This window comes from bacterium (genome assembly GCA_035691305.1).
Taxonomy (GTDB): domain Bacteria; phylum Sysuimicrobiota; class Sysuimicrobiia; order Sysuimicrobiales; family Segetimicrobiaceae; genus DASSJF01.
Window position 1 is genome coordinate 1 of the sequence record DASSJF010000059.1, and the last position, 57,671, is coordinate 57,671.

General features: G+C 70.8%; 50 protein-coding genes (1 of these 50 running past the window's edge). 48 read left to right on the forward strand and 2 right to left on the reverse strand.

All coding sequences use genetic code 11. The features are described 5' to 3' along the window. Window positions 1-554, reverse strand: a 554-nt coding sequence (locus VFL28_10180; GenBank protein HET7265026.1) for a hypothetical protein, incomplete at its 3' end; no start/stop codon positions are given. Between the two features lie 211 nt (window positions 555-765). Here VFL28_10180 and VFL28_10185 point away from each other — a divergent pair. The 43 genes from VFL28_10185 (at window position 766) to VFL28_10395 (ending at window position 49,424) form a co-directional block, all read left to right on the forward strand. After that, window positions 766-1,965 (forward strand): DUF4331 family protein, encoded by a 1,200-nt coding sequence (locus VFL28_10185; GenBank protein ID HET7265027.1) that lies wholly within the window; start codon window positions 766-768, stop codon window positions 1,963-1,965. 94 nt (window positions 1,966-2,059) lie between these two features. After that, complete coding sequence (locus VFL28_10190) at window positions 2,060-3,469, forward strand: tetratricopeptide repeat protein (protein HET7265028.1); 1,410 nt, start codon at window positions 2,060-2,062, stop codon at window positions 3,467-3,469. Window positions 3,470-3,523: 54 nt separating this feature from the next. Then, window positions 3,524-4,654: a HupE/UreJ family protein gene (locus tag VFL28_10195; protein ID HET7265029.1), complete on the forward strand. Its 1,131-nt coding sequence runs from the start codon at window positions 3,524-3,526 to the stop codon at window positions 4,652-4,654. Between the two features lie 12 nt (window positions 4,655-4,666). Next, window positions 4,667-4,873 (forward strand): hypothetical protein, encoded by a 207-nt coding sequence (locus VFL28_10200; GenBank protein HET7265030.1) that lies wholly within the window; start codon window positions 4,667-4,669, stop codon window positions 4,871-4,873. Window positions 4,874-4,989: 116 nt separating this feature from the next. Next, the gene (locus tag VFL28_10205; protein ID HET7265031.1) at window positions 4,990-5,580 is read left to right on the forward strand and encodes a sigma-70 family RNA polymerase sigma factor; all 591 of its coding nucleotides are present in this window, start codon (window positions 4,990-4,992) and stop codon (window positions 5,578-5,580) included. Continuing rightward, window positions 5,577-6,287 carry an anti-sigma factor gene (locus tag VFL28_10210; protein ID HET7265032.1) on the forward strand — a complete coding sequence of 237 codons (711 nt, stop codon included), beginning with the start codon at window positions 5,577-5,579 and terminating at the stop codon, window positions 6,285-6,287. Before VFL28_10205 ends, VFL28_10210 begins: the two co-directional genes overlap by 4 nt. A gap of 120 nt (window positions 6,288-6,407) precedes the next feature. Beyond that, on the forward strand, window positions 6,408-6,932 hold the full coding sequence (locus VFL28_10215; GenBank protein HET7265033.1) for an SRPBCC family protein: 525 nt from the start codon (window positions 6,408-6,410) through the stop codon (window positions 6,930-6,932). A gap of 340 nt (window positions 6,933-7,272) precedes the next feature. Beyond that, window positions 7,273-7,716, forward strand: coding sequence for a hypothetical protein (locus VFL28_10220; GenBank protein ID HET7265034.1), 444 nt, complete (start codon window positions 7,273-7,275; stop codon window positions 7,714-7,716). Next, a complete protein-coding gene (locus VFL28_10225) occupies window positions 7,694-9,160 on the forward strand; it encodes a DNA polymerase Y family protein (protein ID HET7265035.1) in 1,467 nt (488 codons plus the stop codon). Before VFL28_10220 ends, VFL28_10225 begins: the two co-directional genes overlap by 23 nt. 9 nt (window positions 9,161-9,169) lie before the next feature. Beyond that, window positions 9,170-12,397: an error-prone DNA polymerase gene (locus VFL28_10230; protein HET7265036.1), complete on the forward strand. Its 3,228-nt coding sequence runs from the start codon at window positions 9,170-9,172 to the stop codon at window positions 12,395-12,397. A 179-nt stretch (window positions 12,398-12,576) separates the two neighbouring features. Further along, window positions 12,577-13,035 carry a hypothetical protein gene (locus tag VFL28_10235; GenBank protein HET7265037.1) on the forward strand — a complete coding sequence of 153 codons (459 nt, stop codon included), beginning with the start codon at window positions 12,577-12,579 and terminating at the stop codon, window positions 13,033-13,035. Then, entirely contained in the window at window positions 13,032-14,483 is a 1,452-nt protein-coding gene (locus tag VFL28_10240; GenBank protein HET7265038.1) for a cobyrinate a,c-diamide synthase, read from the forward strand. Before VFL28_10235 ends, VFL28_10240 begins: the two co-directional genes overlap by 4 nt. A 69-nt stretch (window positions 14,484-14,552) precedes the next feature. Further along, window positions 14,553-15,941 (forward strand): bifunctional UDP-N-acetylglucosamine diphosphorylase/glucosamine-1-phosphate N-acetyltransferase GlmU, encoded by a 1,389-nt coding sequence (gene glmU / locus VFL28_10245; protein ID HET7265039.1) that lies wholly within the window; start codon window positions 14,553-14,555, stop codon window positions 15,939-15,941. Between the two features lie 61 nt (window positions 15,942-16,002). Next, window positions 16,003-16,983 carry a ribose-phosphate pyrophosphokinase gene (locus VFL28_10250; protein HET7265040.1) on the forward strand — a complete coding sequence of 327 codons (981 nt, stop codon included), beginning with the start codon at window positions 16,003-16,005 and terminating at the stop codon, window positions 16,981-16,983. 13 nt (window positions 16,984-16,996) lie between these two features. After that, window positions 16,997-18,244 carry an MraY family glycosyltransferase gene (locus VFL28_10255; protein ID HET7265041.1) on the forward strand — a complete coding sequence of 416 codons (1,248 nt, stop codon included), beginning with the start codon at window positions 16,997-16,999 and terminating at the stop codon, window positions 18,242-18,244. Between the two features lies 1 nt (window position 18,245). Further along, entirely contained in the window at window positions 18,246-19,427 is a 1,182-nt protein-coding gene (gene wecB / locus VFL28_10260; protein ID HET7265042.1) for a UDP-N-acetylglucosamine 2-epimerase (non-hydrolyzing), read from the forward strand. 71 nt (window positions 19,428-19,498) lie between these two features. Next, window positions 19,499-19,825 (forward strand): hypothetical protein, encoded by a 327-nt coding sequence (locus VFL28_10265; protein HET7265043.1) that lies wholly within the window; start codon window positions 19,499-19,501, stop codon window positions 19,823-19,825. Between the two features lie 131 nt (window positions 19,826-19,956). Further along, window positions 19,957-21,774: a SpoIVB peptidase S55 domain-containing protein gene (locus tag VFL28_10270; GenBank protein ID HET7265044.1), complete on the forward strand. Its 1,818-nt coding sequence runs from the start codon at window positions 19,957-19,959 to the stop codon at window positions 21,772-21,774. A gap of 10 nt (window positions 21,775-21,784) precedes the next feature. Beyond that, complete coding sequence (locus tag VFL28_10275) at window positions 21,785-23,539, forward strand: SpoIVB peptidase S55 domain-containing protein (GenBank protein ID HET7265045.1); 1,755 nt, start codon at window positions 21,785-21,787, stop codon at window positions 23,537-23,539. Between the two features lie 4 nt (window positions 23,540-23,543). Then, on the forward strand, window positions 23,544-28,007 hold the full coding sequence (locus VFL28_10280; GenBank protein HET7265046.1) for a translocation/assembly module TamB domain-containing protein: 4,464 nt from the start codon (window positions 23,544-23,546) through the stop codon (window positions 28,005-28,007). A gap of 52 nt (window positions 28,008-28,059) precedes the next feature. Next, the gene (locus VFL28_10285) at window positions 28,060-28,689 is read left to right on the forward strand and encodes a sigma-70 family RNA polymerase sigma factor (protein HET7265047.1); all 630 of its coding nucleotides are present in this window, start codon (window positions 28,060-28,062) and stop codon (window positions 28,687-28,689) included. 7 nt (window positions 28,690-28,696) lie between these two features. Next, complete coding sequence (locus VFL28_10290) at window positions 28,697-29,230, forward strand: hypothetical protein (GenBank protein ID HET7265048.1); 534 nt, start codon at window positions 28,697-28,699, stop codon at window positions 29,228-29,230. Window positions 29,231-29,295: 65 nt separating this feature from the next. Further along, a complete protein-coding gene (locus tag VFL28_10295) occupies window positions 29,296-31,296 on the forward strand; it encodes a POTRA domain-containing protein (GenBank protein ID HET7265049.1) in 2,001 nt (666 codons plus the stop codon). A gap of 126 nt (window positions 31,297-31,422) precedes the next feature. Further along, on the forward strand, window positions 31,423-31,878 hold the full coding sequence (locus VFL28_10300; protein ID HET7265050.1) for an OmpH family outer membrane protein: 456 nt from the start codon (window positions 31,423-31,425) through the stop codon (window positions 31,876-31,878). Next, window positions 31,868-33,058 carry a hypothetical protein gene (locus VFL28_10305; GenBank protein ID HET7265051.1) on the forward strand — a complete coding sequence of 397 codons (1,191 nt, stop codon included), beginning with the start codon at window positions 31,868-31,870 and terminating at the stop codon, window positions 33,056-33,058. The genes VFL28_10300 and VFL28_10305 overlap by 11 nt, the downstream gene beginning before the upstream one ends. A gap of 47 nt (window positions 33,059-33,105) precedes the next feature. After that, window positions 33,106-33,480 (forward strand): hypothetical protein, encoded by a 375-nt coding sequence (locus VFL28_10310; protein HET7265052.1) that lies wholly within the window; start codon window positions 33,106-33,108, stop codon window positions 33,478-33,480. A 10-nt stretch (window positions 33,481-33,490) separates the two neighbouring features. Further along, a complete protein-coding gene (lpxD, locus tag VFL28_10315) occupies window positions 33,491-34,534 on the forward strand; it encodes a UDP-3-O-(3-hydroxymyristoyl)glucosamine N-acyltransferase (protein ID HET7265053.1) in 1,044 nt (347 codons plus the stop codon). Next, window positions 34,534-35,370 (forward strand): UDP-3-O-acyl-N-acetylglucosamine deacetylase, encoded by an 837-nt coding sequence (gene lpxC / locus VFL28_10320; GenBank protein ID HET7265054.1) that lies wholly within the window; start codon window positions 34,534-34,536, stop codon window positions 35,368-35,370. Before lpxD ends, lpxC begins: the two co-directional genes overlap by 1 nt. Before the next feature lie 64 nt (window positions 35,371-35,434). Then, the gene (gene fabZ / locus VFL28_10325) at window positions 35,435-35,953 is read left to right on the forward strand and encodes a 3-hydroxyacyl-ACP dehydratase FabZ (GenBank protein ID HET7265055.1); all 519 of its coding nucleotides are present in this window, start codon (window positions 35,435-35,437) and stop codon (window positions 35,951-35,953) included. After that, the gene (lpxA, locus tag VFL28_10330) at window positions 35,946-36,794 is read left to right on the forward strand and encodes an acyl-ACP--UDP-N-acetylglucosamine O-acyltransferase (protein HET7265056.1); all 849 of its coding nucleotides are present in this window, start codon (window positions 35,946-35,948) and stop codon (window positions 36,792-36,794) included. The genes fabZ and lpxA overlap by 8 nt, the downstream gene beginning before the upstream one ends. Then, window positions 36,791-37,660 (forward strand): UDP-2,3-diacylglucosamine diphosphatase LpxI, encoded by an 870-nt coding sequence (gene lpxI / locus VFL28_10335; protein HET7265057.1) that lies wholly within the window; start codon window positions 36,791-36,793, stop codon window positions 37,658-37,660. The genes lpxA and lpxI overlap by 4 nt, the downstream gene beginning before the upstream one ends. A 5-nt stretch (window positions 37,661-37,665) precedes the next feature. Next, entirely contained in the window at window positions 37,666-38,820 is a 1,155-nt protein-coding gene (gene lpxB, locus VFL28_10340; GenBank protein HET7265058.1) for a lipid-A-disaccharide synthase, read from the forward strand. A gap of 131 nt (window positions 38,821-38,951) precedes the next feature. Further along, entirely contained in the window at window positions 38,952-39,665 is a 714-nt protein-coding gene (lptC, locus tag VFL28_10345; GenBank protein ID HET7265059.1) for an LPS export ABC transporter periplasmic protein LptC, read from the forward strand. After that, the gene (locus VFL28_10350) at window positions 39,665-40,588 is read left to right on the forward strand and encodes an LptA/OstA family protein (protein HET7265060.1); all 924 of its coding nucleotides are present in this window, start codon (window positions 39,665-39,667) and stop codon (window positions 40,586-40,588) included. Before lptC ends, VFL28_10350 begins: the two co-directional genes overlap by 1 nt. Further along, window positions 40,585-41,385, forward strand: coding sequence for an LPS export ABC transporter ATP-binding protein (gene lptB, locus VFL28_10355; GenBank protein HET7265061.1), 801 nt, complete (start codon window positions 40,585-40,587; stop codon window positions 41,383-41,385). The genes VFL28_10350 and lptB overlap by 4 nt, the downstream gene beginning before the upstream one ends. A gap of 2 nt (window positions 41,386-41,387) precedes the next feature. After that, the gene (locus VFL28_10360) at window positions 41,388-42,467 is read left to right on the forward strand and encodes an LptF/LptG family permease (GenBank protein HET7265062.1); all 1,080 of its coding nucleotides are present in this window, start codon (window positions 41,388-41,390) and stop codon (window positions 42,465-42,467) included. Continuing rightward, on the forward strand, window positions 42,464-44,083 hold the full coding sequence (locus VFL28_10365) for a glycosyltransferase family 39 protein (GenBank protein ID HET7265063.1): 1,620 nt from the start codon (window positions 42,464-42,466) through the stop codon (window positions 44,081-44,083). The genes VFL28_10360 and VFL28_10365 overlap by 4 nt, the downstream gene beginning before the upstream one ends. Next, window positions 44,083-44,859 (forward strand): polyprenol monophosphomannose synthase, encoded by a 777-nt coding sequence (locus VFL28_10370; GenBank protein HET7265064.1) that lies wholly within the window; start codon window positions 44,083-44,085, stop codon window positions 44,857-44,859. Before VFL28_10365 ends, VFL28_10370 begins: the two co-directional genes overlap by 1 nt. After that, window positions 44,856-45,776 carry a DUF3084 domain-containing protein gene (locus VFL28_10375; GenBank protein HET7265065.1) on the forward strand — a complete coding sequence of 307 codons (921 nt, stop codon included), beginning with the start codon at window positions 44,856-44,858 and terminating at the stop codon, window positions 45,774-45,776. Before VFL28_10370 ends, VFL28_10375 begins: the two co-directional genes overlap by 4 nt. A gap of 10 nt (window positions 45,777-45,786) precedes the next feature. Continuing rightward, window positions 45,787-46,200 (forward strand): pre-16S rRNA-processing nuclease YqgF, encoded by a 414-nt coding sequence (locus tag VFL28_10380; GenBank protein ID HET7265066.1) that lies wholly within the window; start codon window positions 45,787-45,789, stop codon window positions 46,198-46,200. Window positions 46,201-46,625: 425 nt separating this feature from the next. Continuing rightward, window positions 46,626-48,332, forward strand: a complete 1,707-nt coding sequence (locus tag VFL28_10385; GenBank protein ID HET7265067.1) for an S-layer homology domain-containing protein — start codon at window positions 46,626-46,628, stop codon at window positions 48,330-48,332. 133 nt (window positions 48,333-48,465) lie between these two features. Further along, the gene (locus tag VFL28_10390; GenBank protein HET7265068.1) at window positions 48,466-48,789 is read left to right on the forward strand and encodes a hypothetical protein; all 324 of its coding nucleotides are present in this window, start codon (window positions 48,466-48,468) and stop codon (window positions 48,787-48,789) included. A 5-nt stretch (window positions 48,790-48,794) separates the two neighbouring features. Continuing rightward, window positions 48,795-49,424: a hypothetical protein gene (locus VFL28_10395; GenBank protein ID HET7265069.1), complete on the forward strand. Its 630-nt coding sequence runs from the start codon at window positions 48,795-48,797 to the stop codon at window positions 49,422-49,424. Window positions 49,425-49,441: 17 nt separating this feature from the next. Here the strand turns inward: VFL28_10395 and pyrF are convergent, their stop codons facing one another. After that, complete coding sequence (gene pyrF / locus VFL28_10400) at window positions 49,442-50,173, reverse strand: orotidine-5'-phosphate decarboxylase (GenBank protein HET7265070.1); 732 nt, start codon at window positions 50,171-50,173, stop codon at window positions 49,442-49,444. Window positions 50,174-50,340: 167 nt separating this feature from the next. On the opposite strand from pyrF, the gene hpt reads away from it, so the two are divergent. The 5 genes from hpt to VFL28_10425 form a co-directional block, all read left to right on the forward strand. Next, window positions 50,341-50,877 (forward strand): hypoxanthine phosphoribosyltransferase, encoded by a 537-nt coding sequence (gene hpt / locus VFL28_10405; protein ID HET7265071.1) that lies wholly within the window; start codon window positions 50,341-50,343, stop codon window positions 50,875-50,877. 77 nt (window positions 50,878-50,954) lie between these two features. Then, window positions 50,955-52,112, forward strand: a complete 1,158-nt coding sequence (locus VFL28_10410; protein ID HET7265072.1) for a GuaB3 family IMP dehydrogenase-related protein — start codon at window positions 50,955-50,957, stop codon at window positions 52,110-52,112. Between the two features lie 50 nt (window positions 52,113-52,162). Next, window positions 52,163-53,719, forward strand: a complete 1,557-nt coding sequence (gene guaA / locus VFL28_10415; protein ID HET7265073.1) for a glutamine-hydrolyzing GMP synthase — start codon at window positions 52,163-52,165, stop codon at window positions 53,717-53,719. 206 nt (window positions 53,720-53,925) lie between these two features. Beyond that, entirely contained in the window at window positions 53,926-56,136 is a 2,211-nt protein-coding gene (locus VFL28_10420; protein HET7265074.1) for a UvrD-helicase domain-containing protein, read from the forward strand. A 158-nt stretch (window positions 56,137-56,294) separates the two neighbouring features. Beyond that, on the forward strand, window positions 56,295-57,671 hold the 5' portion of the coding sequence (locus tag VFL28_10425; protein HET7265075.1) for an ABC transporter substrate-binding protein. Its footprint extends 351 nt past the window's final position; 1,377 of the gene's 1,728 nt are visible here — the first part of the coding sequence; it begins with the start codon at window positions 56,295-56,297; its stop codon lies beyond the right edge, outside the window.

The following is a 57,671-nucleotide window of genomic DNA, read 5'->3' on the forward strand; positions in this document are numbered from 1 at the left end:
GCCGGTCCGGCAATAAAGCCCGAGAGAATCGCCGGGATCACGATCACCGGACTGGTCGGGGCGAGAACGATCAGCCGTCCGAGGTAGAGGATGATCAGCAGCGCGCCCTGTGCGTAGGCGAGCGTGCCGAGACCGCGCGGCACGGCGGCGCCGCCGGAAATCAGCGCGCCGAACACGATGAGCGCGAGCCCCGAGACCGCGAAGGTCAGCAATCCGCGCGGATCAATCTGGCTCGGCGCGTCACTCGGGGGCCCGGCCTGCGCCGGATGAAGCGCGCCGGCCAAATCGTAGCCGCCGTGAATCGCGGCGCCCATTACGCCCGCAAGGCCGAGCAGCAGCGCCCAGAGAGCCAGCCCCTCGCCTTTGGTGTTCCGAAGCCGTTCGAACAGCGCCGTCAGCGCGCCCGTGGAGAAGAGCCCGCCGAGCAGCAGAAAGATCGCGCTCCATAACCGGCCCGCCTCCGGCGACGCCCGCGACACGACGAGGAACGCGACCGAGTAGACGAACCCCGCAACACCGGCCAAGATCGCACATAGCCCCCCGATCGCCTGCATATGCGCCTCCCCAGGACGTCCTCACGATCTCTTCGTATCCGCGCCCGCCTTGGATTGGTGCCGAGGCGCGGCGGCACGGTCATCGCGAGCGCAGCGCTCCGCCAATCCGCGTCTCGCTGTGCTGCGAAGTATCGCGGTGACGGAAGATGCTGCCGAGCGCGCGCGGAGTTCCGGTAGGCGGCCGCTTCCGAGACGATGAGGAGGTGGCTCGATGGCTCGATCCAGATGGTGGCTCTCCGCCCTCGCGCTTGTCGCGCTGGCGGGCCTCGTAATCACGCCCCGGCTGCTCGTGGCCTCCAACCATGACGACGGCGAGCTCGATATGAAAGGCAGGGCGCTGCACACGACGGACCTCTTCGTGTTCCGCGAGGCGGACCAGAATCCTGGCGCGGGCGCCGGTGACCTGGTGCTCATCATGAACGTCAACCCGCGGTCGCTGCCGCGGCAGGAGTACAACTTCAGCACCAACGCCCAGTACGACTTCCATATCACGCGGGCGATGAACAACGACGCGACGCCGACCGGGAAGACCGACGCGATGCTGCGGTTCGAGTTTGGCGCTCCGGCGAAGGACGGCTCGCAGCCGATCAAGCTCACGGCGTGGCGGGACGGCGCCGGCAGTACCGCCGCGAGTGGCGCGGCACGCACCACGCCGCTCGCCGCGGCGGGCGCGCCGATCGTGACGCCGGTCAATATCGCGGGCGGATCGATCTCCGTGTTTGCCGGACTGCGCGAGGATCCGTTCTTCTTCGACGTCGAGCAGTTCTTCCGTGTCCGGGCGGGAGCGCTGGGAATGGGCCCGAAGGTCGGGTTCCGCGAGCCCGGGTACGACTTCACGGCCGGCTACAACGTGCTCTCGATCGCGGCGCGCGTGCCGCGGGCATGGCTCGCGGGATCGACCGGCGCAACGACATTTGACGTCTGGACAACCGTCAGCGTCGGCGGCAAGCAGGTCGCCCGCCTCGGCCGGCCGGCTATCGGCGAAGGGCTGCTTACCACGACGGCCTACCAGAATGCGCTCAACGGCGTGGGGCCGGAGTTCGAAGCGGCCGCGCTCGCGGGGCACAAGGCGGAGGCGGAGGCCGCGGGGCCGATCGTCGCCGAGGCCAAGAAAACGCTGATGGCGTTCGGCAACGACGACAAGCGCGCGACGGCGCTCATCCTGGCATTTCTGCCCGACGTAATGCGCATCGACACGACGGGCCCGAGCGGCTACGCGGCAGCGCTGAACGCGAAGGGCAGCCCCATTCGCGGCCGCAAGATCACCGACGACGTGATTCACGTGACGCTCTCGGTGGTGACGAACGGCGCGGTGAAGACCGACAACGTGACGTACGCCGGTCCAAACGGCGGCGGCAGCGGGCACAAACCCCTGCTCACGTCCTTCCCGTACCTCGCGGAACCGAACTAGCCCGACCGCGCCTCGGGGCGCCGGCGGCTCATCCCGCCGGCGCCCCCGCCGCCGGCCGCGGAGATCGACCGCACATTCGATGGAGGCGCCCACGATGAAACCGACGCGTCGCCGCTCCGGGATGCTCGCGCTCGCCCTCGCCGCGCTGCTCGCGGCCGGCATCGGTCTCGCCCAGGCCGCCCGCGCCGGGCGCGCGGACCCAACGCGCCCTTTCGCGACCCTAGCCGCTCCATTGGCATCGGCCATGGGCGTCTCTGACCGGATGGGTCGCGTCGATCGCCTGTACCGCTACCGCTTTGTACGGCCGCCGCAGGGGGCGATCTCGAATCTCCTGCGCGCCGAGATCGCGTTCTACGAAGGCCGACTCGCGCGCAATCCGGACGGCGCCCTCGACCGGGCCGGCCTCGCGGGCGCCTACCTCAAAGAGGCCCGAGTCACCGGGGACCTGCGATGGTACCTGCTCGCCGAACAGACGGCGCGCGCATCGCTGGCCCGGCTCAGCATCAATAACGACGGGGCCCTGTTGACGCTCGCGCGGGTGGGGGAAGCCCGCCACGATTTCGCGGACGCGATGCGCCTCGCCCGCGCGGCCGGGCCGAGCGATCAGGCGCTGCCGGTCATCGTCACGTCGAGCCTGGCCACCGGCGATGTGCCGGCGGCGGCCCGAACGGTGCGGGCGCTCCTCGCCGCGGATCCGTCGCTCCGGGGGTATGCGCTGCGGGCGCTCGTGGAGATCGCACAGGGCCGGGACGCGGAAGCCGAGGCCGACTTCCGCCGCGCGCTCCAGCTCGAGGAGCCGGAGGAGACCGCAAGCTCCACGTGGGTGCGCAGCCTGTACGGACGCTTCCTCTACCGGCACGGCCGGTTCGACGAGGCGCGGGCGTTATTCACCGAGGCGCTTCGAATTCTGCCCCAGTACCCTCTCGCACTCACGGACCTCGCCGTGCTCGACCTCCGGCAGGGCCGTTACGAGGCGGCCGTCGACCACCTGACGCGGGTGGTGACGGTAACCCGTGACGCCCCCAACGTCTACGACCACGTCGTCCTGCGCGGTGTCGCCCAGGCGCGCGATCTTCAGGGCCGCCACACCGAAGCGGCGCGGTTTTGGAGCGACGCCGAGGCGCGCCTGCGGCAGGACGCCGCCTCGGGCGCGTACGGGCACCGTCGGGAGCTCGCGCGTCTGCTGCTCACCCGCGGCCGGGCCGCCGATCTTCCCGAGGTGCTCCGTCTGATGCGGCAGGAGCTGGCCGTGCGCACCGATCCCGACACGCTCGACACGATGGCGTGGGCGCTGTGCCGCGCCGGACGGTGGGAGGAGGCGCGGCGCGCCGAGGGCGCGGCGATGCGCTGGGGGGTGCGGGACGCACGCTACTTCTATCGCGCGGCCCAGATCGCGCGGGGTCTCGGCGACGAGGTTCGGGCACGCACATACATGGGCCTCGTACGTGCGACAGATCCCACGTTTGATGCGCGCGCGCTTGACGTGGCCCTGATCGGCCTGTAGATCCCCTTGCGGCCCGGCTGCACGAACATGCGGAGGAAGGGAGACCGACCGGCGATGACGCGGCGCATTCTGTTCTACGGCGTGCTGATCGCCGCGCTGGCGGCGCGGTGGTTCCTCGGCGGCTTCGGGGTCGCCGAGGCGCACTGGGCCGATCAGGCGGCGGCCGAGATCGCGGTGACCGGATCGCAGGCGCGGGTCACGCTGACGGTGCCGACCGGTCTCGTCGCGTTCGCCGGCGGCCCCCGCGGGGACCGTCTGGCCGGCGACGATATTCGCGCCCGCCGCGCCGCGCTCCGGCGAATCCTCGCCGCGCACGTCCGGCTGTCCGCCCGGCTGCGGACGCCCGGGGGCGGTGTCCGGGAGGGCGTGCTCGCGGTGCAGCCGTTCGCCGGGACGCCTGCGGCGGCGTCGGGACCGGCCGGGTTCGCCCCGTCGACCCACACCACGCTTGCGCTCATCTACACGTGGCCCGGGCCGATCGACTCGCTCTCGATCCGCTACGATCTGTTCCCGTCCGGCGCCTCGACCGCGAGCTGTCTTGTGACCGTCCTCGCCGACGGCCGGGTCCACAACACGGTCTTCACGCCGGGACACGAGGAGGACACGATCGCGCTGGGCGCCCCCGCCGTGTGGCGGGCGGCCGGCGGCTTCGTGCTGATGGGGATCGAGCACATCCTGACGGGTTACGATCACCTGCTGTTCCTGGCGAGTCTGCTTATGGTCGGTGCGACGCTCCCGCAGCTGCTCAAGATCGTGACGGCGTTTACAGTCGCGCACTCGATCACGCTGTCGCTCGCGGTGCTCGGCATCGTCGATCTCCCGTCCCGGTGGGTGGAGAGCGCGATCGCGCTCAGCATCACGTACGTGGCGGCCGAGAACATCTGGCGGGGCCGGGCATCGCTCGGGTCGCGGTGGCTGGTTACGTTCGGCTTCGGGCTGGTCCACGGCCTCGGCTTCGCATCCGCGCTGACGGAGTTGCACCTGCCGCGTGCCAACCTCGCCGCGTCGCTGGTCGGATTCAATCTCGGCGTGGAGATCGGTCAATTGTCGGTGATCCTGCTGGCGACCCTCGCCCTCGACGCGATCCGGCAGTACGGCTGGGCGCCGGTCTTCCGCCGCCGGGTATCCGCCGCGGCCGCGCTGACGGGCTTCGTGTGGTTCGTGCAGCGGGTATTCGGCGCCTGACCTTACGCCGACATGGGACCGCTCGTCGCGCTCGTCGCCTACGCCGCCGTGATGCTTGCCGTGGACCGTTTCGTCGGCCCAGCCGGTCAGACGGTACTCGGCATCGCGACGGCGGCGGTGTTGACGGCCGCGTGCAGGCCGCTGTCGTTCGAGGAGCGCCTGCCGGTGCTGGGTGTCGTCGTCGCGACGTGTTTTGAGGGGACCATCCGGGCTGCCTGATGTATGAAGCTGCGACCGTCCGGGAGGGAACATCCCTCGGAGGCGCGAACCACCGCGCCGCCGGCGCACTTCCCCGCCGGGTGCCGGGAAGACTCGGTCGCGCCGCAGCGAGGCCGATGAGGGGGAGCCAAGTCTCACTGGTCAACGCCGAGGACGACGAAGCGCTTCTGGCGCGCGTGGCCGAGGCGGACTCCCGAGCCTTCGAGGCGCTGTACGATCGTTACAGCGGGCGGGTGTACTCGATCGCGATGGGGATGCTGCGTGACGCCGTGCGCGCCCAGGAAGTTACCCAGGACGTCTTCTTCGCGATCTGGCGTGGCGCCCGCGACTTCGATCGTGCGCGCGGCAGCGCGCGCACCTGGATCCTCTCGGTAGCCCACCACAAGAGCGTGGACGCGGTGCGCCGGGCGCGGCGCACCCCGACCGTACCGCTCTCCGAGACGGTGGCGGCGGAGACGGATGTCATCGAGGCGGCGCAGGCCCGCGTCGACGCGGGGCACGTGCGCCGGGCACTGGAGGCGCTGTCCGTCGAACAGCGGGCCGCGATTGTACTCGCGTACTACGGCGGCTATACGCAGCAGGAGATCGCGCAGCGGCTCGGCGTTCCGCTCGGCACGATCAAGACCCGCGTTCGCGATGGACTGATCCGGCTGCGCTCGCTGCTGCCGTCGGGGACAGGATCCCCGCAGGGGGAGACCGCCCGATGAGGACCCACGACGATATTCGCGAATCGCTGGCAGCCTATGCGCTGCACATACTGGCCGCCGACGAGGCGGGAGAGGTCGAGGCGCACCTCGCCATCTGCGAGGGATGCCGCCGCGAACTCGCGGGGTTCGGGACGGCGGCCGCGGCGCTCGCGGAGGGCTTTGCCCTTCAAGCGGCGCCGGACACGCTGCGCCGGCGCGCGCTCGAAGCGGCGCGGGCTCCAAAACGAGACGCGCGGGGCTGGGGTTGGGGCGCCGCCCTCGCCGCGGCCGCGGCGGTCATTTTGGTGCTCGCGGCGGTGACCGTGTCCCTCACGCAGCGTCTCGGCGCGCTCAACGGCCGCATTGCGGCGCAGACCCAGGCGCTCGCGGTCCTGGCCGATCCCGCCTCGCGCATCGTGACGCTCAGCGGCTCGGCGGCCGGCAGCGTGCGCTTTGTCTTCGATCCGGCAACCGGCCGCGGGGCGCTCGTTGCGAGGGGACTCCGCGACCCCGGCCCGGATCTCGTGTATCAACTGTGGCTGGTGGCGGGCGCGACTCCGCAGAGCGCGGGGGTGTTCCGTCCCGAGTCGGGCGCGCCGGTCATCGTGGCGGTGGGCGGCAACTTCCCGCGCTATCAGGCGGTCGCGATCTCAATCGAACGAGGACCCAACGGCGCGACGCGCCCTTCGGCGGCGCCGATTTTGGTCGGTAAGCTGGGCGGTGGATAAAACGGCGCCGCCGGCGACCGCGGCTCAAGGAGGCAGGTCCATGTCGGTAGACCGCTCCAAAGCGGTACGCCCCGGGGACGGCCGCGCGCGCCAGTACGGCGTCGAGCTCTCGCTCGGCTGATGGACGCACGCGTCGATCCGCGATCCCCCGGTTCGCTGCCCCGCGGCCTTTGGAACTACTATTTCTGCGAGGAGTGGCGGGTTGCGGCGTCGATTGACCGCGCGTGGACGGCGATCCGGGATCTCGAAGCCTACCCGCGCTGGTGGAGGGAGTTTGTTGAGGTCAAGCGGCTCAACGATCTGGACGGTGTCGGATCGCAGGTGGCCGTCCACGCGAAGGCGGCGCTGCCGTATCACATGTATTTCAACCTCGAAGCCATCGTCGAAGAGCGGCCGCGCCTGGCCATCGTCCGGGTCCGGGGCGATCTCAACGGCGAGATGCGCTGGCGCCTCGAGCCGGATCCCGAGTTCGTGGCCGCGGGCGGCGCCGGCACGCACCTGATCTTCGACGAATCCGTGCGAACCGGCAAACCGCTGCTGAACGTCTTGGCTCCGCTCTTCAAGCCGCTGTTCGCGTGGAACCACAAAGTGATGATGGCGAACGGCGAACGAGGCCTGCGGCGGTACCTCGGCGCGCAGCCGTAACGGCGGCGGTCTGACGCCGGGCCGCTGCTACTTGCTGTTCGTTCGGTTGACTAACGAACATATGTTCGTTATTCTATGGCTCACCGCGGTGCCGGCGCGAACTCGGCCCGGCCGCGTCAAAAGCTAAGGTGACCTCGTGATCGTCTCGCCGGCCAGACCGATTTCCGACCTTCGCCTCGCTGCCCCGGGGGTGGCGCGTCTTCACGACAACACTGCGTGGACGCTCACGCACCTTTCCGGCCGCCTGGTCCAACTGGAGGGGGAGGGCGACTCGGCCGCGTTGACACTCGCGTGTTCATTGATTCTTGAAGCCCAGCAGGCCGGAGAACCGGCCGCGTGGGTGGTTCGGCGGGGGGAGCCGCGCGAACCATCGCTGTTCTATCCGCCGGATGCGCACGAGAACGGCATCGATCTTGCGGCGCTGCCGGTCGTGCGGGTCCCCGATCTCACCGCCGTATTCTCCGCGTCTGATTTGCTGCTGCGCTCCGGCGGCTTCGGACTCATCGTGGCGGATCTCGGCGTGCCGTCCGCCGCGCCCTCGACCGCGCTCGCGCGTCTGGCCGGACTCGCCCGGCGTCATCAGACCGCGGTGGTATTTTTGACGCGCCGGACGGCGGACTCGCACGGCTCACTCGGCTCACTCATCGCCGTTCATGCCCTCGCCCGGCGCCGGCGCGCGGGGACGGATCGATTCCACTGCGGAATCGTGGCGTTGAAAGACAAACAACACGGTCCCGCCTGGCGACACCTGGAAGTGCGCCGTGGAGCGTCTGGCCTGCGCTGAGATCCCGGCGCTTCCGCTGCAGCTGCTGCTGCGCGAACGTCCGGAATGGCGGCAGCATCCCAGCGCGGTCGTCGCCGAAGATCTGCCGCAGAGCCCGGTCCTCTGGGTCAACGCCCGGGCGCGCGGCGGGGGCGTCGCGCCCGGGCTGCGCTACGGCTCCGCGCTCGCGATCGTCCCTGAACTTCGGGCCGCGCCGGTGGCGGAGGCGGAGATCGCGCGGGCCGTCGACGCCCTCACCGGGACGCTGCGCCGGTTTTCTCCCCACGTCGAGCCGGCGATCGAGGAGCCGGGCGTGTTTTGGCTCGACGCGTCGGGGCTCGAGCGTCTGCACGCGTCGCTGACCGCGTGGGCCGAGCTAATCCGGCGCGCGCTCACGCGTGCGGGATACGAGGCGGCCGTCGCGGTCGGGTTCACGCGGTTCGGGACGTACGCGGCGGCGCGGACGGCCGGCCGCGGCGTGCTGGTCTTCGACGGCCCGGATGACGAAGAGACCGCCGTCCGGCGGGTGCGCCTGCGCGATCTCTATCTGCCGCCGGAAACCGTAGAAGCGCTCGGGCGGCTCGGCGTGCGCACGGTGGACGATCTGCTGCGTCTGCCCCCCGGCGGGCTGCTGGAACGCTTCGGTCCGGCGGCGGAGCGCCTGCACCGGAGGGCATCGGGAGATCTCTGGTCGCCGCTGGTTCCGCGGGCCGCGGTCGATCCGGTGCGGCGCCACATCACGCTCGATACGGCGGAGACAGACGCGCAGCGCCTCGTGTTCATCATCAAGCACATCTTGGATCCGCTGCTGGCGAGGCTGGCGTCGCGCGGACAGGCGCTCGGCGCGCTCGTGGTGCGGCTGCGGTTGGAACGCGAGTGGTCCGCGCACGTCATTCGCCCCGCATCGCCGACGCTCGACGCGGTGCGCCTCGTCGATCTCGTGCGCTTGCGCGTGGGGAGCATCCATCTCGCGGCGGGCGTCACCGAGATCTGCCTGGAAGCCGGCGGCGTCCCGGCGACGCCCGAGCAACTTGCGTTGATCGCCGCGCAGCCGGCGCGTGATCTCGAGGCCGGCATGCGCGCGCTCGACCGGCTTCGCGCCCGGTACGGCGACGAGGCGGTGGTCGGCGCGGTGCTGCGCGACGGGCATCTGCCGGAAGCGCGATTCGGGTGGGTTCCGATGTCGTACCTGCCGCCCCCGCGGCCCCGGCGGATCGAGGGACTATCCCTCGTCCGCCGGGTCTTTGCCAGACCCGTGGCGCTGCCCGTTCCGGCCGTGGACGTTGCGGTCGTGGCCGGCCCGTTTGTTATCTCGGGAGGATGGTGGGCGGCCCCGCCGCGCGAGGACGGGGTACGTGAGGCCCACCGGACCTACTATTTTATGGAAGGCTTGCGGGGCGAGCTGTGGTGGGTGTTCTACGACCGGACCCGCCGACGCTGGTACGTTCATGGGCAGGTCGAGTAACGAACCGGCATGATGTACACGCCGCTGTGGTGCAAAACGCATTTTTCGTTTCTGGAAGGCGCGTCGTCCCCCGAAGAGCTGATCGAGACGGCCGCCCGCCTCGGTTTGACCGAGATCGCAGTGACCGACCGCGACGGCGTCTATGGAGTCGTAGAAGCCTACTCGGCCGCGAAGGAGCGGGGGGTCCGGCTCATCACGGGCGCGCAGGTCACCGTCGCCGAGCGCGTACCCGATACTCCGCTCCCAACGAAATTGAAGCCGGGGTCGAAGGCGCGGTCCCCGGTCCCCCTGTTGCGACCGGGCGACTCGACGCTGATTCTCCTTGCCGCGGACCGCGGAGGGTATGGGAACCTCTGCCGGCTGCTGACCGCCGGACGGCTGCGTTCCATGAAAGGCGTAAGCCGCGTGTCGTGGCGGGAGGTCGCGGAGCACGCCGCGGGACTGGTCGCGCTGTGGGGCGGGGAGACGAGCGCGCTTGCGGCGGCCGGCCCCGATCCGGACATCCCGGCGGCGCTCCTGCGCGAGGCGTTCGGCGACCGGCTGTACGCGCTCGTGGGGCGCCACCGGCGCGATCTCGAGGTGGTCCAAGAACGCCGGCTGCGCGACCGTGCGACCCGCCACGGACTACCTATCGTTGCGGGGCACGAGGTGCTGTACCACGCGCCGTCGCGCCGTCCTCTCCAGGACGTCGTCACGTGCATCCGGCACGGCATCGATCTCCCGGCGGCGGGGACGCGCATCAAGCCGAACGCCGAGCACGCGCTCAAAAACCGGGCTGAGTTTGCGGCGCTGTTCGCCGACGACCCCGACGCCGTCGCGCGGACCCGCGAGGTCGCCGAGCGGTGCACGTTTGCGCTCAACGAACTCCGGTACCGCTATCCGCTCGAGCGTCTGCCGGAAGGCACGACGTCGTCGGCGTGGCTGCGGACGCTCACCTTCGCCGGAGCGGCGGAGCGGTACGGCGGGCGCGTGCCGTCCGAAGTCGCCGCGCAGCTTGACCGGGAGCTCGAGATCATCGGCGATCTCGACTACGGGGGCTACTTTCTCACGATGCACGAGATCGTCCAGTACTGCCGGGCGCACGGCATCCTCTGTCAGGGCCGCGGGTCGGCGGCGAACTCCGCCGTCTGCTACTGCCTCGGCATCACCGCGGTGAACCCCGTCCGGACCGACCTGTTGTTCGAACGCTTTCTCTCGCGCGAGCGCGCCGAGCCGCCGGACATCGACCTCGACGTCCAGCACAACCGGCGTGAAGAAGTGATCCAGTGGGTCTACGAGACGTACGGCCGCGACCGCGCCGCGATGGTGGCCAACGTGATCCGCTACCGCTTCCGGTCGGCGGTGCGCGACGCGGGCAAGGCGCTCGGCCTGCCGCTCGTCGCGCTCGACCGCGTCGCAAAGCTCGTCTGGCACGAAGACGAGGCTACGTCGAAGCTGCTGCGCGACGCCGGCCTCGATCCCGCACGCCCGCTCCACCAGCATCTCGTCCGGATCGCCGGGGAGATGCAGGACATGCCGCGGCATCTTTCGATCCATCCCGGCGGCTTTCTCCTCGGCCACGAGCCGGTGTCCCAGATCGTCCCGATCGAGAACGCGACGATGCCGGACCGGACCGTGATCCAGTGGGACAAGGACAGTGTCGAGGGCATCGGACTGTTCAAGGTCGACGTGCTTGCGCTCGGCGGGCTTTCGCTCCTCGACATCGGGTTCCGGCTGCTCGATGAGCACGGGGTGCGCGCCGCCGGCGGCCGCGTCTTGTCGATGGCGACGATTCCCGAAGGGGACCGCGAGACCTACGAGATGATGTCGCGCGCGGACACGATCGGAGTTTTTCAGGTCGAGAGCCGCGCGCAGATGTCGATGCTGCCGCGCCTGCGGCCCAAGACCTTCGACGATCTCGTCGTCCAGATCTCGATCGTGCGCCCCGGTCCGATCGTCGGCGGCATGGTGCACCCGTACCTCCGGCGGCGCGCGGGCGAAGAGCCGGTCGAGTACCCGCATCCGTCGCTCGAGCCGGTGCTGGCGAAGACGCTCGGCGTCCCGATCTTCCAGGAGCAGGTGATCCGCATCGCGATGGTCGCGGCGGACTATACGCCCGGCGAGGCGGACCAACTGCGCCGCGACATGGCGGCGTGGCGCCGGTCCGGGCGGCTCGAGCGTCACCACGACCGTCTCGTCGGGGCGCTGGTGGCCAAAGGCGTGACAGCTGAGATGGCGGAGCGCGTTTTCGAGCAGATCAAGGGATTCGGGGAGTACGGATTTCCGTTGAGCCACGGGGCGAGCTTCGCGCTGATCGCCTATGCCACCGGCTACCTTAAGTGTCACCACCATCCCGAATTCACGTGCGGGCTGCTCAACGCGCAGCCGATGGGCTTTTACGCGCCGTCCACGCTCGTCGACGACGCGAAGCGCCACGGCGTCGAAGTCCGGCCGATCGATGTGACGGCGAGCGACTGGGACTGCACGCTCGAGCCGGTCGCGGCGCCGCCGGCGGCAACGTCCGGTGTGCGCGACGGCCGGCCGCGATGGTCCCACGCCGTCCGCATGGGCCTGCGTTATGTCCAGGCGCTCGCGGAGGCCGACGGCCGGCGGCTCGTGCGGGTACGCGGGGACACGCCGTTTCACTCACTCGACGATCTGATCCGCCGCACGCGGCTCGACGCCGGCTCGCTGGTCGAATTGGCGGAGAGCGGTGCGTTCGCGGCCTTGGGGATCGACCGCCGGGCGGCGTTGTGGGACGCGCGGGCGCTCGTCCGCCGCCGCGACATGGCGCTGCCGGTCGAGGTCCGCGAGACCTCGCCGCTGTTCGACGGGCTCAGCCACTCCGAAGAAATCGCGTGGGACTACCGGGCGTCGTCGCACAGCACACGCGGGCACCCGCTCTCGCCGATGCGGCCGGCGCTGCGAGAGGCCGGGCTGCCCGATGCCCGCGCGGTGCTCGCGATGCGGGACGGTGCGCGCGTCCGCTACGCGGGCATCGCGATCTGCCGGCAGACGCCGGGGACCGCGTCGGGGGTCACGTTCATGACGCTCGAAGACGAGACTGGATTCGTCAACCTGGTCGTCTGGCCCGCGGTGATGGACGAATTCGCGCAGGTGGCCCGGACGGCGGTCTTCCTCGGGGTCACGGGGCGCATCCAGCGGCAGCACGAGATCGTGCACGTCATCGCGCGGAAGTTCTGGCGGCCGCGCCTCTGGCCGCGCGTTCCCGACGTCGCAAGCCGGAATTTCCGCTGATCGAGCAGAAACGACATGGCGCGCGCGACGGTCTTGCGTTCGGACCCCCACGCCCGGGGGAACAGTCCAATCGAGCGAATGCGCCGAACGCCTTGACGGGAGCGAGTGGTGTGGAAAAAACGCCGGGGAGGCTCTACATAGGACAGTCGGGACGATCTCGGGTCGCGGGCGGTTCCACCTTGACGGCCCTCATGGCCGGCGCCGGCGCCGGCATCGCGGCCGGCCTCGTCGACGTCGCGATTCTGTTGGTCACGCACTCCCACGTTCCGCCGGTCAGAGCGACGTTCGGCTCGTGCGTTCTCGCGGGGGCGCTGGCCGGCCTGGCCTACGCGCTCTGGACCCGCGTCTCGCCGCGTCCCGTCGCCGCGTTGTGGATTACCACGCTGCTCGTCGCGACGATCGACACCGTGCTCATTTTCGCGCTCCCCTTCCCGACGGGCGGGCGGCGCCTCGGCCTCGGGGCGATCGCCGGGATCGTGACGCCGCTGCTGCAGATCCTGGCGCTGTTCGGCGTCGGACACTTTGGCCGCGGGCACATGCCGGCGTCGTTTCTCGGCATCTACACCGTCATTCACTACACGAGCGCCATCGTGGCGGGTCTTCTCATTCCGCTCTTCGCGCGGTTCAAGTCCGCCTGAGCACCGGCGGCGCGTCTTCGCGGTTCGTCGTCGCGGCCGCGCACACCGGCGCCGGCAAGACGACCGTCACGTTTGGCCTGATCGCCGCGCTGCGGCGGCGCGGCCTCGACGTGCGGCCCTTCAAGGCGGGTCCCGACTACATCGACCCGGGATTCCTTTCGCGCGCTGCGGACCGCCCGGCGCGCAACCTCGACGGGTGGCTGCTCGACGCCGCGACCGTGCGCTGGGCGTTCGACCGGCACGCCGGTGCGGCGTCCGCAGTCGTCGAAGGAATGATGGGCCTCTTCGACGGGCTGACGGGGTCCGACGACACGGCCAGCACCGCGCATCTCGCGCGGCTGCTCGATCTGCCGGTCGTGATGGTGCTCGACGCCTCTCGCGCGGCGCGCAGCGTCGCCGCCGTCGCGCGCGGCTGTCAGGTGTTCGATCGTCGCGTCCGGATCGCCGGATGGATCCTGAACCGCGTCGCCGGCGACACGCACCGGAACTGGGTTGCCGATGCGGTGGAGCGCGCGACCCGCCTGCCGGTTTTCGGATCGCTGCCCGAGGATCCGCGTCTCGCGCTCCCGGAGCGGTACCTCGGGCTGGTGCAGGCGCACGAGGCCTCGTCGCTCGGGCGGCTGCGGGCGCGCCTCGCGCATGAGGTCGAGCGGCGGTTCGACCTCACGCGGCTGCTGCGGATCACGCGCGCGGCCCGCGGCCGGGCGGCCGCCGCGGCGCCGCGGCGTCTGGCGCCGGTGTTGTCGGCTCCGGCGGAAGGGCCGCGAAGGGGAAACCGCCCCGTCATCGCGTGGGCACGCGATGACGCGTTTACCTTCCAGTACGCCGACAACATCGAGTTGCTGGAAATGCTCGGGGCGCGCGTCGCGCCCTGGAGCCCGCTGGCCGACCGCCGTCTGCCCGACGGGATCGGAGCGCTGGTGCTCGGAGGCGGCTATCCCGAGCTGTTCGCGCCGGCGCTGGCCGACAACCACGCCGCGCTCGAGGCCGTGCGCGCCTTCGCGCAGAGCGGCCGGCCGGTCTACGCGGAGTGCGGCGGGCTCATGTACCTCGCCCGCGGCATCGCGGCGGAGGGCGCCGCCCCGGGCCGCGGCCGGCGGCTGGCCGGGGTCGTCCCCGTCTGGGCCCGGATGCGTCCCCGCGCCCGCGTCGCCTACGTGCGGGCGCAGACTCTTCACGACACGGTCCTGGCCCCGCGCGGCACGACCGTGCGGGGGCACGAATTTCACATGTCGTCGCTCGTTCCGGCGCCCTCGGCGGCCGAGGCGGCGTACCGCGTGGCGGACGCGTCGGGCGGTCCGCCCCGCCTCGACGGCTGGTCGAGGGTCGGCGTGCTCGCGTCGTACGTGCACGTGAATTTTCTCAGCGATCCGCGCATGGCGGCTCGTCTTGTCGCGCACGCGTCGGCCGAGGGTTCCGCGGCGGTGGCGGAGCGAATTCGCAGGTAGGCCGCGGCGGGGCCACGAATCTTGCGTGCGCGCCGCCCCGACGGCAGGCGCGCTTCTGGGGGGCTTTTTTTGGCGCAGGCGGGAGGGACCGGGCAGACGGCGGCCGTGGTGCTGGCCGCGGGGAAGGGTACGAGAATGCGCTCGGACCTTCCCAAGGTGCTGCATCCGCTCCGCGGCCGGCCCATGCTCGCCTACGCCGTCGATGCGCTCCGGCGGGCCGGCGTCCGCCGTCCCCTGATCGTCGTCGGCCCGGACCACCGGGCGGTGCGCGAGGCCCTCGGCGACGGCGTCGATTTCGTGATCCAACGCGAGCCTCGGGGAAGCGGGCACGCTCTGCTTCAAGCCGTTCCCCGGGTACGCGGCCGCGCCGTCGCGTTCGTCGTCAACGGCGACATGCCGCTCGTCTCCGTTGAAACGCTGCGCGCCCTGCGCCGGGCCGTGCGGGAGGGTGCGGCCGCGGCCATCGCGGCCGGCACCCCCGATCCCACCCCACCGTACGGGCGGATCGTGCGCGACGCGGGCGGGCGCTTTCTGCGGATCGTCGAGCATGTCGACGCGACGCCGGAGGAGGCCGCGGTCCGCGAGGTCAACGCGGGGTTCTACTGCGTTCGCGTCGCGCAAATCGCGGGCGCCCTGCGCCGGGTCCGGCCGGCGAACCGTCAGGGTGAGTACTACCTGCCCGATGCCGTAAACGTCCTCGCCGCGGAGGGGCGCGACATCGCGGTCGTCCCCGTCGATGATCCCGAGGAGCTGGCCGGGGTGAACACCCGCGCGGAGCTCGCCGCCGTCGACGCGATCCTGCGCCGCCGCGTGCTCGGGCGGTTGATGGCCGACGGGGTGACCGTTCTCGACCCCGCGACCACGTTCGTCGACGACACCGTCAAGGTCGGCCGCGACACGGTCCTCCACCCCGGGACGTTTCTGACGGGCCGCACCGTCATCGGCGCGGAGTGCATCGTCGGTCCGGGAGCGCGTCTTCACGACTCGGTGCTCGCCCGGCATGTGCGCGTGTGGGACTCGTGGATCGAAGAGAGCCGGATCGGCGAGGGGACGCGGATCGGTCCCTTCGCGCACCTGCGCCCCGGCACCGTCGTCGGCCGGGGCGTGGAGATCGGCAACTTCGCCGAGTTGAAGAACTCGCGGGTCGGCGACCGCACGAAGGTGCATCACAAGAGCTATCTCGGCGACGCCGAGATCGGCGTCGACGTGAACATCGGCGCGGGCACGATCACGTGCAACTACGGCCTGGACCGCCGCAAGCACCGGACGACGATCGGCGACCGTGCCTACATCGGCAGCGATTCGATGCTGGTCGCCCCGGTGCGCATCGGCCGCGAGGCGGCGACCGGCGCCGGCTCCGTCGTAACCAAGGACGTGCCGCCGCGGCGCGTGGCCGTCGGCGTGCCGGCGCGGGTGATTCGCTCGCTTGACGGGTCCAGACCGTCCCGGGGCCGGTGACTCGGCGCCTGCACCGCGTCTCTGGGCAAACAGGATAGTAAAGGGGAGGGCAGGAGCGGCGATGGCCGACGCGCGGATCCGGATCTTCAGCGGCACCAGCAATCCGGAGCTCGCCCGGGGGATCGGGGCGTATCTCGGCGTGCCCGTCGGTGCGATGAACGTCTTCCGGTTCGCCGACGGCGAGGTCGGGGTCCGCATCGACGAGAGCGTGCGCGGCCTCGACGTCTTCGCCGTGCAGTCGACGTGCCCGCCCGCCAACGAAAGCCTGATGGAGCTGCTCATCATCATCGACGCGCTGCGGCGGGCCAGCGCCGCGCGGGTGACGGCGGTGATCCCGTACTTTGGCTACGCGCGGCAGGACCGCAAGATCAAACCCCGGGAACCGATCTCCGCGAAGCTCGTGGCCAACCTGCTCACCACGGCCGGCGCGGACCGCATCCTCACCGTCGACCTCCACACCGGGCAGCTGTGGGGCTTCTTCGACATCCCGCTCGACCATCTGCCGGCGCGCATGATCCTCGGTGACCATTTCCGGTCGCTCGCCCTCGAGCATCCGGTCGTCGTGTCGCCGGACATCGGCGGCGTCAAGCGCGCGCGCGAGTTCGCGCAGTACCTCGGCGCGCCGCTCGCGATCATCGACAAGCGGCGCGACCGGCCCAACCAGGTCGCCGAGATCGTGCACGTCATCGGCAAGGTGTACCGGCGCACGGCGATCCTGGTCGACGACATCATCGACACCGGCGGTACGCTCGCGCTCGCGGCGGAGGCGCTGATGAAGCGCGGTACGCGCGCCGTGTACGCCTGCTGCACCCACGCGATTCTGTCGCCGCCGGCGATGGCGCGCATCCAGCGCTCGCCGATCGAGCAGCTGGTCGTCACGGACACCATTCCCGTGCCGGGGGAGAAGCGCACCTCCAAGCTCGCCGTGATCTCGGTGGCGGGGTTGATCGGCGAGGCCGTCCAGCGCGTCCACGCGGAACAGTCCGTCAGCGAGCTCTTCGGCGCGCCGCGTCCGGCGGTCGCCGCGACCGAGGGCGAGTAGGGCACCGCGCGCCGTGACGATCTCCCCGTTCCTCGTCGCCGGTACCTTCGGCCTGGTCATCGCCTACCTGCTGACCCCGGCGGTCGCCTGGGTCGCGACGCAGCTGGGGGTGCTCGACCGTCCCGGCGGGCGGCACATCCACCGCGTGCCGGTGCCGCGTCTCGGCGGCATCGCGATCTATCTCGCTTTCGTCGCGGCCGTGCTGGTCGGGCTACCGGTCGAGCGGCCGATTCACGTGGCCTTCGAGACGCAGCGCATCACGGTCGTGATCCCGTACCTGCCGGCGATCGACCGGCCGATCATTGCGCTGCTGCTCGGCGCGACGCTGATCACGCTCGTGGGCGTCGTCGACGACATCCGCGGCATGCGGCCGGTGATCAAGCTGATCGGGCAGGTCGCGGCGGCCGCGGTGCTGCTCCCGTTCGGCGTGGGCATGGACGTGCTGACGAACCCGCTCGGCGGGATGTTCTTCGTCGGCCCGCTCGGCGCGATCGTCACCGTCGCGTGGATCGTGGCCCTCTGCAACGTGATGAATCTGATCGACGGCGTAGACGGCCTCGCGTCCGGCATCGCCGCGATCGCCGGCGCCACGCTGCTGGTCGCGTCCTACCAGCGCGGCGACATCGGCACCGCGATCCTCGCCGCGGCGCTGGCCGGTGGAGCGCTCGGTTTCATTCCCTACAACTTCAACCCGGCGCGGATCTTCCTCGGCGACACCGGTTCGATGCTGCTGGGGTATCTGCTCGGCGCGCTGTCCGTCCTCGGCACGTACAAGAGCTACACCGCGCTCTCGCTGCTGGTCGCGCTCGCGGCGCTCGGCGTGCCGGTGACGGACACGGCGTTTGCGATCGCGCGGCGGTGGCGCAACCGCCGGCCGATCTTCGAGGCGGACACGCAGCATCTGCACCACCGCCTCCTGGCCCGCGGGCTCACGCCGCGCCAGACCGCGGCGGCGCTCTACCTCGTGACCGGCATCCTCAGCGCGGGCGCGCTCATGATGAGCGGCGTCGGTCTCGGCCGCTTCCCTCTCATCGCGATCCTCGGTCTCTTGCTCGCGCTGCTCGCGCTCGGCGCGCGCAAGACCGGGCTGCTGCTGCCCTCTCAGGCCGCCGGGCCGGCGTCCGCCGCCTCGGAGCTACCGGTCGCCGCCGCGCCGCTCACGGCCGGCGCGCCTGCCGCCCCGTCCGCGGCCGTGTCCGGCGTGCCGGTGGAGACGCCGCCCCCGGCGGCCGCGGGCACCTCCGGCAGCGTCGAGGAGTGAGGTGAGCGGTTCGGGGGAGACGGCCGGTCCCGCGCGCCGGACGGTGCTGACCGTCGTCGGCACCCGCCCGGACGCGGTCAAGATGGCGCCGGTCGTCCGCGCGCTGGCCTCACGCCCGTCCGAGTTCAAGCCGGTGCTGGTGGCGACCGCGCAGCACCGGCACATGCTCGACCAGGTGCTGGAGGTTTTCGATCTGCATCCCGACTACGATCTCGACATCATGACGGAGCAGCAGACGCTCGCCGACATCTCGGTGCGAACCCTCGCGGGACTGGACGGGCTGCTGCCCGCGATCGCGCCGGACATGATCGTGGTGCAGGGCGACGCGGCGCCGTGCTTTCTCGGGGCGCTCGCCGCGTTCTACCGCAAGATCCCCGTGGCCCATGTTGAAGCCGGGCTGCGCACCGACGACAAGTATCAGCCGTTTCCGGAGGAGATGTACCGGCGCATGGTGTCCGTGCTCGCGGATCTGCACTTCGCGCCGACGGCCGCGGCGCGCGCGAACTTGGAGCGGGAGGGGGTGGCGCGCTCGCGGATCGCCGTGACGGGCAATACCGTGATCGACGCGCTGCTCGAGGTCGCCCGCCGCGACGTGCCGCCGGCGGCGCCCCGGCTGCGCGAGGCGCTCGCGCGGCCCGGGCGGCGCCTCCTCATGACTTCGCACCGGCGGGAGAACTGGGGCGAGCCCCAGCGGCACATCTTCACCGCGACGCGCCGTCTGCTCGACGAGTTCGACGACCTCGCGCTGATCTTTCCGGTCCACCTCAATCCCACCGTCGCGCGGCCCGCGCACGAGATCCTCGGCGCGCATCCGCGCGCGTACCTGTTCGAGCCGTTCGACTACACGACGACCGTGGCGGTGATGAAGGCCTCAACGCTCATCCTCACCGACTCCGGCGGCATTCAGGAAGAAGCGCCGGCCCTCGGTCGTCCGGTGCTCGTCTTGCGCGAGACGACCGAGCGGCCGGAAGGCGTGACGGCCGGGACGGCGCGCCTGGTCGGCACCGACGAGGCGGCGATCCTCGGCGCGGCACGCGAGTTGCTCACCGACGCGAAGGCCTACGCGCGCATGAGCCGGGCGCGCAATCCGTACGGCGACGGCCGCGCGGCGGAGCGCATCGTCGGCGTGCTGCGGTACTTCTTCAAATTCGAGCGGAACCTGCCGGACGAATTCGGCGTTTGACAGTCGAAGCGGGCCGCGCCTATAATGATGCGGCCGCGGGCATATATTTCTGCGGTGGAGAGGTGATGGGGATGCGCCGGCTCGCAGGTTCTGCGGCAATCGTGCTTGTGATGCTGGCGGCCGGGGCTCTTTCCGCGCCGGGCGGCACGGCGTCGGCGCAGACGGCTCCCAACGTCGTCGTCCGGTCCGTCATCTCCGGCCAGGTGCTGCCGCTGCAGCTCGCCGCGGTGGGACAGGCGGTGAAGCTCGGCGACACGCTGATCTTCGTGCGCACGTCGACCGGCAGCGCGAGTCCGGCGGCCCGGGCGACGGCCAACGGCAAGATCGTGCAGGTGATGGTACGGGTCGGGGATTTCGTGAACATTGGCGACCCTGTGGCCGTGATCGAGGCCCAGTAGCGGAAGGCCGCACTCGACCGTAATGACGAGGGGGGGCCTTTCCCCCTCGTGTTGTTTCTAGGAAGTCGCCGCGGTCCCGCTCGTCGCGGGGGAAGACACCGGCGCGGCGGACGGAGGGGGACGTGCGCGGGATGATGCGTGCGGTGGCGGCGATCGTCGCGGTCGGCCTGGGTCTGGCCACGGCCGGACTTCCCTCCGCGGGCGCGGATCCCCAAACCATCCTGCCGCTGTCTGCCGTTCACGCCGGAATGCGGGGGTACGGTCTCACCGTCGTTCACGGCACGACGATTCAGCGCTTCGACATCACCGTCCTCGGGGTGCTGCAGGGCGAAAGCAGCTCTGACACCGACTTGATCCTCTTCCGCGCAAGCGGCCCGCTGATCCGGCAGGCCGGCGGAACGGCGTCCGGCATGAGCGGCAGCCCCATTTTCCTCAATGGCCGGCTCGCCGGCGCTCTCTCGTACGGCTACCATTTCCCCGGTCCCGACGCAGACCTGAGCCTGGCCACTCCGATCGAACAGATGCTGAAGATGCTGGCGCCGCCCCCCGCGGCCACCACGCGGCGGGATGCGCCGGCGCCGTCCTTCCGCCGGGCCGTCTATCGCAGCCGGATGCCGATCGCGACGTCCGCGGGTCCGCTGCGGCGCCTGCTTGTCGTAGGATCGACGGCGGAGGCCGCGGCGTACAACGCGCACCGCGTCCAGGACACGGCCGCGGTCGCTCCGGCGATGGTGCCGATGACGGCCGCCGGCGTGACGCCGGCCGGAATGCGCGTACTCGAGCAGGCCTTCAAGCGGTTCAACCTCGTGCCGCGCCAGGGGTACGCCGGCGGCCGGAACTTCACGGCGCCGCCGCTCGAACCTGGCGCGTCGCTCGGCGTGGAGTTGGTCCGGGGCGATGTCGAGGTCGGCGCCATCGGCACCGCCACGTACCGCCGCGGCAACACCGTACTGGGGTTCGGCCATCCGCTCTTGAACTCCGGCACCGCCGCGATGTTCATGACGAGCGCCTGGATCGACACGATCGTCCGCTCCCTGGACTTTCCATTTAAAGAGGGCAGCTTCGGCCCGGCCGCCGGTACCCTGACGCAGGACCGAACCACCGGGATCGCGGGGGTGATCGGGCAGTTCCCGCGTGCGTTCGCGATCAGGGTCAACACCAAGGACCTCGATACCGGGGTGGCCCACTCCTACGGCGCGCAGATCATCCGGCGCCAGGACCTGGCCGAGAGCCTCGTGCCGACGGCCGTGCTGAGTCTCATCCAGCGCGGGCTCGACCGGGTCGCGGGCGGCTCGGCCGCCGTGCGGATCACGCTACGGGCGCGGCACCTCAAGCAGGCCGTCGTGCGGGAGGATCTCGCGTACGACGTCGGCGACATCGCGACCGCCTCGGCGCTCGACGTCCCCGCGGCGACGCAGCTCCTGTTTACGAACTTCTTCGACGAGCTCGAACCGGTGGACATGACCGTCGATGTCGCCGTCACGAGCAAGACCAACATGGCGCTGCTCGTCGGCGCCCGCCCCAATGTCCGCACGGTGCACGCCGGCGACCGGATTCAGGTCGCCGTGCATGTCCGTCCGTTCGCCGGCGGGGAGCCCGAGAGCAAGACGGTCACCTTCACCGTGCCGAAGGACTTTCCGGAGGGCCCGGCGTTTCTGCTCGTCGGGACCATCGGCGCGCTCAACGATTCGTCGGCGCCGGCCGACAAGTTCCAGGTGCTGGTGGCGGCCGAGAGTACGCCGAGCGGCGCGGAATCGCTCGCGTCGGCGATCGACCAGTTCGAGAACGACGGGAAAAACACGGATCTGATCATCCAGCTGGTACCCGAGTCGGTCCTCACGGCCGTCGGCGCGAACGCCAACCCGAGTTTCGAGTCGCCGGCCGGGACCACGCTCGAGACCGACTGGGTGGTGCTCGGCAAGTACCAGATTCCCATGACGGTCAAATGAGGGACGCAGGGTGACGACGCGGCTCGCGGCGGCTGTTCTGGCGGCGATCTCGCTCCTCGGGCTGGGCATCTTCTCGCCGGCGGGGGCGGCGGGGCCGGCGATCATGGCGGCGCGCGCCATCGCCGTCGGGATGACCGGCGTCGGCAAGACGGTCATCATCGGCACCGCGGTCGTGCCGTTCGAGGTCCGCGTGCTCGGGATCCTCCACAACGCCGGTCCGGCGGGCGACCTCGTGCTGTTTCGCGCCTCGGGGCCCGCGATCAAGAGCGTCGGCGGCATCGCCGCGGGGATGAGCGGCAGTCCGATCTATCTCCGGGGACGGCTCGCGGGCGCGCTCTCGTACACCTTCGAGGCGTCGGATCCGACGGTCGGGCTGTTCACGCCGATCGAGGACATGCTGCGCGTCCTGCCCACGCCGGCGCCGGCGGGCGCGGCCGCGCCCCGGGTATTCGCGGTGGCGCCGACGCTGATCGGCGGGCGCGTGATCCGCCGCGTGGCCGTTTCGGCGTGGGGCGCTCGGGCGGCCGCGGCGCCCGATACGCTCGTCGCGACACCCGCGGAGACGCCGCTGTTCGTCTCGGGCCTCGGCGGCGGAGAGCTTCAGACGCTTGCGAACGTGCTGGCCCCGATGGGACTGGCGCCCGTGGCGGGCGGATCAGACGCCAACCTTCCCGCGTCGCTGCCGCTCGAACCCGGCAGCGCGATCGGCGTCGCTCTGCTCAGGGGCGATATCGCGGCCTACGCCATCGGCACGATGACCTACCGGGACGGTAACCGCATGCTGGCCTTCGGCCATCCGTTTACGGGGATTGGGCCGTCCAGTTATCTGTTGATGAACGCGACGATCTTTCAGGTGGTGCAGGGCCGGCAGCAGAACGTCAAGATCGGCGCCGTCGGCTCGCCCGTCGGCATCGTGTCCCAGGACCGTCCGGCCGGCATCGGCGGGACGATCGGCGTGATGCCGCGGATGTTTGGCGTTCACGTGCACGTGAGCGACGCGGATGGCGGCGGCGCGCACGACTACAATTTTCAGGTCATCCCGAGCACGGAGATCGCGCCGGTGGTGGTGCCGGTGGGGTCGCAGGGCGCCATCGCGCGCGCGCTCAACCGCAACGGCCAAGGGACGGCGACCGTGCGTATGGTGCTCTACGGCCGGGGACTGCCGAAGCCGGTCGTCCGTGAGAACATGTTCTACAGTCCCGGCGCCATCGCGTCGCGCGCGCTCGCCGAGCTGCCGCAGGCAATGAACCTGCTGTTCGACAATGAGTTCAAGAACGTCGGTCCGACGGGCATCGACCTCGACGTCCGTGTGACGTCCGCGCAGCGCACCGCCTCGATCGTGGGGGCGGTGGGGCCGCACGCCCCGGTGGCGCCCGGCGACACGGTCCACGTCCGCGTGACGGTGCGGCCGTACCGCGCCGAGCCGGAGACCCAGGACGTGGCCTTGACCATTCCGGCGAACGCGGTGGCCGGTCCCGCGACCCTCGTTGTCCGCGGTGTCGGCGGTGGACTTCCGGGCGGAGGCCCCGCTGGCTCCGCGCAGGGCGTCCAGGGGCCGGGGCCCGCGACGCTCGACGACGCCATCAAGGCATTTGAGACCGGCGACAAGAACACCGACGTCGTGGTCGAACTGACGGGCGGCCTGCCGCCGCGGACCGACGCCGCGTCCGGGCCGCCGGCGAAGCCATCCGCGCAGTGGACGACGCCGTGGGTCGTGCGCGGCCGGATCCAGTTGCCGATCGTCATCAAGGGAGGCACACACTGATCGCGTGGGGCCACACGAGCGCGTGCCCGCGGGGGTGCCGCGGGCGGGCATGAACGCGCAGCCGCGCGCCCGTTTCCGCCCCCTCCGGCGCGGCGCCGCGATCTTCGGTGTGATCCTCGTCCTGGCCGCCGCGGGCTGGGCGGGGGCGGTCTCGAGCGGTTGGATGGCGCACGCGATCCGACAGGCCGTCGTCTCGCGCCTCGGCCACTCGCTCGGCCGTGCCGTGGCGCTCGGCGGGGTCGGCGGCAACCTGCTCGAGGGGATCGAGCTGCGCGACCTGGTAATCGCGGAGCGCGGCGGTTTCAGCCACGGCGCCGCCTTCTCGGTCGACCGCGTGCACATCACCGTGTCGCTCTGGGACTTCGTGCGCCGTCCGCGGGACGTGCTCGCGAGTATCAGCCGCGCCGAACTCACGACTCCCCACATCGTGCTCGTGCGAGACGCGCGCGGGCACTGGAACCTCCAGGATCTGCTCGCACAGCCGCAGAGTCCGCTGGGTCCGGCGTTCCACGGTCTGGTCGTGGTGCACGGCGGCGTCATCGCCTACGCGGACTCCTACGGCGTGGAATCGCCGCCGTTCGTCACACGGTTCGAACTCATCGACGGTACTCTCACCACCGAACCCGGCGGCCGGCTCGTCATCGCGCTCTCGGGGCGGAGCACCGCCGGCGAGACGGCCGCGGTTCACGGGCGCTACGCCGCGTCCGACGGGACCTACGACTTCGACATCACCGCGGACCGCGGATCGGTACGGCACTGGGGCGGCTACCTCGTCCACCTCGGACAGCTGCGCTGGGTCGGCGGACGGTTCTCGGGCCGCGTTCACCTGCTCGCCACGTCCGTGAAGTCGGGCCTGGACGCGACTTATACCGCGACGATCCGGCTCAACGACGCCCAGGCGCTGTACCGGCCCGCCGCGATGCCGCTCCGCCACGTGAACGGCGAAATGCAGGTGACGTCGGGGCACGTCTCCGCGGACGGGATAACGCTGATCGCCGGCGACTCACCGGTCTGGGTGCGGGGCGACGTCTCCTACGCAGGCGACCCGTGGTTGAATCTGGTCGTCCGGTCGCAGCGGCTCGACCTGGCACGGGCGCGGGCCCTGTTCTTCCCCGGTACCGGTTTAACGCTCGTCGGGCGGGCGACGGGTGACATGTGGATCTCCGGGCCGGTGAGCGCGCCGTCGTTTGCGGGCACCGTGGCGGCGGCGGACGGCCGCTTCAACGGCCAGGACTTTGCGGGGCTCACGGCGCGGTTCGCCTACGGGGACGGAGTCCTCTCGCTGCGCGACCTCTCGGCCGGAGTCGGCGACGGGCGGGTCGCCGGCGACGCCGTCATCGATTTGGCGACGGAGGAACCCTCCTTTACATTCGCCGCGACGGCGGAGAACATCGACGCCGCGGCTCTGCCGCGGGCCGGGCTTCCGGTCACCGGCGGCCTCGTGGCCCGCGGGTCCGGCACGATCGCAGGCGCCGGACAGGGATCGCGGATGCGGGTGCTGGGCGACATGTCGCTCGAGCGCGGCGCGATGCGCGGGCAGGCGTTCGACAGCCTGACCGCATTCTTCTGGAACGACGGCGGCGCCCTGCAGTTCGACGACCTCCGGATGCAGTCCGGGTCCGCCACGGTCTACGCGTCGGGCGCCGTGGCGCCGAGCGGGGCGCTCTCGCTGACCGCGGAAGGACACGATATTCCCCTCGGCGCGATCGCGGGCCGGACGGGGCTCGCCCCGTCGGAGCTCACTGGCACCGGGCGGTTCAGCGGGCGCGTCGGCGGCACGCTCAATTCGCCCGCGCTGTCCGGCGAGGTCGCGGCATGGGACGGGCGCCTCGGACCGATGCCCTACACGTTCGCCGCCGGCAGGTTCAACGTCACCGGCGCGTTCCTGTCGACCCCTCACGCGGACCTCTACCAGGACGGTGCGTACTTCGGGGTGAGCGGAGCGCTGGCGCTCCGGCCGCTCGCGGCGCGGGACGTCACGATCGACACCCAAGGGGTGCCCGCTCAGTCGTTCCTGCGCGACGTAATCCGGATCGACTCCGTTGCGGGAACGCTCTCCGGACACGTCGTGGTCAACGGCCCGGTTGACCGGCCGTCCGTCGCCGGGCACGTCGCCCTGCTCAACGGCGGCGTGCTGGGGCAGCCGGTAGACCAGGCCGACGCCGATCTCGGGGGCGGCCCCGGCGGCTTGATCCAGGTGACCCGGCTCGACGCGCGCGTCAAGGGCTCGCAGGTCCACGCCTCGGGGGCCGTGGATCCGCGCGGCCCGATCGATCTCAACCTCCAGGCCGATCGCGTCCGCCTCGCGGACGTTTCGCTCCTGACGCGCTTCGGCGTGGTCCCGTACGGCAGCGTGACCGTGGACGGGCATCTCACCGGCACGCTGTCCGACCCGGAGTTCAAGGGCCGGCTCGTGTCGCCGGACCTCTGGATGCAGGGGCAGGCGTTCTCCGCCTCCGGGATGATCGATTATCGGAACGGCCAGGTGCAGCTCGCCCCGCTCGACGTGGTCCAGGGCGACGCCAGCTACAGCCTCACCGGTAGCGTCTCCTGGGCGGGCGAGCCCACAGCGGACCTGAACCTCCACGTCACCCACGGCCAGATCGGGACCCTCGTCGACGCGGCGAGCTTGAAGCTGCCGGCGCGATTCGAGGGTTTGATCGACGGCGACGTGTCCCTTGCCGGGCCGCTACGCGACCCGTCGGCGCAGCTGACGCTCAGTCTGAGCAATGCACGGGTCGGGGGCGTGCCGGCGGGTACCGGGACGGCGGATCTCGTGCTGAGCCACGGCGCGATCGACATCCGGCAGTTCGAGCTCCACCCCGGCCGCGGCGAGATCGCGGCGCGGGGACAGGTCGCGATCAACGGGACCAGCAACGTCGAAGTGTCGGCGCACGATCTCGACCCGGCGATTTTCGTGCCGATCTTCCACCTTTCGCAGCCGCTCGTCGGCGGTCTTGATTTCACGATGCAGTGGACCGGGCCGGCGCGGAACCCTACGGCGGGTCTCTCTCTCGAGGCCACCGACGCCGGCGTGCCGGGCGCGACCGTCGACCGGGTTGCGGCGCTCGCGTATTACAAGGACGGCACGATCACCATCCAGGACGGCATCGTGGCCAAGGGCGAACATCGCCTGGTCGTGCAGGGCACGCTGCCGGTGGCCGCGGACCGGTTCGAGCTGGATCCGCGGGGGCCGATTCAGCTCACGCTGCACCTCGAGGATACCGATCTCAGCCTCCTCAGCCTGCTGACGCCGGCGATTCAGGACGCGTCCGGGACCGTGGCGGGGCAGGTCGCGGTCGGCGGCACGGTCGCCCAGCCGACGATGACCGGGTCGATTCAGACGACCGGCGGCCGCCTGCGGTGGGCGCCGATGCGCACCCCGCTCGAGAACGTCGCGGCCGACATCACGTTTTCGCAGAACCTGGTCGAGGTACACGACGTCTCCGCGGACGTCGGAGGCGGTCATCTCGCCATTCACGGGACCGCGGCGGTCGGCAACTTCCACCTGCAGACGCTCGATCTGAGTCTGACGGCGAACCGGCTGAACGTCGACGTGCCGAGGGTATACACCGGCCGCCTGGACGCGACCCTCGCGCTCCGGGGACCGGCCGCCGATCCGACTCTCTCCGGAGGCGTCACCGTCTCCGGCGGCCGCGTGACCTACGCGGGCGGCGCCCCCGGCGGCGCCGCCGCCAAGACGCGCGTCCCGCCGGTGCGGCTCGACGTCAACGTGGCGACCGGTGCGGACGTGTACTACGGCGAAGGCCCGGTGCAGCTCGCGCTGGCCGGCAGCGTCCACGCGGGCGGCACGCTCGCCGATCCGAAGCTGTCCGGCGAGGTACGATCGGACGGGGGCAGCGTTGATCTCTTCGGCACGGTGTTTACCGTGGTGGAAGGCCGCGCCACTTTCTCCGAAGGCCGCGGCCTCACGCCGCTCGTCACGGCGCGGGCCCAAGGCCAGGTCGGTGACACCCGCGTTTTCGTCGACGTAGCGGGGCCGCTCTCCAACCCCTCGGTCGTCTGGAGCTCGGAACCGCCGATGAGCCAGTCGGACATCCTGGCGATCGTCTTCGGCGCGACCGGCGAAGCGGGGACGCCCACGGGGCTGGCGGGACGGGAGCTCGGCCGTCTGCTGATCGGCTCGGTGACGTCCGCGATTCAGCGCGCCCTGCACCTCGACGAGCTGTCGATCTCCTACGATACCCAGAATCCCGTCACGCTGCGGATCGGGAAGTTTCTCTCAGCCAAGTTCTACCTGACGCTGACCGAGGTGTTCGCGCAGGCGAACACCCCCGGCACGGCCCCGGCGGTGCTGTCGGGGACGTTCGCGCGGCCGACGCTCGCGGGGCAGTCCTACACCGTGCTCGGCCTCGAATATCTCGTGAGCCCGAGCGTGTCGTTCTCCTACGACGTGGACACGGTGGGGGACAACGGTTTCTTCCTCCTGACGCGCTTCCCGTTCTAGTGAGAGAAACGCGGCCGCGCCGTCCGGACACTAGAGGGATGGAGATCCATCTGTGCTGAACGAGTACCTCCGTGAACTGCACCGGGTGGCGCTGCTGCGGCCGGCCGAGGAGCGGCGTCTCTGGCAGGCCTACAGGCGGCGGGGAAGCCGGCAGAGCCGCGCGCGCCTGATCGAGGCGTATCAGCCGCTCGTTTTCAAGGTGGCGATGGCGCTGCGGCTCCGCGAGACCGTGGTGATGGACATGATCCAGGAAGGCACCGTCGGTCTGATCCAGGCCGTCGAGCGATTCGACCCGGACCGGGGCGTGCGGTTCAGCACGTTCGCCACCTACCGGATTCGGGGACGCATCCTCAACGCGCTGCGGCGGGAGCGCGGCCGAGGGCCCGACGTCGAGGATGCCGCGGAGTCGCTCGCGCGCGTGCCGGACGTGGCGGCCGCGGACGCGCTCGCGTCGGTCGAGGACGCCGTGCTGGTGCGGCAGATCGTGTCCGCGATCGACGGGCTGCCCGCCCGGGAACGCCGCATCCTCGTCGGCGCATTTCTCTCGGCGGAGGAGCCGGGGCGCATCGCCGACGAACTGAGAATCAGCTTGTCGCACTTCTACCGCCTCCAACAGCAGGCGCTGCGGAGGATCCGCGAGATGCTCGCGCCGCCGCTCCGGCCCCGGCCGGCAGAGGAGTAGGGTCGCCGTGGGCGGTGGAGCCGACCCGCTGCTGCGGCACATCCGGCACGCCGAAGAATGGCTCGGCCGGGCCCGCCTCGACTGGCGCCGCGGGAACGCGCCGGCGGCGATGCTGCGGCTGATGCTCGCCGAAGCGGAAATCCGGCACGCCCGGGAGACCGGGATGGCGGCGGTTCCCGGCGCCGACCCGACGGGTACCACCGCGTCGACGCCGGCCGCGCGCGGGGGGAGCAGTTGGCCGAAGGTGGCGGCCGCGATCGCGGCCGCCGCGGTGCTGGCCGGCGGGCTCGGCTACGCGTCGATGCGGCCCGAGCAGCAGGGCGCCCTCGTCGAACGCGCGGGATCGGCGGTGGGGCTGCGCGGCGAATCTTCGCGGACGATCGTGCGCCTGGATTCAGGACAATTCTTGCTGCCTGACCGCGAACAAGCCGCCGGGGTCGGTCCGAACACCCCCGAACCCTCGACGGGTGACGCCCAGCCCTTCCAATTCGCGGTGCCGGCGGTGCCGGTGGATCTCAAAACGCCTTCGCCGACGTTCTAGACCGCGCATCCGACGCACACCGCGTCGGGCGCGCCGAACGCCGGGACTCGAGACGGAGGTCGCTGTTGACCGCACCCAAGGACGAACGCAAACAGGGACGCGTGCGCGTGCTCGTGACCGTACTCTGCCTGGCGCTCCTGCCGGGCGCCGCATTCACGCTGGCCCCGGCGCTGGCAGGGCGGCCGGTGGTGCTGCCACCCGTGCTGCGGGCACAGACGCCGGCGACGGCACCGGTGACGCCGACGGCGCCGGTGACGCCGACGGTGCCGGTGACGCCGACGGCGCCGGTGACGCCGACCGCCCCGCTCACGCCCACGGCGCCCGTTTCGCCGACCGGGCCGATCGTGCCGCCGCCCGGCCCGGCCGTTCCGTCACCATTCGTGCCGCAGCCGGGCGTGCCGCCCCAGGTCGTACCGCCCCAGCGCGTCGTCGACGTCGTGGTGCAGGGCAATGTACACGTGCCCACCGCTCAGGTGCTGGCCGTGGTCTCGACGAAGCCCAACGACCCGCTGAACGAGGAGAAGGTCCGAAACGACGTGCAGTCGATCCTCGGCACCGGGCTGTTCGCAGACGCGGTCGTGCGGCTTGAGCCCGCGCCGGAGGGCGTGAAGATTGTCTTCGTCGTCGTCGAGAACCCCGTCGTCACCTCGGTTGTCATCAAGGGAAACACGGTCGAGCCGACAGACGCCATCGTGAAGGCGATCGGCGTGCAGACCGGGCAGGTGCTGAATACGGTGTCGGTCCGCGACGGCGCGCGCGCCGTCGAGAAGCTCTATCAGGACGCCGGCTACATCCTGGCACGCGTTTCCGATGTGGCGATCAGCGATCAGGGTGTACTGACCATCACCCTGGCGGAAGGCCGCATCGAGGCCGTCAAGATCGAGGGCCTGCACAAGACCAAGGACTACGTGGTGCGGCGGGAACTGTCGTTCAAGCCCGGCGACGTGTTCAACGCCAACAGCGTGAACGCGAGCCTCAAGCGGTTGTTCCAGCTGCAGTATTTCTCCGACGTGAAGGCGCAGCCGGGGCCGGGGACGACCCCCGACACGGTCGACGTGACGATCATTGTGACCGAACAGAAGACCGCGTCCGTCGGCTTCGGCGTCGGCTACCAGACCGTGTTCGGTCTCCAGGGCATCGTGTCGTACCGCGACAGCGACTTCGGCGGGAACGGGCAGGGGGTGAACGCGCAGTACAACAGCAGCGCCTTGAACGGGGGCGGCTACACGCTGACGTTCCACGAGCCGTACTTCGAGGGCACGCGCACGGCGCTGGACCTGCAGATGTTCAACCTGGTCTCGATTCCGACCGACTATTCGTTCGGGCTCAACAACACCTTTAACTACAACATGTATCAGACCGGCGGCAGCGTGGCGTTCACGCAGCCGCTGTCCCCGGAGCGGCCTCCGGTGTACTCGCTCAACTACGGTCTGAAATACCAGAGCACAACGTTCGGCCAGCCGTCCGTCGGAACGAGCCCGCCGGCGAACTTCGTCTTTACGCCGGGCACGGTGACCGCGCTCATCCTGGGCGCCATCAAGGACACCCGGGACGACCCGCTCGACCCTACCGCCGGAGAGCACATCACGCTCTCCGTCGAGGCCGCGTTCAACGCGCTCGGAGGCGACTTCAACTTCCAGAAGTACGAGCTGGACTACGCGCGCTTCTTTCCGGTGGCGCCCGGCACGGTCATCGTCGGGCACGCTCACTTCGGGACGGCAAGCGGGCCTCTGCCGATTCAGGAGCAGTACTACCTCGGCGGGCAGAACACGCTGCGCGGTTACGCCGCGGGACGGTTCCGCGGCGATCAGATGGCGCTCCTCACAGGCGAATACCACTTCCCGCTCAGTAATCTCCCGCTGCTGCACAACTTCACCGGGCTGACCGGCATCGTGTTCGCCGACGCCGGGGATACCGAGCCGTTCGGCAGCGGTCTGAGCTTCAACCCGAAGTACGACTACGGCGCCGGGATCGCGATCAAGACGGGGTTCGGGCCGTTCCGGCTCGACTACGGATTCAGCCAGGAAGGCAACCAGTTGTGGATCTCCACGGGCGTGCTATTCTGACACACATGAAGGACGGCCGGCGCGCCTCGGCTCACGCCCTGGGCACCGGGCCGGCCGGCGGTTGGATAAACATGGCGGCCGGCGAGTCCGCCGGATGGCGGTCCGCCGGCGGGAGGAGTTGACGGCATGATGCGGTGGGACGTGAAGACGCTCGGAATCGCGATCGCCGTGATCGTGGTGCTCGCCGCGGCGGGCCTGTTCGTGGCGCGGTCCGGCACCCCGGCGTTCGGACAGTCGATGACGATCGGCTATGTGGACATGGCGCGCGCGCTCGACGCCCATCCGGGACGCGCCAGCGCCGAGTCGGCGCTTCGGGACTACGCGCGGGCCCAGGTCGCGGACGCCCAACAGAAGATGAAGACCATGTCCGCCACCCAAAAGCAAGATTTGCAGCGCCAGGTCGACCAGGCGATCTTCAAGAAGCGTTCGGAGCTGCTCGGCGGCCTCGACAAGGACATCCGCGCCGCGGTGGACAAGGTCGCGAAACAGCAGGGTGTAAACGTCGTGCTCACGCGCGACGTGGTGCTGTACGGCGGCGTCGATCTCACCGATCAGGTGATCAAGGTCGTCAGTGGCAAATAGCGTTCGTCCGCTGGTCCGCGCCGCGTTCGCCGCGGCGGCCGTCGCCTCACTCACCGGGTGCGGCGGCGTGCAGCTGCCGTGGGCCCGGCAGGCCCCGCCCGCGGCACCGGCGGTCCGCTCCGTCCGCATCGTCGTGGTCGACCTCGTGCGGGCGACCCACGCGCATCCGCGCTGGCCGGAGGTCGATGCCGTCGACCGCCGCACTCAGGACCTGGTCGGCCAGCTCTCCGCCGTCACGGCTTCGGCCGGGACGGTCGCGCCGCCGGCCGTGGACTTGACGCCCGAGATACGCGCCGCCGCGCAGCAGGAATCTGCCCGCCTCGTACCCGAGTTCCGCCGCCGCATGGACGCGGAGGTCCAGGACGCGCACGCCGCGGGCAAGCGTGAGCTCGACGCCTATGCCGCCAAGGTCCGCGCGGACCAGCAGCGCCAGTTCGACGCGAAGCGCGCCGAACTCGAGGCGGCCATCCAAAAGACGGTGCAGGACAAGGCGGCCGCCCTGCAGCAGGATTCGGCGCAGTTCCAGCAGCAGACACTCGAGCAGTACCGGCTGCCGTTGCTGAACCTGCGGCTGAAGCTCGACGCCGCGGCGACCACCGACAGGAAAGAATCCGAGCGGCTTTCTCAGCAGATGCAGACGCTGACCAAGGAGCGCGACGACAAGATCGCGGCGCACGACAAGGCCAATCAGGACGCGCTGGCCGCCTTCCAAAAGCAGCAGCAGGACGCGTTCACGGCGCAGCTCAAGGCGCTGAGCGACGGGCTCGCCAAGGAGGGTCAGCGGCTCGTCGATCAAAAGGTCGCCGAGATCACGGCGCGGATGCACACCGACCTCTCGGCGAAGCAGGCGCAGATCAACGCGGAGCTGAGCGCGCGGATGCGCGCGGACATGCAGTCCCGGCAGCAGGCGATCATCTCGAGCGCGCGCTCGCAGATCGACGCCGCCCACTCGCAATCGCTGCAGACGCTCCAAGTCCGCGTCACGTCGCTGCGCGCGCAGATCTCGGAGGCCCAGGCCGAGCGGGCGCGGCTCATGGCGGCCATCATGGCGGACCTGCGTGTGGACACCGCCGAGCTCGCGCAGCAGAAGGGCTGGGACGTGGTGCTCACGCTGACGGTCGACGCCCCGGACGCGCCGGACGTGACCGCGCTGCTGATCGACCGGCTCAACAAGAAGTGAGGGGTTCATCGTTGTCGACGGGCGGGAAGCTTTGGGGGGCGGCCCTGGTGCTGAGCGCCGCGATGGTGGCAAACGGTTGCGGCGGCGCGATCGGCGTCGTGGACAGCCAGCGCGTGCTGAACGAAAGCGTGAAGGCGCTGCAGTATCAGCGGCAGCTCGACGACCGCGAGAAGCAGATGGCCGCCGAGCTCCAGGCGCTCGCGCCGCAGGTCAGCCAGGCGGAGCTGACGGCGCGGCGCGCCCGGCTGCTCACGGAGCTCGGGCAGATGCGGCGCGATCTGGAAGCGCAGCTCAACCAGGAGATCTATCAGGTCGCGGGGCGTGTGGCCCGGCAGGACGGCCTGCGCGTCGTGATCATCAAAGGCGCGGCCCTCGTCGGCGGCCGCGACGTCACGCAACAGGTCATCGATCAGCTCAAATAGGGGCGGATCCATGCGGTTGGCGGATCTGGCCGAACGTGTCGGGGGCGCCGTGAGCGGCGACCCGGACGTGGAGGTTGTCCGGGTGGCCGCCCCGGCGGAGGTGACCGCGGACGCGGTGGTGGTGGTCGCCGACCCGGGCCTCCTGCCTGGGATCGACGGCCGCGCCGGCGCCGTCATCATCCGCGAGGACGCACCGGCCACGCGCGGGCCGGCGATCCGCGTGCGTGACACCCGGCTCGCGCTCGCGCTCGCGCTGCGCGCACTCGCGCCGGCGTCCCGCCCCGCGCCCGGGATTCATCCGACCTGCGTGCTCGGGGAGCGCGTCCGGCTCGGCGACGGCGTTTTCCTCGGACCCTACGTCGTCGTCGGCGCGGACGTGGTCCTCGGCGACCGCGTCCAGATCCACGCGCACGGCATCGTCGAGGACGGCGTCGAGGTCGGCGCCGACTCGGTGCTCCACGCGCACGCGACCGTCCGACGCGCGTGTACGCTCGGCGCCCGGGTCGTCATTCAGTCGGGCGCGGTGATCGGCAGCGACGGCTTCGGATACGCGCAGGACGCCGCGCGCCGGCACGTTCCGATTCCACAGATCGGGACCGTGGTGCTCGGCGACGACGTCGAGATCGGCGCGAACTCCACCGTCGACCGGGCGACGCTCGGGGCGACCCGGATCGGCCGGGGGACCAAGCTGGACAACTACGTGCACGTCGGCCACAATGTCGAGATCGGCGAGGACGTAGCGATGGCCGCCGGCTGCCTCATCGCCGGCAGCGTGCGGATCGGTAGCCGCGTGCTGATGGGCGGGATGAGCGGGGTCGCCGACCACCTGACGATCGGCGACGACGCGATCGTGCTCGGGGACACCGGCGTCACCCGCGACGTGCCACCGCGCGCGGTGGTCGCCGGCCGGCCGGCGCGGCCCCGGATGGAGTACCATCGCGCCGCCGCCGCGGTGCTGCGGTTGCCCGAAGCGCTGCGCGAGCTCGCCGACCTGCGGCGGCGGCTCGACCGGCTCGAGCGCCGCACGGTCGACCCTACCCGTCCCGCACCCTAGTGGCCTCCCAGCAGACGATCGCCTCCGCGCGCACCCTACGCGGCACCGGCCTGCACACCGGGCGGGACGTCGCGATGGTGCTGCGCGCCGCGGAGCCGGGAACAGGCATCGTTTTCCGCCGCACGGACCGTCCAGGGGCGGAGATTCCCGCACGGCTCGACCGGGTTACCGGGACGGCGTCGTGCGTCGCGCTCGGCGGCGACGGCGGGGTGCGGACCGTTGAGCATCTGCTGTCGGCCGCCCGGGCGCTCGGCGTCGACAACCTGCTCGTCGACGTCGACGGCCCCGAGGTCCCCGGCATGGACGGAAGCGCGCTGCCGTTCGTCCTCGCGCTGCGGGAGGCCGGCCTGCGCGCCCAGGACACGCCACGCCGCGTGGTTCGGGTCGGCGTGCCGGCGTGGGCGGGAGACGGCGAGGGCGGGTGGGCGGTCGCGCTTCCGGCGGAGCGCCTCTCGATCACCTGCGTCGTCGCCCTCCGCGAGCCGGCCGCGCAGGAGCAGGCCGCCACGTTCGACGCCGCGGCGGACGGCTACGAGGAGACGATTGCACCGGCGCGAACGTGGGGATACGAACGCGACGCCGCCGCGCTGCGCGCGCGGGGGCTGGCGCTGGGCGCCTCGCTCGAGAACACGCTCGCGATCGGCGGGCGGGGATTCCTCAACGCGCCGCGATTTCCAAACGAGCCGGCGCGCCACAAGGTACTGGACGTCCTGGGCGACCTCGCGCTGCTCGGCGCGGAGCTAAGGGCCGCCGTGATCGCGGTGCGCGCCGGCCACACACTGCACGTGGCGCTCGCGCGCGCGCTCGCCGCGCAGACGCAATCGGCGAGTTCGTAGCGGACCGCCTCGCCGCCGCTCCGCCGCGATCCATGCGAGGCGGCCGGCCGACGCGAACGGAGGGATGACGGTGAGCGGCGACAGACCCGGCCCGGGGACGATGGACGTCGAGGCGATCATGGCGCGCATCCCGCACCGGTACCCGCTGCTGCTCGTCGACCGGATCCTCGAAATCGAGCCGGGGCGGCGGATCGTCGGCCTCAAGAACGTCTCGGCGAACGAACCGTACTTCCAAGGGCATTTCCCCGGCCACCCCATCATGCCGGGCGTGCTCGTCGTAGAAGCGATGGCGCAGGTCGGCGGTGTGCTGGCCGCGTTGATGCCGGGCGCGGAGGGGCAGATCGCCTATTTCGCCGCGATCGACCGGTGCCGGTTCCGCCGGCCGGTCCGGCCCGGCGATCAGCTCATCACGGAGGTCGTGGTGCTCCGGACGCGGTCGCGCATCGGCCAGATGCAGGCGACGGGCCGTGTCGACGGCGCCGTCGTCGCGGAAGGCATGTTCACGTATTCGATGGCGCCGCTCGACCGCGGGACGGGCGCGGCCGGTCCCGCAACACTCCGCGAGAGCGTGCCGCGTGCCTGACCCGCACTCGGCATCCCGGTCGGTCCGTCCGGCCTCGCCGGAGCCGGCGGCGGAAGGTCCGCCCGCCGTCCATCCGACGGCAATCGTTTCGCCGGGGGCGACGCTGGGTCCCGGCGTGCGAATCGGCGCGTACACGGTGATCGCCGATCATGTGACGATCGGGCCGGGGACGTGGATCGGTCCGCACGTGGTCGTCGAGGAGTGGACGAGCCTCGGCCGCGACTGCCGGGTCGCCGCCGGGGCCATCCTGGGCGGCACCCCGCAGGACCGGCACTTCAACGGCGAGCGGAGCTATCTGCGGATCGGCGACCGGGTCGTGTTGCGGGAGTACGTTTCGATCAGCCGCGCCACGGGCGAGGACGAGGCCAGCACGATCGGTGACGACGCGCAGATCCTCGCCTACAGCCACGCCGGCCACAACTGCCGCATCGGCCGGGGCGTGATCATCACCAATGGGTGCCAGCTCGCCGGGCACGTCGTGGTTGAAGATCTGGCCAACATCGGCGGGATGGCCGGCATAATCCAGTTCGCGCACGTCGGTACGCTCGCGATGGTCGGCGGCTTTACGCGCGTGGACAAGGATGTGCCGCCGTACATGCTGATCAACGGCACCCCGTACCGGACGGTGGCGATCAACCGGATCGGACTCGAGCGGGCCGGCGTGCCCGACGACGTGCAGGCACAACTGCGGCGGGCGCACCGGCTGCTGGTCCGCTCCGGATTGGACCTCTCGCACGCGATCGAGCGGATCGCCGCGGAGTGCGGCGGCGGGGCGGAGGTGCGCCACCTGGTGGAGTTTCTCCGGGCCAGCCAGGAACGCGGCACGGGCATCCGGCGGTGAGCCCGGGCGGCGGCTGTGATGATATCGCGGCCGGCGGACCCGCCGGCGCGGTCGGTGTCATCGCGGGACGCGGCGTTCTGCCGGTCGAGATCGCCGAGGGGGCGCGCCGCGAGGGGCGCCGCGTCGTTTGCGTCAACGTGTTCGACGCGGATCCGCGGCTCGGCGAGATCGCGGATGCCTACGAGACGATCGCGATCGGCCGCCTCGGTGCGTTGGTCGAGGCGTTCCGCTCCCGAGGCGTGCGGGAGATCGTGCTGGCCGGCAAAGTGGACAAGCTCGCGGCGGCCGGCGCCGCGTCGTTCGACGCGCTCGGCCGCGCGGTCGCGAGCCGCCTCACGGACTTCGGCGACGCGAGCATCCTCGCCGCGCTCGTGGCGGCGCTCGAAGAGTCGGGCTTCGTCGTCGCGCCGCAGGCGCGGTACGCGCCCCATCTCGTCGCCCCGGCGGGCGTGCTCGGCCGCCGGGCTCCCACGACCGAGGAAGCGCGCGACATCGCGCTCGGCGGCCGGATCGCGTCCGCGGTCGCCGGTCTCGACATCGGGCAGGCCGTCGCCGTGCGGCGCGGCATCGTGATCGCCGTCGAAGCGGTCGAAGGCACCGACGCGATGATCACGCGCGCCGGCTCGCACGGCGGCGGCATCGTCATCGTCAAGGTCGGGCGTCCGCGGCAGGATCCGCGATACGATCTGCCGGCCGTCGGGCCGCGGACGGTCGCCGCGCTCGCGGCCGCGGGCGGCGCCGTGCTGGCCGTCGAGGCCGAGCGCACGCTGCTCCTCGAGCGCGCGCGGCTGATCGCGTGCGCCGACGACGCGGGCATCGCCGTCGCGGCCGTCGCCCTCGGCGCAGACGGGGCCGCGCCGGCCTGATCCAGGTGGGACGGCGCGTCTTCGTCGTCGCCGGCGAAGTCTCGGGAGACCATCAGGCGGCGCGGCTGATCGGAGAGTTGCGGCGGGCCAGGCCGGCTCTCGAAATCGTCGCCGCCGGGGGCCGCCTCATGGCGGCCTCGGGCGCCCGAATCCTGGTCGACAGCACGGCCTGGGGCGTCATCGGCTACGCTGAAGCCTACGTCCGCCTTCCGGTCTTCGCGCTCCGGTACTTCCGACTCGTACGGCTGATCGAGCGCGCGCGTCCGGACCTCCTGCTGTTGGTCGACTTTCCCGGTATGAACCGAGAGCTGGTGCGGCGGTTCTCCGGCCGGGTGCCCATCGTGTACTTCGTCCCGCCGCAGACCTACGCGCGGCGCGGGCGTTCCGCGGCACGCATGGCCGCGGCCTCGGTGCGGCTCCTGGCGATCCTGCCCTTCGAGGCGGAGGCGTACCGGCGCGCGGGGGCGGATGCCGTCTACGTCGGGCACCCCGCGGTCGACGAACGGCCGCGCGCGAACGCTCGGGCCGGCGGTGATTTCACGGCGGCCGGCGGCCCGCGCGTCGCGCTGCTTCCGGGAAGCCGCGTCCAGGAAGTCCGCGCGCTGTTGCCGCCGATACTCGCGGCGGCGCGTGAGCTCGCGGCCCGCCGCGGTGCCCGCTTCGTGCTGCCGCTCGCCTCGCCGCACCTCCGAGGCGAGGTGGCCGCCGCGATCGCGGCGGCCGGCGTGCCGGTGCGTGTCGCCGACGGCCGGGCCGTCGACACGATGGCCGCGGCGGACGCGGCGGTGCTGGCGTCGGGGACGGCGGCGGTGGAGGCCGCCTGCGCCGGTGTCCCGATGGTGGTCGTGTACCGGGTGTCGCCGCTCACGGCGTGGATCGCGCGGCGGTTTGTTATCAACGAGGACCTCGAGCGCACGGGGTTTTCGATTCCCAATATCGTCCTCGGCCGCCGGGCCGTGCCGGAGCTGCTGCAGCGTTCGGTGACCGGGCCGCGCATCGCGCGCGAGGTGGAAGCGCTGCTCGACCCTGCGGCGGCCGCGCGCGTGCGCGAGGACCTCGCCGAAGTGCGCCGCCGCCTCGGCCCTCCCGGCGCCGTCGAACGCGCTGCGGCGGAGGTGCTCGCAGCGCTGGACAGCGGGGCGAAGGCCACGATACCATAGCCGTGTATGCCTGCGGCGGACCGCCTACGGGGGGACCGCCGGCCGGGCGGCCGGTCACCAGGAAACCAGAGCCGCCACGATGCAACTGCAGCCCTCCGGCAACGTGGAGCGGTGAACGAACGGAGCGCTTGATGAGCCAGTTGTGGACGATCCATCTGCGGCGCCTCGCGCTGTGGGCGATTCCCGTGGTGCTGGTGGCGGCGCTCGTCTGGAGCGCGCTGCCGCGCGGCGGCGGGGAGCCGGTGACGCCGCCCAAACTGCCTCCGGCCCCGGCGGAGTCCTCGGCGTCTCCGCCGACGGCTGGCGGCTCGGGACAGGCCGGCGGCGCCTCCGGCACGGAGACCGCACGACCGCGGGGCGGAACGGGTTCGCCGAGCGCAGGGACACCGTCGGCGGAAGCGCAGCGTCCGGCCGCCGGCATGGCCTCCGGCGAGATCAAAGCCGGCAACCTCGTCGGCACCGACGACAAGGGGCACATGCGGTGGCAGATCCTCGCGGACGACATGACGCTGCAGCAGGCGCAGCAGACGGTCGCACTCAAGCACGTGCGCGCGACCTTTTTCGACAGAGACGGTTCGCGCATGCTGGTGAACGGCGACACCGGCACCTACGATACGCGGAGCCGCGAGGTGACCGTCGGCGGCAACGTACACGGGGTGACGAGCACCGGCCGCGAATTGTACGCCGACTCCGTGTACTACTCGCCGCGCTCGCAGCAGGTCGAGGGACGCGGGCACGTTCGCGTCGTCCAGGAGCGCGTCATCATGTACGCGGACAGCATGGTCTCGGATCTGACGCTCGGCCAGACCCGTTTCTTCGGCAACGTCCACATGACGCTGCGGTAATGACGCGGATCGACAACCGGGCCGGCAGTCCCTTGCGGTTCGTGTGGTGCGCGGCGGCCGCGTTGGCGTTCGCCGTGACCGCTGCGCCGGCTTCGATCGCCGCGCCGCCCCTCTCGGGAAACAGTCTGCGACATGCGCAGGCGTCGCCGGAAGAAACGCCCAAAGGTCCACCCGTTCCGGTCGACGTGGCCGGCGCCGACCGCATCGAATACGATGCGGCCGCGCAGTCCTACACGTTCATCGGCGCGCACGTGGTCGTCACCCGGGGCGACGAGAAGCTCGAATCCTCGGAGATCCATTACGACGGCGCGAAGCGCCGCGCCGTGCTGCCCCACCACGGCAGGATGTCGTCGCCGACGATGGGGCTGGAGGCCGACGCGATCACCGCCGACCTCGGTACGCGGCACGTGCTGGCCGAGGGCGACGTGCAGGGAAAGTTTTTGGACAAGGGGGTGTGGGCGACGGTGACCGCGGCGCGTGTCGAGGCGGACGACCGGCCCGATCTCCGCCGCGTCGAGGCGTCCGGGAACGCGATCGTCACCCGCGGCGACCAGCAGCTGCGCGGCAGCCGGATCGTCTATGACCGCACGGCGCAGCACGGGACCGTGGAGGGCCGCGCCGTCGCCGTGCGCGGTGGCGACCGCCTCGAGGCCGATCACATCGAGGGCAATCTTGCGACGAACGACGGTGAGGCGACCGGGCACGTCGTGTTCGACCGTCCGGCGACCCATATGCACGGCACCGCGGACCGCGCGACGTATTCCGGCGCCGGCGACACGGTGGTGCTGATCGGCCACGCCGTCGTGACGCGGGACCGGGACAGTCTGGAGGGCGAGCGCGTCACCGTGCACCTGCGCACCAACAGCGCGGTGGCCGACGGCCACCCGAAGATCGTCGCCTACCCCACCGACACATCGCCGTGAACGTTCCCGCGGCGTCCACGCCGGCGGACCGTCCAGCGGCGGGCCCGCCGGCCACGATGAAATCACAGCCGAACGCGGGCACGCTCCGCGCCGAAGGCCTCGTCAAGCGCTACAACGGGCGCACGGTCGTGGACCACGTGTCGCTGACCGCCCGGCCTGGCGAGATCGTCGGTCTTTTGGGCCCGAACGGCGCGGGCAAGACCACGACGTTCTACATGATCGTCGGCCTCGTCCGTCCCGACGCCGGCGACGTGTGGATCGGCGGCGCGGCGGTCAGCGACGAGCCGGTGGACGTGCGGATCCGCGCCGGCATCGGCTACCTGGCCCAGGAGCCGTCGGTCTTCAGACGTCTGACCGTGATCGAAAACGTGCTGCTCGTGCTCGAGCAGCGCGAGCCGTCTCGGGCCGCGCGCGAGCGGCGCGCCGTCGAACTGCTCGAAGAGTTTCACCTGGAGGGACTCGCCGGGCAGCCGGCCTGGACGCTCTCGGGCGGTGAGCGGCGCCGCGTCGAGATCGCCCGCGCGCTTGCGCTCGACCCCTCGTTTCTCCTCCTCGACGAGCCGTTCACCGGCATCGATCCGATCTCGATTCAGGACCTGCAGCGGACCGTCCGCTACCTCCGCGAGCGCGGGCTCGGCGTCATCATCACCGACCACAACGTCCGCGAAACGCTGCAGATCACGGACCGGGCGGCGATCATTCACGACGGCCGCATCGTGGCCAGCGGGGCTCCCGAGCGCATTCTCGAGAGCCCCGAGGCGCGCCAGGTATATCTCGGCGAGGGGTTCCGGCTGTGACGATGACCCTGCTCGACCGCCTTCTCGTCTCCGAGGTCGGCTCGTCCTTCGGGGTGGCGCTCGGGCTGTTCACCGTCCTGCTCGTTATGAACCACCTGTTCTACCTGGCCCGGCTCATCATCGGTCAGGGCATCGCGATTCAGATCGCCCTCGTGCTGATGGTCTACAAGATCCCGTATTTCATCGCGTTCAGCGCCCCGATGGGCGCGCTGCTCGCGACCGTCTGGGGCATGGGCCGGCTGGCCGACCACAACGAGCTGGCCGCGTTGCGCGTGTCGGGAGTGAGCCTCGTGCGGATCGCCGCGCCGATCGTCGCCGTGGGCGTCGTCGTCGCGGCCGGCACCCTCGTCTTCACCGAGGGGGTCGTCAGCCTGAGCGAGGACCAGTATCGGGTGGCGATGGCCGACGTCATGGCGCGCGGGCCGGAGCTGCATCCGGTGGAGAACGTGTTCTTCCAGGCGCCGATCCCGCAGGGCAACGCGTTGTACAGCGCGCGCCGGTACGAGCCGAGGACACGGACCCTGCAGGCCGTGACGGTCGTCTACATGACGCCGCGGCAGCCCCTCGAGGTCATCGAGGCCGACCACGCCAACTACGCCCAGGGCACCCAGTGGACGTTCGAGAACGGCCACATGTACGTGCTCTCCGAAGGCCAGATGGTCTCGACGAAGTTCGACACGCTCCGCGTCACCGTGCCGCGGTCGCCGCAGGACTTCACGCTCGCGCCGAAGCAGCCCGCCGACATGAGCGTGCGCGAGCTGTTCGGCGAGATCGCGCGGTACCGGCGCAACGGCGGCGACGTGCGGCCGTTCGTCGGCGAAGTGAACACGAAGGTGGCGACCGCGTTGAGCTCAGTGGCGTTCGTTCTGCTGGCCGTGCCGCTCAGCATCCGGCCGCATCGGTCCGGGCCGAGCATGGGCTTCGGCATGAGCATCCTCGTCCTCGTGGGGTACTACATCGTCGCCATCCCGGCGCAGCTGGCCTCCGACGGGCACGCGCTCTCGCCCATCCTCGCGGCGTGGCTGCCTGATCTGCTCGTCGGCGCCGCGGGCGTGATTCTGTTGATGCGGGCGGCGCGTTGAGAGCGCCGGACTCCGGCCGCGAACGCCTCCTCCTCGGTTTCGTCCTCGCCTTCGCGGCGGGGCTCTTCCTGTTCTATCTCGGCGCCGGCAGCTTCTGGGACGTCGACGAGCCGCGGTTCGCCGAAGCGGGCCGCGAGATTCTCGCGACCGGCGATCCCCTGACCCAGCACCTGAACGGTGCCTTGTGGCTCGGCCAGCCGCCGCTCTGGATCTGGCTGCAGGCCGCGTCCGGCGCGGTGCTCGGCTTCTCGGAATGGTCGGCGCGCGTCTGGGCGGCGCTCTTCGGCGTCGCGGGCGTCTACGCGACGTACCTGCTCGGCCGCGAGTGGTTTGGCCCGCGCACCGGCCTGTTGAGCGCCCTCGTGCTCACCACCACCCTCGCGTACGCGGTGACGTCGCGGCTCGCCGTGCTCGACACCGCCGCGGTCACCTGGATGGTGCTCGCCCTGCGGGCGGGCTATCGCGCGTACCGGGAGGGCCGGCGGGGCGACTACGTCTGGTCGGCGCTGTTTCTCGGCCTCTGCGTGCTCACCCGGGGGCCCGGGACCGTCGTGCTGCCGGCGGCCGCGGTGCTGCTGTTCCTCGCCTACCGGCGGTCGCTCGGCCGGCTGCGCGACGTGCCGTGGCTGCCGGCCGCGGGCGCCTTTCTCGCGGTGTCCGCGCCCTGGTACGCGGTGGAGACCGCGCGATACGGCCGGGGGTTTCTCGACGCGGCGGTCCTGGGCCACGTCGTGCCGCGCGTGACCCCGCCCCCGGGCGCGCACGCGCGGACGCTGCTCACGGACTCGGCGATCGTCGCGGTCGGCGCGATCCCGTGGACGGCCTTCCTGCCGGGCGCCGCGGGGTATCACTACCTCCGCCGCTGGCAGGACGGGAGTCTCCTCTGCCTGCTCTGGGCCGCGCTCGTCTTCGTCCTGGTCGCGGCGGCGGGGGAACGCCTCCCCGCAGACGTGCTGCCGCTGTTTCCGGTGGCGGCGATCGCCGTCGGGCGTCTGTGGGAAGAGTTCCTTTTCGAAGGCGCAGGGCGCCTCGGCAGGACCCTCGGCGCGTCGTTCGTGCTGCAGATCGGGGTCGTCGTGCTGCTCGTCGTTGGGGCCGCCGAGTTCGCGACGACCCGCTACCCCCGCGAGTTCGCCGCGGTGCGGGATTTTCTGCTGGCTCCCATCGGCGCGCTCGTCCTCGGCACCGGCGTATCGGCCGTGCTCTTTCGCGTGCGCCGGTACACGGCCGCCTTTCTGTCCCTGGCCGCGGCGACCGCGGTGTTCATCGGCGTGCTCTACGCCGGCACCCTGCCGGCCGTCGAAACGCAGAAAGCGATGAAGCCGCTCGCCACCGCGCTGGCGGCGCGCCTGCATCCCGGCGACCGCGTGGCGGCCTACATGATCGAGGCGCCCGCCGCGCTCGTCTTCTACGCCGGGCATACGGTCGTGCCGATCGGCGATGCGGCGGCCCTGCGCCGCGATCTCTGCGCGCCGGGGAGGGTCTTCGTCGTCGCGCGCCGCGACGACCTCGCGGCCGCCTCGGGCCTGCCGGCAGGGCTCCAACTCGTCGATTCGTACGGTCCGTACGTTGTCGAGATGAAGCCGCCCCAGCTCGTGTGCGGAGGCGCCTCATAGTGGTGGGGGACGGGGTCGAGACCGGCTCGACGCGCGCGGGTCCGCGGGAGGCGCCGGCCGCGACGGTCGTGGTGCCGACGTACAACGAGCGCGACACGATCGCGGAGCTCCTGCGCCGGGTTGCGCGCGCGGCCGCCGGCGGCCTCTCCGCGTGCGAAGTGCTCGTGGTCGACGATTCGTCGCCGGACGGCACCGGGCAGGTTGCCGCCGGGGTGGCCGCCGAACTCCAGGACGTTCTCTCGATCCTCGTGATCACGCGGCCCGGCAAGAGCGGACTGGCGTCGGCCGTCCTCGAGGGCGTCCGGCGGGCGCAGGGTCACGTCATCGTCGTGATGGACAGCGATCTCTCGCATCCACCCGAAACCGTGCCCGCGCTGCTCGGGGCCGTCGCCGGGGGCGCCGACATCGCGGTCGGCTCCCGGTACGTCCGCGGCGGCGGCGTCCGGCGGTGGCCGTGGCGGCGGCGAATGATGAGCCGCGGCGCTACGTGGTTGGCCCGTGCCGTCCTCGGCGTCCGCGCCGCCGATCCGATGTCCGGATTTTTCGCCGCGCGGCGGGGTCTGTTCGACGACGCTCCGATCGTGGGCCTCGGATACAAGATCCTGCTCGAGCTGATCGTGCGGCACCCTGCGGCGGCCGTCGTGGAAGTGCCCTATGTGTTCAGCGAACGCGCCGGCGGCCGCAGCAAGCTGAACGCCGGCGAAGTCCTGAACTACCTGCGGCTCTTGATCCGCCTGCGCGTGCGTTCCGCCGGCGGAGGTGCCGCGACACCGTGAGCGTCGCGGCGCTTCTGATCCCGCTGCTCATCCTGGTCAGCGGCCTCGTCGCGCTGATCGGCAACGCGGTCGGCCGCGCCATCGGCCGCAGGCGGCTCACCCTGTTCGGGGTACGGCCGCGCTACACCGCGCAGATCGTCACCGTGCTCACCGGGATGATGATCACCGTGGTCACCCTTGCGGTCGTGCTGGTCGCGAGCCAGGACGCGCGCCAGGCGCTGTTCCACCTGCAGGAGGTGCAGCAGCAGACCCGCGAGCTCGAGACCCAGATCGCGACGCAGCAGCGCGAGCTGCGCGCGCTCCAGGTCCGCGACATCATCTACCAGAACGACCAGGAAGTCCTCCGGACGGTGATCGACGGCCGGGATTCCCTGGACGACATCCGCCGCCGGGTGGAGACGTTCGTGGATCTCGCGTCGCGCGCGGCGCGGGAGCGCGGCGCGGCCCCGGGCACGGACGGCGCGACCATCATCATCTCGCCGCCGGGGCTGACGGCGGACGTGATCGCGCGTGACATCGCCGAGCGGGCACAGCGGATGGCGGTCCGCATGATCGCGAGCGAAAACACCGTGCGCGGCCTGCCGGTCCACGCGACGGTGCTCGTGTTTCCCAACGCGGTCGTGTTCAAGGAAGGGGCGACGATCGCGAGCGCCCAGGTCAACGGCCGCGACGCGCGGGCACAGATCGAGGCGGCCCTGGTCGATCTCGCCGCCCGGACGGCCGCGGAGGCCAAGCGTCGGGGTGTTCTCTCGCCGCCGTTCGCGCTCACGACCAGTCCGATCGACGTGCGTCTTGATCCTGCGGTGGTGCTGGAAACCGTCGACCGCATCAAGACGGCGGCCGCGGTCACGGGTGTCCGGGCCGTCGCGCTGATCGACACGTACACAGTAGGGCCGCTCGTCATCACCTTTCGATGAGGGCGGCCGGGTGACGGTGCTCGGTATCGATCCTGGGCGGGACAAGTGCGGTCTTGCCGTCTGCGAGCCGGGGAAGGTGCTGGCGCGGGCGATCGTGCCGCCCTCCGACGTGCCGCGGAGGGTTCTGGCCTGGGCGGCGGAGCGCGGGATCGACGCTATCGTTGTCGGCGGAGGGACCGGGTCGAGGCAGGTTATTGCGGCGCTCGCCGGCCTCGCCGCGTCCGGGCGCCTGCCAGATATCGCCTCGGAAGAGGAGCGCGACAGCACGCTGACGGCCCGACGCCGGTACTTCGAAGACCATCCGCCTCGCGGGTGGCGGCGCTTCGTCCCTCGGTCATTTCAAGTTCCGGCCGAACCGTACGACGATTATGCCGCCGTGGTAATCGCGGAACGGTATCTTGCGAGAAAGTTGAGTAATATTTGATGCAATAAATTGCATCTATCCGATCGAATGTTCGATACGACGGGGGTTGTAAATGCTTTTCAGGTCCTGCTACTATTGAAGGCGCCTCAATATCTTGCAGGATATTAGGTGATACTGTCGTAGATCGACACGGATATAGCCGGACTCGGGCCAACGGCTTAGTCCTTCTGAGTCGGAGGGCCATCCGGCGGATCTAGTTTTGTCTTGCTTTTCAGTCTTGGCTCTAAGTTGTCACCCGGTCCGAGCGGCCAAAAAGGTCGTGCCGGGTCTCGTCCGGAGAGGAGGGGCGGCACAACGGGACGGGGCCGGGAGCGGGTGGACACGCGGGTGCTGGTCAGGGACGGACGGCACGAGAAAACACGGTCACTCGAGCCCGATGCCTCTGCCCAGCCCCGACATCACAGCAGCAAGGGGGAATGGGTAGCATGAGACATATCGCGGTTGCAGTAGCGGCCGCGGTCATGTTTGCGATGGTTGCCCCCGCCTTTGCTCAGCCGTTCGCGGACGTGCCCACGAACCACTGGGCATACGACGCGATCGCGGAGTTGGCGGCGAAAGGTCTCGTCGAGGGCTATCCCGACGGGACTTTCAAGGGTGACCGCGCCATGACCCGGTACGAAATGGCCATGGTCGTTGCGCGCCTGCTGGCGCGGATCGAGAGCATCCAGATTCCCGCTCCCGCGCCCGCTCCGCAGGTGACCAAAGCCGACCTGGACGCGTTGCAGCGGTTGATCAACGAGTTCCGGGCGGAACTCGCCGCGCTGGGCGTTCGAGTCACGGCGATCGAAGAGGAACTAAACGCGATCAAGGCGCGGCTCGACAACGTCCGCATCAGCGGGAACTACCGGTTCCGGTACGACGGCGGGCCATCGGGGTCGGGCGCGAGCGTGAACGGCAACCCGCAGGCATTCGCCACCGATTCGGGTACGTCGCCCACGGTGTTCCGTGCGCGGCAGGGCATCAAGCTGATGTTTGACGGCAGCGTCGCCCCGGACATTCATGCGATCATCGGCCTCGACCTGGCATCCGCCGGGACGAGCACACCCGGGACGTTCAACAGCTCCGCCGCGGGCGGCACTCCGCCCACCGTCACTCCCAACTACATGCTCGCGGACCTGGCCGAACTCTACCTCGACTGGAACCATGCCTGGGGCTGGCCGCTTCGGATCCAGCTCGGCCGGATGGGTGGTATCCAGCAGGGCTTCGGCACGCTTCCCATGCAGTTCGGGCCCTTCGGCCTGCTCCTGAACACGAACAGCGATACCTACGAGGCCTCGACGAACGCCGCGGCCTGCGGCTGCCACCTGTTCGACGGCCTCCGGCTCTCGGGGAACATCCCGGCGTGGGCTGATTTCAACTGGCAGGCCGTCGTCGGCCGCATTCAGGGACCGAACGGCGGCAGCAGCTACTTCCTCGGTGAGGACGCCTACGGCGCCGATGCCAACATCCGGGTCATTCCGGGCCTCCGCGTCGGCGCATACTGGGTGGCCAACAATATCAACTCCGCGTCCTCGGCGTTCGCGGCCGGCGCGACGAACGCGCTTTGGCACGTTTACGGTCCGGTCATTCCGATGGACAACCCGCCCACTTCGCGGTGTCCGGCGACGGCCACCGGCATCCAGTGCCCCGCGCTCGGCTCTGGCGGCGGCGGTTACGCGAGCTGGGACGTGGTGCCGGGAATCAAGCTTGACGGCGAGGTTGCCAGCTGGAACGACGGCGTGCTCGGCGGCAGCGACAGCGCGTACTACGTTGACGCCATCATTGACCTCGGCGCCATGACCGGCATCGGCCACAAGCTCGCGCTCACCCTGTCTTACGAGAACGCGGGTCAGAACTTCTACGCACCGTACCAGAACGACGCGGACTATGACATCTGCGGGTGCGTCGGTCCGGGCAACGCCCAGATGTTCACTGGCGACATTTCGTTCGACTTCACCGACCAGTGGGGCTTCCTCGGCGCGTACGAGACCGGCAACAACATCTCGAACGGCCAGGGCATCACCGAGTGGCGGGTCGGGGTCGTCTACCGCTTCGCCCCCGGCGCGCGGATCTACACCCGGATGGAGAACCAGCGGATCAACGGCGTCTCGCAGTACACGTTGTACCGCTCGCAGCTCGACTACACGTTCTAGCCCGTCCGCAACACGGTTCGGTTCGACCGGTGGCCCCCCCGATCCCGGAGGGGGCCACCCGGTTTTTCAAGACAACCTCCACGCGACGCCCCATGATGGGACGCGTTCGTCTCGCGGATGGACTATACTGTAGGTGGATCGTTTCCTGGAGGTGCACACGATGCGGGGGCAGGCCGCCAGAGTCTTGCTATTCGTCGCGCTGTTGTCGGTGCTGGCCGCGGACATCAGCGTAGGCTGCGGCAGCAAAGCCTACGTCTTCGGACCCGTCGAGCAGAAGTACAGCACCGGCGCCGACGATGCGGACCGGATGATCATGGTGGGGGGGCAGACCTATCTGGTGCCGCCGCCCTTCTACTCGGCGATTTCTGTGGGCGACACCGTGAAGTACAACGGATCGAAATGGGCGATCGTCAAAACCGCCGACGGCCGGCCGGTCCCGGCGCAGTACGCGCCGTAGGAACGGTGGCGCGCCGCGTGGGGCATCTTCGCCGGGTCGCGGGGCTCTGTTTCGTCGTCGCGGCGGCGGCGCTGGCCGGCGTGCCCGCGGCGCGGGCCGCGGATCGGACCGTCGCGGTGGCGCTGTTCTACGCGCCGACACCGCTTACCACGTACGTCGGGGTCGTTCCCGAGGAATACGCAAGCGCGGCGCTGTCGGACCGTCTCGCGGCGGCTTCGGGCGGACATTTCTCCGTCGTGCCACCGGCCCGGGTCCGCGTCGAGGAGGCGGCGCTGCGCTGGCGGGGGGCGGACGCGCTGCGCTTCGCCAGGTTGGGCGAGCTCGCCCGCGCCGCCGGCGCGGACCGGCTGGTCGTGGGATGGATCCAATCCCTCGTTCTCGACCGCCTCGGCGGCGGGATGGGAACCGACTTCAGCGCCGGCGGCGACGGGGGCGGCGCGCTCGACGGCATGGCGGTCGTGACCGTGCAGATCTTCGACGCCCCTCAGGGGCGCATCGTGTATGAGGGGCGGGTGACGGGGTACGCGGTGGGCGCTGCGGCGTCCCGTGTCGTTGAAGCGACGCTCGACGACGCGGCCCGTCGCGGCGCCGCTCAACTGGCCGGTCCGCTCACGGCGGCGCCCGGAGGAACCTAGAGGGCCCCGGCTCTGCGCTAACCGCGTCCCCCGCCGCCCATCTGCCGGAGAATCTCCTCGGCAGCGGCGCGTGAGTCGCGGGCGCGGGTGATCGCCCGTCCGACGACGAGCATGTCCGCGCCGGCCGCGATCGCCGCGGCCGGCGTCTCGGTGCGCCGCTGATCGTCGCGATCGCTGCCTTCCGGTCGGATGCCGGGAGTGACGATGAGAAAGTCGGGGCCGCACGCCTTCCGCACCGCCGCCGCGTCGAGCGGCGAGGCGACGACGCCGTCGAGCCCCCCGACCTGCGCCAGCCGCGCGAGGCGAAGAGCTTCCGCGGCCGGGTCTCCCTTTACGCCGATCTCCTCGAGGGTGGCGGCGTCATCGCTGGTCAGCAGCGTGACCCCGATGACCCGCATGCGCCCGCTCGGGCCGGGCGGCGCTTCGCGTGCCGCGCGTGACGCGGCCTCGAGCATCGCGCGCCCGCCGAGGGCGTGCACGTTGCAGAGCGAAGCCCCGAGACGCGCGGCGGCCTCGACGCCCGCGGCGACGGTCGAGGGAATGTCGTGAAACTTCAGGTCGAGAAAGATTTCACCGCGCCGGCGGATCGCGGCCACCGCGGCGGGCCCCGCCGCGGTGAACAGGTGCGGGCCGATCTTGAACCACCGCACGGCGCCGGCCAGCAGGTCCGCGAGCGCCTCCGCCTCGGGGAGCGACGGCGTGTCGAGGGCGACGATCAGCCGGTCGCGCGGATCGGTGCGGCGTTCCATCTCCGCCAGTATACCGCGGCGACTCCGGCGGTAGTTGCACACCGGCACGCTTCGATTGACATCCGCGAACGTCCGTCCTATAATCCAGAAAATTACCCGGGGCCGTGCACGCGGTTCCTGTGTACGTGTTTCCGGTTCCGCCGGGGGAGGGCCCGCATCGCGTGGGGCTGCTGGACGACGTCGCCGAGGTGCTGATCCGCGAGGATGAACTCGCGGAACGCATCGCGGACCTCGGACGGCAGATCAGCAGAGACTACGACGGCAAGACCCCGCTGTTCGTCGGCATTTTGAAGGGCGCGTCGCTGTTCCTCTCCGATCTGATCCGCCAGGTGTCCGTGCCGTGCATGCTCGACTTCATCGCGACGAGCGCGTACGGATCGGGCACCGAGAACTCCGGCATCGTCCGCATCCTGAAAGACCTCGACCAGACGATCGAAGGGCGCCACGTCGTGATCGTAGACGACATCATCGACACCGGTTTCACCATGGACTACCTGCTGGAGACGCTGAAGGCGCGGTATCCTGCGAGCCTGCGCGTGTGTGCGCTGCTCGACAAGGTGACGCGACGGCGGCGCCACGTGCCGATCGACTACCGCGGGTTCGAGATTCCGGACAAGTTCGTCGTCGGATACGGCCTCGACTACGCCGGCATCTACCGGAATCTGCCCTTTATTTGTGTCCTGAAGCCCGAGGTGTACACGTGAACCGCCGACGCCCCCGCCCCGCGGGGGCGCGATAGTTTCTCGGAGGCCCCGCGTAGACGGGGTGGGAGGGTGCAGGCATGGAGTTCATAGGGAAGGGCCGCGCCGCACGGAGGACGTACGGCTTCGAGGAGATCGCGCTCGTGCCGGCGTCGGCGACGGTCGATCCGGAAGACGTCGACACCTCGTGGGACGTTGCCGGACGGACGTTCGCGCTGCCGGTCATCGCGGCGGCGATGGACAGCGTCGTGGACGCCGGCATGGCGGTCGCCCTCTCCAAGCTCGGCGCGATGGCGGTCCTCAATCTCGAAGGCGTTCAGACGCGCTATTCCAACCCGCGCGAAGTGCTGGACAGGCTCGCCGACGCGGCGCCGGACCGCGTCGTCGGCGTGATGCAGGACGTGTACCGCGAGCCGATCAAGGACGAGCTCGTCGGCCGGCGCGTGGCGGAGATCCGCGCGGGCGGCGGCGTGCCCGTGGTCTCGACGACGCCGGCCGGAGCCGCGCGCCTTGCGCCCCTCGCGGCGGAGGCCGGCGCCGAGATCCTGCTCGTGCAGTCCACCGTCATCACCGAGCAGCACCGCAGCGAGCGCGGCCGCGCGCTGTCGCTGCGGGACCTCGTCACGCACACGAAGATTCCGGTCATGGCCGGCAACTGCGTCTCGTATGAAGCGGCGCTGCAGCTGTTCGAGTCCGGTGTGTCCGCGGTGTTCGTCGGGGTCGGGCCGGGCGCGGCGTGCACGAGCCGGAAGGTGCTGGGCGTCGGCGTGCCGCAGGCGACGGCGGTCATGGACGTCGCCGCGGCGCGCGCCGAGTTTGCGCGGCGCACCGGCCGCCACGTGCCGATCGTGGCGGACGGCGGGATCTCGGTCGGCGGGGAGATCGCGAAGTCGATCGCCTGCGGCGCCGACGCGGTCATGCTGGGCTCGCTGTTCGCGCGCGCCGAGGAGGCGCCGGGCCGCGGCTTCCACTGGGGGATGGCGACGCCGCACGCGGCGCTGCCGCGCGGCACCCGGATCAACGTGCGCAGCACGGGTACCCTGCGCGACATCCTCTTTGGGCCGGCCCGCGTCGACGACGGCTCGCAAAACCTCATCGAGGCGCTGCGCACCGCGATGGGCATGTGCGGGGCCCGCACGGTGCGGCAGATGCAGCAGGCGGAAGTGATCATCGCCCCCGCGCTGGTCACCGAGGGCAAGACGATGCAGATCGCGCAGCGGGTGGGGCAGGGGCGGTGACCGCGGCGGCCGTGCCGGGCGGCGAGACGGGCGTCGGCGTCCGGGAGCGGGTGACGCGCGCGCAGGTTCCCGCGACGGACGACCTGATCGTCGTGCTCGACTTCGGGGCGCAGTACAGCCAATTGATCGCCCGGCGCGTCCGCGAGCTCCGCGTCTACAGCCTCATCCTGCCGTTCGACACGCCGCTCGCGGAGCTGATGGCGTTGCGGCCGAAGGGGCTGATCCTCTCCGGCGGCCCCAACAGCGTCTACGACGCCGGGGCGCCGCACTGCGATCCGGCGCTGTTCACGTCCGGGATTCCGATCCTCGGCATCTGCTACGGCATGCAGCTGATGGCGCACGTGCTGGGCGGGCAGACCGGCCCCGCCGCGCGCCGGGAGTACGGCCGCACGCGCCTCTTCGTCGACGAGTCGCCCGACGCACTCTTTGGGGGCCTCGAGCGGCGGCTGATCGGCTGGATGAGCCACGGCGACTGCGTCGCGCGGCTGCCGGAGGGCTTCGAGACGCTCGCCCACTCCGACCATACACCCTACGCCGCGATCGCGCACCGGCCGCGCCGCCTCTACGGCCTGCAGTTTCACCCCGAGGTCTCGCACACGCCGTGGGGCACGGACGTCCTGCGCAACTTCCTCTATACGGTCTGCGGCTGTTCGCCCTCGTGGGAGATGGCGTCGTTCATCGACCGTTCGGTCGATGAGATCCGGGCCCGGGTCGGGACGGGGCGGGCGATCTGTGCGCTGAGCGGCGGCGTCGACTCTTCCGCGGCGGCCGCCTTGGTTTTCCGGGCGATCGGCGAGCGGCTGACCTGCGTCTTCGTCGACCACGGGCTGCTGCGCCAGGGGGAGTCGGAGGGTGTCGTGTCGGTGTTCCGCGACCACTTCGGGATGCCGCTCGTGCACGTCGACGCCCGGCGCCGGTTCCTCGAGCGCCTCTCGAGCATCGTCGATCCGGAAAGGAAACGGATCCTCATCGGCCGCGAGTTCATCACCGTGTTCGCGGAGGAGGCGTCGCGGCTCGACCGGCCGGAGTGGCTCGTGCAGGGCACGCTGTACCCCGACGTCATCGAGAGCGGCACCCGGACCGCGGCGCGCATCAAAACCCACCACAACGTCGGCGGGCTGCCGGACGTGATGCCGTTCCGTCTGATCGAGCCGTTCCGGACGCTCTTCAAGGACGAGGTGCGGGTGGTCGCGCGGACGCTCGGGCTGCCGGACGAGATGGTGGGGCGGCATCCGTTCCCGGGCCCCGGCCTCGCGATCCGGGTGCTCGGCGACGTCACCGATGCGCGGCTCGAGACGCTGCGCGCGGCGGACGCGATCGTGCGCGAAGAGCTCCGCCGCGCCGGCCTGACCCGGGAAGTGTGGCAGGCCTTTGCGGTGTTGCTGCCCGTGCACACGGTCGGCGTTGCCGGCGACGCCCGTACCTACGGGCAGGTGGTGGCCATCCGCGTCATCACGAGCGAAGACGGCATGACGGCCGACTGGGCGCGGCTGCCCGCCGACCTCCTCGAAACGATGAGCAACCGGATCACGGGCGAGGTGCCCGGCGTCAGCCGCGTGGTCTACGACGTCACCAGTAAGCCTCCCGCGACCATCGAGTGGGAGTGACCGGCTTCGCCCGGTAACGTCTCATTCGAGACGCCTACATCAAGAGAGGCGGGCACCCGTTTCGGACAGATCGGGGTTCCCGAACGGCCGCCCGCCGCATGCCGCCTTCCTCAACGCGGGCGTTCCGATCGAAGTCTCACCGGGTGGTACCATAGAGGCGCACTGCAACTACCCATCGTGACCGTTGGGCGCCCTAGGAGCGATCATTGCCCGAAGCTGAATCCACGCTCGAAACGCTGCTGAATCCACGTCAGCTCGAGGCGGTGCGGCACGGAGAGGGGCCGCTGCTCGTCCTCGCCGGCGCCGGGTCGGGCAAGACCCGCGTTCTCACCTACCGTATCGCGTCGCTGATCCGCGACCGCGGCGTACCGCCGTCCGGCATCCTCGCCGTGACCTTCACGAACAAGGCGGCGGGGGAGATGCGCGAGCGCCTCGCCGCACTTCTCGGCCCGCAGGCGTCGCGGGCGCTGTGGATCGGGACGTTTCATGCGACGTGCAGCCGGCTTCTACGGAAGTCGGGAGAGCCGGCCGGCGTCGATCGGCGGTTCGTCATCTACGACGGAGACGACCAGCGCACGCTGATGCGCGACACGCTTCGGGCGCTCGATCTCGACGACCGCCGATTTCCCCCCGCGGTCGTCCTGCACGAGATCAGCCGCGCGAAGAACGAGCTGATCGACCACGTCGCCTACGCCGCGCGGGCCGAGACCGCCCGTGAATCGATGCTGGCTCGAGTATACGCGGCCTACCAGCGCCGGCTCGACGACGCACGGGCGCTCGACTTCGACGATCTGCTGCTGCGGACGGTGCAGCTGTTGCGGGGCGCGCCCGACGTGCTGGCGCGGTACCAGGACCGGTTCCGGCACATCCTTGTCGACGAGTACCAGGACACCAACCACGCGCAGTACATGCTGGTCGGGCTGCTCGCCCGCCGCCACCGCAACCTGTGCGTCGTCGGCGACGACGATCAGGCGATCTACCGGTGGCGCGGCGCCGACGTCCGGAATATCTTGGAGTTCGAGCGGGACTACCCGGAGGCGCGGATCGTCGCGCTGGAGCAGAATTACCGCTCGACGCAGCGCATCCTCGCCGTCGCCGGCGCGGTGATCCGGAACAATCCGCACCGCCATCCGAAGACGCTCTGGACCGCGAACCCCGAGGGCGCGCCGGTGACGCTGTACGAGGCGTTCGACGGCTACGAGGAGGCGCGGCATGCCGGCGAGCAGATCCGCGTCCACCACTCCCGCGGTGGACGCTTCGGCGACGCCGCGGTGCTCTACCGGACCCACGCGCAGTCCCGGCAGTTCGAGGAGATGTTTCTGCGCCTCGGGATCCCGTATCAGATCGTCGGCGGCGTCCGTTTCTACGAGCGCGCCGAGGTCAAGGACCTGCTCGCGTACCTGCGGGTGGCCTTCAACCCGGCCGACGAGGCGGGGCTGCGCCGGGTCGTGAACGTTCCCCGCCGCGGCGTCGGCGACACCACCCTGCGGCGGCTCGACGCCCACGCGCGGGAGTCCGGCGTCACCTTGTGGGAGGCGCTGCGCCGCACGGCTCGCGGAGGCGCGGAGGGCGGCGGGGCCGCGGGGGTCACGGGCGCCGTCCGCGCGGGCCTCACCCAGTTCGCCGACCTCGTCGAGGATCTGGCCGGGTTTGCCGCGGACCATTCCGCGCGCGACGTGCTGCTGCGCGCGATCGATCGCACGGGCTACCGCCGCCTGCTGGAGTCCGAAGGAACGGACGACGCCTACGCGCGCCTCGAGAACCTCGAAGAGCTCGCCGCGGTCGCCCAGGAAGTGGAGGCGATGAGCGGGGAGGGGACCCTGGAAGCCTTCCTGGAGCATCTCGCGCTGCAGACCGAGGTCGACACGTTCGAGGAGCGTCCCGACCGCGTGACGCTCATGACACTGCACAGCGCGAAGGGCCTCGAATTTCCGGTGGTCGTGCTGGCGGGGCTCGAGGAAGGCCTCTTCCCGCACATGCGCGCCCTGGAGGAAGACGTCGACCTGGCGGAGGAGCGCCGGTTGTGCTACGTGGGCATGACGCGCGCGCGCAGCCGTCTGCTCTTGACCTACGCCCGGCAGCGGACCACGTACGGCACCACCCGGCCCGGCCTGCCGTCCCGGTTTCTCGCCGAGATCCCCGCGGAGGCCGTCGAGCGCGTCGCGACGCCGCGCACCGAGACCGGCGACTGGCCGGAGGAAGATCAGCGTCCCGTGCCTGAGGTCGACGTCGGCGATACGGTGCGACACAAGACGTTCGGCGTCGGCCGCGTGCTGGAGGTGGACGGCGAAGGGCCGCGCGCCATCATCACGGTCCGGTTCGACGGCCCGGCGGGGACCAAGCGGCTCGCGCTCGGCTACGCACCGCTCCAGCGCATCGCGGTCGACGCCGTACAACCCGGCGGCCGTCCCGGCTAAGATCCGCGGCAGGGGCGGGTGCCCGCCGCGCGCGAATACTCCGCGGCGCGGCTGTCCGGCACACCGGCGATTCGTTCTTTCCGTGAAAAAGCGAGGAAAGTATCCCTAGGGAACCACACGCCAAGGAACGCCCGTACCCGGAGTTGGGAGGTCCCACCGTGCGATTTGTCATTTGTGCGCTCGTCGCGACGAGCCTCTTCATGCCGCCGGCATGGGGGGCGGCCGCGCCGTCCCGCCATCCCAGCCTGCCGGGCCTGCCCAATCCCAAGGTCATGAACGGCGACGCCGGCAAGTTCGGCGGCGAGTTTCTCGATTCGCAGGTCAGCGACCCCCGGACATTCAACCCGGTCCTGGCGCAGGAGACGTCGTCGACGGGCCCGCTCGGGACCCTCTTCGACGGCCTCGTCGAGGACAACGGCGAGACGACCGAGACCGAGCCCGCGCTCGCGGAATCGTGGAAGACCAGCCCCGACGGCAGAACGTGGACGTTTGTCCTGCGCCAGGGTCTGCAGTGGGACGACGGCCGGCCGCTGACGGCGGACGACGTCGTGTTCACCTTCGGCGTTATTTTCGACAAGAACATTCCGAACAGTCTCGCCGACGTGCTGAGCGTTGCGGGCAAGCCCATCCAGGTCGCCAAGGTCGACGCGCGCACGGTCCAATTCAAGACCGCGGAGCCGTTCGGCCCCTTCCTTCGCACGATCGGCGTCTCGATTCTGCCGCGCCACAAGCTGGAGGACGCCTACAAAGCCGGCAAGTTCAAACAGACCTGGGGCGTGAACACCTCGCCCAAGGATCTCGTGGGTTCCGGGCCCTACATCATGACCGAGTACCGGCCGGCGGAGCGCATTTCATACGTGCGCAATCCACGCTACTGGAAGGCGGACGCGCAGGGACGCCGGCTGCCCTACATCGACCGAGTCGTCCTGCGCATCGTGCCGAGTCAGGAGGCGCTGCGCCTGCTCTTCCAGGGCAAGCAGACCGACAGCTACGGCCTCCGGCCCAAGGAATACGCGGCGTTCAAGCGGGACGAGAAGTCCGGAAACTACACGGTCTTCGACGGCGGGCCGACGTTCGGCACCGAGTTTCTCGTGTTCAACCAGAATCCGCGCAGCGGAATGCCGGACTACAAGCTCAAGTGGTTCCAGAACCAGAAGTTCCGCCAGGCGGTGGCGTACGCCACGGACCGCCAGGCGATCATCAACCAGGTCTTCGCGGGGCACGCCGTGGCGCAGTACGGTCCGGAGAGCCCGGCGGACAAGTTCTTCTTCAATCCGCACGTGACGCAGTATCCGTATGACCTCGGCAAGGCCGCGCAGGTTCTCGCCGAGGCCGGCTTCAAGAAGGGCTCGGACGGCGCCCTGCGGGATGCCGACGGGCACGCCGTCGAGTTCGTGATCAGCACGAACTCGGACAACCAGGACCGGGTGGCGATCGCGAACATCATGCGGCAGGACCTCACCCAGCTCGGCATGCACGTCACGCTGGTGCCCGAGGCGTTCAACACGCTCGTCAACAAACTGGTGGAGTCGTTC

Excerpts from the sequence above, each read along its gene's own strand:
- VFL28_10195 (HET7265029.1), top strand. The coding sequence starts at position 3,524 with ATGACGCGGCGCATTCTGTTCTACGGCGTGCTGATCGCCGCGCTGGCG.
- VFL28_10270 (HET7265044.1), top strand. The coding sequence starts at position 19,957 with ATGATGCGTGCGGTGGCGGCGATCGTCGCGGTCGGCCTGGGTCTGGCC.
- VFL28_10205 (HET7265031.1), top strand. The coding sequence starts at position 4,990 with ATGAGGGGGAGCCAAGTCTCACTGGTCAACGCCGAGGACGACGAAGCG.
- VFL28_10300 (HET7265050.1), top strand. The coding sequence starts at position 31,423 with ATGATGCGGTGGGACGTGAAGACGCTCGGAATCGCGATCGCCGTGATC.
- VFL28_10190 (HET7265028.1), top strand. The coding sequence starts at position 2,060 with ATGAAACCGACGCGTCGCCGCTCCGGGATGCTCGCGCTCGCCCTCGCC.
- pyrF (HET7265070.1), bottom strand. The coding sequence starts at position 50,173 with ATGGAACGCCGCACCGATCCGCGCGACCGGCTGATCGTCGCCCTCGAC.
- VFL28_10360 (HET7265062.1), top strand. The coding sequence starts at position 41,388 with ATGACCCTGCTCGACCGCCTTCTCGTCTCCGAGGTCGGCTCGTCCTTC.
- lptC (HET7265059.1), top strand. The coding sequence starts at position 38,952 with ATGAGCCAGTTGTGGACGATCCATCTGCGGCGCCTCGCGCTGTGGGCG.
- VFL28_10230 (HET7265036.1), top strand. The coding sequence starts at position 9,170 with ATGATGTACACGCCGCTGTGGTGCAAAACGCATTTTTCGTTTCTGGAA.
- VFL28_10385 (HET7265067.1), top strand. The coding sequence starts at position 46,626 with ATGAGACATATCGCGGTTGCAGTAGCGGCCGCGGTCATGTTTGCGATG.
- VFL28_10215 (HET7265033.1), top strand. The coding sequence starts at position 6,408 with ATGGACGCACGCGTCGATCCGCGATCCCCCGGTTCGCTGCCCCGCGGC.
- fabZ (HET7265055.1), top strand. The coding sequence starts at position 35,435 with ATGACGGTGAGCGGCGACAGACCCGGCCCGGGGACGATGGACGTCGAG.
- VFL28_10200 (HET7265030.1), top strand. The coding sequence starts at position 4,667 with ATGGGACCGCTCGTCGCGCTCGTCGCCTACGCCGCCGTGATGCTTGCC.
- VFL28_10350 (HET7265060.1), top strand. The coding sequence starts at position 39,665 with ATGACGCGGATCGACAACCGGGCCGGCAGTCCCTTGCGGTTCGTGTGG.
- VFL28_10185 (HET7265027.1), top strand. The coding sequence starts at position 766 with ATGGCTCGATCCAGATGGTGGCTCTCCGCCCTCGCGCTTGTCGCGCTG.
- VFL28_10210 (HET7265032.1), top strand. The coding sequence starts at position 5,577 with ATGAGGACCCACGACGATATTCGCGAATCGCTGGCAGCCTATGCGCTG.
- VFL28_10265 (HET7265043.1), top strand. The coding sequence starts at position 19,499 with ATGCGCCGGCTCGCAGGTTCTGCGGCAATCGTGCTTGTGATGCTGGCG.
- VFL28_10250 (HET7265040.1), top strand. The coding sequence starts at position 16,003 with ATGGCCGACGCGCGGATCCGGATCTTCAGCGGCACCAGCAATCCGGAG.
- lpxD (HET7265053.1), top strand. The coding sequence starts at position 33,491 with ATGCGGTTGGCGGATCTGGCCGAACGTGTCGGGGGCGCCGTGAGCGGC.
- VFL28_10410 (HET7265072.1), top strand. The coding sequence starts at position 50,955 with ATGGAGTTCATAGGGAAGGGCCGCGCCGCACGGAGGACGTACGGCTTC.